The organism is Caulobacter sp. 17J80-11, from assembly GCF_014349105.1.
GTDB lineage: Bacteria > Pseudomonadota > Alphaproteobacteria > Caulobacterales > Caulobacteraceae > 17J80-11.
In genome coordinates, this window is sequence record NZ_JACSJI010000013.1 from 54751 (window position 1) to 107847 (window position 53097).

A 53097-nucleotide genomic window follows, 5' to 3' on the forward strand; every position below is an offset into this window, starting at 1 on the left:
CTGAAGGCCGCGCCGCCGGAGAGGGTCAAGGAGCTGAAGGAGTCGCCGCTGTTCTTCCAGTGAGCGGCGGCCACAGCGGCGGCCGGAGGTGAACAGCAAAAACGCCCGCGGGTCGGACCCGCGGGCGTTTTTCGTTTCCGTCTCTCAGTCCCTGATCAGGCCAACGCCTTGCGCACCGCCTGGGACAGCTCCTCGGCCTGGTAGGGCTTGCGCAGCAGCGGCCATTCCGGGGCGCTGGCGTCCTCCAGCGTCTCGCCGGAATAGCCGGTCGACAGCAGGATCTTCAGCCCCGGGCGCTCGGCGCTGGCGGCGCGCGCCAGGTCCACGCCGCTCATGCCGCCGGGCATGACCAGGTCGGTCATCAGGAGCTCCACGTCCGGATTGGCGCGCAGCACCTCCAGGGCGGCCGGGCCGTCCGGCGCGGCCAGCACCGAGGAGCCCAGCTCCAGCAGCAGGTTCTCGACCACCGTGCGGACGCCCAGGTCGTCCTCGACCAGCAGGACGCGACGGCCGCGCTCCAGCGGGCGCTCTTCGCGCGGCTCGGCCAGCGGCTCCGTGCGGACGGGCGCCTCGTCGGTGAGCGGCAGGTAGAGGCTGACGGTCGCGCCCCGGCCCGGCGTGCTTTCCAGGCTGACGCCGCCGTCGGACTGGCGGGCGAAGCCGTAGACCTGGGCCAGGCCCAGGCCTGAGCCCTCGCCGACGCCCTTGGTGGTGAAGAACGGCTCGAAGGCGCGCGACATCACGTCGGCGGTCATGCCGGCGCCGGTGTCGATCACCCGCACGCGGGCGTAGTCGCCGGCCGGGGTGTCGGCCAGCTCGCCCTCAGCCAAGCGGGCGCGGTCGGCCACGATGCGGACCGTGCCGCTGTCGCCGAGAGCGTCGCGCGAATTCACCGCCAGGTTCAGCAGCGCCCCCTCGAACTGGACCGGATCGACGCGCACGGCGCCCAGGTCCGGCTCGATCTCGACGGTCAGCTCGACAGCCTCACCGACGGCGCGCTTGAGCATGGGCTCGAAGCCCGCGATCACCGCCCCGAGGTCCAGCACCTCGGGCTTGAACTCCTGGCGCCGCGAGAAGGCCAGCAGCTGGCGGGTCAGGCGCTCGCCGCGGCGGCCGGCGGCCAGGGCGGCCTCCCCCAGGCGGCGCACCCGCTCGGGCTTGTCGGCCTGGCGCAGGATCATGTCGAGCGCGCCGATCACGACGGTCAGCAGGTTGTTGAAGTCGTGGGCGACGCCGCCGGTCAGGCGGCCGACCGTTTCCAGGCGTTGGGCCTGGGCCAGGGCGGCCTCGGTCTTGCGACGTTCGTCGAGGCTGGCCTCCAGCTCGCGCGAGCGCTCAGCCACCCGACGTTCCAGCTCTTCGCGCGCTTGCACTGAAGCGGTGACGTCGCGGGTGATCCCGCAGACTCGCACCACGACGCCGTTCTCATCGAGAATCGGGAAGGCTCGCGCCTCGACGGCGATCACCTGGCCGTCGTCCGGCCGGATGATGCGGTATTGCAGAACCTGGCTCTGCCCGTTCCGCACGTTCTCCATTCCCGCGTCGAAATCCTGGCGGTCGTCCGGGTGGATCATCATCCGCCAGGCGTCCGGATCGTCCAGCAGGGCTTGACGAGAGACGCCCCAGACGCGCTCGCAGGCCGTGTTGAGGAAGCTGAGCCGGCCCGTGTCGGCCGTCCGCATCCACACGATGTCGTCGGAGGTCTCGGCGAAGCTGCGGAAGCGCTCCTCGCTCGCGCGTAGGGCGTCTTCGGCCAGCTTCTGGTCGGTGATGTCCATCGCGGCGCCGGCGTGGCCGACGTATCGGCCTTCGGCGTCGTAGCGCGGCTCGCCGAAATCGCGCACCCAGCGCCATTCGCCGTCGTGACGGCGCAGCCGGTACTCGTGCCGGAACGAAGCCTGCTCCCGGGTGGCGCTCGTGTAGCTGTCGAAGCAGCGCTCGTAATCGTCCGGGTGAATGGACTCGGCCCAGCCGTGGCCGAGCTCCTGCTCCAGGGGCCGGCCGGTGAACTCGAGCCAGCGCCGGTTGAACCAGGCGACCGATCCATCGGGGGCCGAGAGCCAGATCAGGGCCGGGGCGGCGTCGGCCACCTCGCCGAAGCGCGCTTCGCTCTCCTGCGCGGCGGCCTGAGCGGCCTTCAGGTCGGTGACGTCATAGTTCACCCCGCGCATGCCGACGATCTCGCCCTGCGCGTCGCGAATGGGCTCGCCGCGGCCGATCAGCCAGCGGACCTCGCCGTCGCGCACGATGCGGTATTCGGCCTCGTAGCCCGGGGTGACGCCGCCGCGCGCCGCCGCCAGGGCGGCTTCGACCTCGGGACGGTCCTCCGGATGGATGCGATCCATGAAGCGCTCGAGGTCGGCGTAGGTCTGGGCCTGCACGCCCCACATCTCCGCCATGGCGGCGTTGGCCAGGGCCTCGCCGGTCTTGGCGTTGAAGCTCCACACGCCCACGCCGCCAGCCTCCTCGGCCAGACGCAGGGCGGAGTCGGATTCGCGGCAGCGCTGCTCGGTCTCGTAGGCGTCGGTGATGTCCTGGCCGGAGCTGAGGGTGCCGGTCACCTCGCCCCGCTCGTCGCGCAGCACCTTGCCGCGCCAAGCGATCAGGCGGCGCGCGCCGTCCGGGCGCACGATCCAGCCTTCGCCCTCCTCGGGCATGTCGCGACGGCCCTCGACCACGTCCTTGAAGAAGGCGTGCGCGTCGATCCGCTGCTCTTCGGGCAGGTAGGCGTCGATCCAGTTCTGGCCGACCACGTCCTCGACCGTCTGGCCCAGGATCTCGGCGCCCTTCAGGTTGACGTCGCGGACCTTGCCGTCGGGGCCGAGCACCAGCAGCATCACGCCGGCGACGTCGAAGTACTGCTGGCCCAGGTCGTCGCCCACGGCCTCCGGCTGGACCAGGTTCTCGGTCTCCACCAGGGCGGAGGTCGAGCCGATCACCTCGCCGACGCCGTTCAGCACCGGCATGGCGGTGACCGACACCAGAATGCGCTTGCGGGTGCCGGGGTTGGCGATGACGTGCTGGAAGCCCTTCACGGTCTGGCCGCGCAGGGCGCGGGCGGCCGGCAGCAGGTCCGGCGGGATCAGCCGGCCGTCAGGATAGGTGATGCCCCAGGTGGCCGAGTGGAAGCGCAGGCCGATCAGCTCGGAATCCTTGCGGCCCAACAGTTGGTGAGCGGCGCGGTTGGCGAAGGTGAACTTGCCCGCGGTGTCGGTTTCGACCAGGGCGACCGGCACCGAATTGAGAATGTCGTAGAGCCGCCGCTCGTACCGGTCGGAGGTCTTTTCCGTGGTCTCCAGCTCGCGCGTGGCGTCGCGATGGCGTTGGGCGGCGCGCGCGGCCAGGGCGAATCCCAGCACCGCAAGGGCGAAGCCCGTCACGGCCAGGATAGCGAGCACGAGAACCGGATTGATCTCGCCTTCGATCAACATCGCACGTCACCCCCCGAACCCGGCGTCAGGCTGCAAGACGCGGGCCGTTTCAACGGCATAGCGCAGGTTTACGACGTGTGCACCACCGGCTCAGGCGGCGCGATGCGGATTCGCGCTCACGGAGGCCGGATCGGCGGTCAACTCTTGGAGAACGCCTAGCAGGACCGACGCGTGAATGGGCTTGCTGACGTGCCGGTCGGCCCCCGCCTGGCGGCTGGCGGCGACGTGTTCGTCCAGCGCGTTGGCGGTCAGGGCGACGATCGGCGTGCGGGCGCGGCCGGTGCTGATTTCCAGGGCGCGGATGGCGGCGGTGGCCTCCAGTCCGTCCATCACCGGCATCTGCAGGTCCATCAGCACGACGTCGAAGTCGCCGCCCTCGAAGGCGTCCAGCGCCTTGCGCCCGTCATCGACGACGGTCAGCTCGACGCCCGCGGGCTCCAGGATCAGGCGCACGACGCGCTGGTTGGTCGGATGGTCCTCGGCCAGCAGTATGCGCAGGCCCTCCCGCCCCGCGGCTTCGGTGGTCGCCTGGGCCGCCACGGCGGAGGCCTCGGCCCGCTCCAGCGGCAGGACCACGGTGAAGGTCGAGCCTTCGCCGGGATTTGACCGCGCCTGGATCGACCCGCCCATCAGCCGGCAGAGGGAGGCGCAGATCGACAGGCCCAGCCCGGTGCCGCCGAATTTGCGGGTGGTCGAGGCGTCGGCCTGCTCGAAGCGGCGGAAGATCCGCTCGCTCTCTTCACACGGGAAGCCGATGCCGGTGTCCGAGACGGTCAGGCGCAGTCCGCCCTCGTCGGCGTCCGCGGCCAGGGTCACGCCGCCGGTTTCGGTGAACTTCACCGCGTTGCTGAGCAGGTTGGACAGAATCTGCGCGACCCGGATCTCGTCGCCGACCCACACCCCGCGCGCGGCTGGCGAGACCGTGCAGGTCAGTGTCAGGCCCTTGGCCTCGGCGGCGCTGCGATGAATTTCGGCGATGCGCGGCACGCAGCCGTCCAGGTCGAAGGCGATCGGCGTCAGGCGCATCTCGCCGGCCTCGATCTTCGAGAAGTCGAGGATATCGGTCAGCACGTGCTCGAGCAGGCGGCCCGAGGCGGCGACCAGCTCGGCCAGCTCGCGGCTGCGCTTGCTGCGCGCCTCCTTGACCAGCAGGTCGCCGGTGGCGACCACGCCGTTCAGCGGCGTACGCAGCTCGTGGCTCATGTTGGCCAGGAACGAGGACTTGGCCTGGTTGGCCTTCTCCAGCTCGGCGGTGCGTTCGCGCACCCGGTGCTCCAGGGTGGCCAGAAGGTCGTCGGCCTCACCGCGCGCTTCGCGGAGCGCCCGGGCGAGGGCGCCGATCTCGTCCGTGCGGGCTTCGACCGCCTCCAGCGGCGCGCCTCGGCCACGCGCGCCGGCCCAGGCGGCCAGCGCTTCCAGCGGCTTGACCACCGAGCGCCGGATCAGGACCAGGGCCACGGTCGACAGCAGGCCCACGGCCAGCAGGCCGACCACCAGCACGGTCAGGGCGGATTCCAGGGCCGTGCGGAGCACCGCCGACTTGGGCAGGACGATCAGCAGTCGCCAGGACGGCCCGAACATCTGGCCGTAGGCGACCAAGGCGTCCCCCTCGGGACTTTCCACCACGCCGTGGCGGCCGCCGGCGGCGCGCATCCGCGCCAGCGTCTCGTCCATGCGGGCAAGCACCTTGCGGGCGGCGATGTCCTCCGGACGCAGGTCCGCGCCGGCGCGATAGCCCGGAGAGGCGATCAGCTCGCCGGTCTCCGAGACGATCAGGGTGGCCGATCCCGGCAGGCGGTCGGCGGCCGAGCCCAGCAGGTTTTCCCCGATCAGCACCGTGGTGCCGAAGGCGCCGACGTGGCGGCCGCCGAGGTCCAGCGGCGTGACGCAGCCGGTGCCGCGGGGCTGGCCTTTTCCGGACTTGTAGATGATCTGCCGCAGCTTGGTGCAGCGGGTGACGCGTCCCGGATTGAGCGACGGCAGCGCGATCTGCGCCGCCTCTTCCGGCGCCATGGTGAAGCTGGCCGGGGCGGTCTTCCGGTAGAACATCAGCCGGTCGTCCCGCAGGGGGCCGAACATCACCATCCGGTCGCTGGGCGTAAAGAAGTAGAGGTTGTCGTAGCGGCCGAGGTGGGCCTCGCCGACCTCGGCGACGGCGCGCGCCGCGGCGAGCAGCAGGGCTTTGTCCTCGCGGCTGACATGGCGGCCGTCGGCCATGAAGGCGGCCAGGCCGTAAAGCCGGTCGCCGCCGGGGCCGTTCAGGCCGTCGAACAGGGCCGGGACGCTGCGGCGGGTGCCGTCGGCCTGTAGCGGGAAAAAGGCGTCGAACTGGCGGTCGAGCTCCGGGCCCTCCAGGGCCGGCAGCCGGCGCAGCAGGGCGCCGGTCGCGGCCGCGTGCACCGTGCGCAGGTCGGAAAACAGCCGCTCCTCCACCACCAGCCGCTCGTCGACATAGTGGGAGAGGGACGTGACCTGCTGGCGCGCGGCCTTGTCGTAGAAGACGGCGAAGGCGGCGACGGCGGCGAGCGTGCTGACCAGGATCGACAGGCCGATCACGCCCAGCACCAGCTTGCGGGCGACGGAGGATCGGTTCGGGGCGCGGCTCATCGATGACTGGCTCGGTTTCTGCGACACTATGGCGACGACGGCTTAACCAAGCGCTATCGCGAACCTCGGCCCCGATCGGGGGTTTCAGGAGGACGATGAACGCGCCGCGCCTGCTGATCGCCCTCGGCCTGGCCCTCGTGGTCGCGGGCCTGCTGTGGCCCTGGCTGTCCCGCCTGGGACTGGGCCGGCTGCCGGGCGACATCGTCCTGCGGCGCGAAGGCTTCACCCTCTATGTCCCGCTGGTCACCAGCCTGCTGGTCAGCCTGGCGCTGACCCTGCTGCTATGGCTGCTCCGCCGATGACCGAGCTGGCCCGCTTCAGCGTGCGGCCCCTGACGGCGGGCGAGCGGCGCCTCGCCGACGAGGTGTTCGGCCAGGCGCTGGACTGCGATCCGGTACGGATCTGGGCGCCCGCCCTGCCGCTGCTGGACCGGGCCTTCGTGCCGGGGCGGCTGGGCGGCCGCAGCTGGATCGTCTGGCCGTGGCCGAGCGCGCGCGCCGACTTCGCGGAGGCGCCGCTACGCCTGCAGGCCACCTTCGTGCACGAGCTGGTCCACGTCTGGCAGGCCCAGCGCGGCGTGCTGCTGCCACTGGCCAAACTGAAGGCCGGCGACGCGCCGAGGGCCTACCGCTACCGGCTGGACGGGCCCGGCGGGTTCACTGCGCTCAACATTGAGCAACAGGCGATGGCGGTCGAACACGACTTTCTGCGCCGCCGGGGCGGCGAGGCGCCCTTCGCCGCCGAGCTCTACGAGGCGGCGCTGCCGTTTCGTCGGACGGCCCCGCCGGAGCGCCGCGCCTAAAGGCCGCGTTTTCGCCACGCGGGGAGGGCCTAACTGAAGGGAGTTCGCTTCCGGAGCGCCCCATGAGAGCCGCCCTCGCCGCCGTCGCCGCCGTCTTCGCGCTCGCCGCCCCTCCCGTCGCCGCCGCGACCGAGACCGCCCAATCCGCGATCACGTACACGACGGCGCCGGCGGCCGATCCCGACCTCGAGATCCCGCGCGCGCAGGCGGCGTTGCTGCGCACCATCTGGAAGCTCCAGTCGGGCGCGCCCGACTACGGCGCCATGGAGCGGAAGCTCGCCGACACGGTGAAGGCCCAGCCGGACCTGGTGGAGCAGGTGAAGGCCTACGGGCCGGCCGAGGACGTCGAGTACCTGGGCGCGGTCGACGGCGCGCGCCACTTCAAGGTCGCCTTCAAGGGCGTCGAGACCCACTGGTTCATCGCCCTGTCGCCGGCCGGCAAGATCGCGGCCCTGGTGTTCCGCGAGGGGTGAGGCGACCCGCACCTTGCGGCGCAGCTTCGGAAGCGTATCTGTTGTTCGTCAACCGCCGCTATTGGAGCGCGTTCATGAAAGCCGTCGCCCTCGCCGCCGTTCTCGCCCTCGGAGCGGGCGTGGCGTCGCCCGTACTCGCCGAGACCCCGCCCGCCGCCGACCAGGTCGCGCCCGCGCGCGAAGAAGCCGCCCTGCGGACCGTCATCGCCCAGTTCCAGGCCGGCAAGCCGGACTACGATCAGATGGAGCCGCGGCTGGCCGACGCCGTGAAGGCCCAGCCCGCCGTTGTGACCATGGTCCAGGGCTTCGGCGCGCTCGAGCACGTCGACTATGTCGGCGTCGTCAACGGGGCGCAGCACTTCCGGGTGGGCTTCGCGACGGCCGAGACCGACTGGTTCATCGCCCTGTCTCCGGCCGGCAAGATCGCCGGCCTGGTGTTCCGCCCGGCCGCCTGAGTTCGGAGCCTGAGACCTCGGGCCTGGGAAACCGGGCCTGAGGCTTTCGCCCGAACTCGAGTCTGAAAACACGACGGCCCGGCTGCGTGAGCAACCGGGCCGTGGTCGTTTGAAGAAACTGGAGCGGGCGAGGCGATTCGAACGCCCGACCCTCACCTTGGCAAGGTGATGCTCTACCCCTGAGCTACGCCCGCATCTCAGTTTCGTCTGCGGCGTCGCCGCCGCGTCTCCGTGAGGAGGCGGGCCTTATAGGCGACCTCCTCACAGCGACGCAAGCCCCTTTTTGCGACGTTTATCGAGTTATTTCGGCGCCATGCGGATGGCCCCGTCGAGGCGCACGCACTCGCCGTTCAGATAGGTGTTCCGGGCCATTTCCAGGACCAGCGAAGCGTACTCGGACGGCTTGCCGAGGCGCTTGGGGAAGGGGATCGACGCGGCCAGCGCGTCCTGCACGTTCTGCGGCATGGCGGCCATCATCGGGGTCATCATGATGCCCGGCAGGATGGTGTTCACGCGGATGCCGTCGTTCATCAGGTCGCGCGCGATCGGCAGGGTCATGGCGTAGACGCCGCCCTTCGAGGCCGAGTAGGCGGCCTGGCCGATCTGGCCGTCCTGGGCCGCGACCGAGGCGGTCGAGACGATCAGGCCGCGCTCGCCGTCCTCCATCGGCTCGGCCGTGACCATGCCCGAGGCCGCCTTGGCGATGCAGCGGAAGGAGCCGATCAGGTTGATCTGGATCACCTTCTCGAAGCTCTTCAGGTCGTGGGCCTTGATCTCGCCGGTGTCGCGGTCTCGGCTGACGGTCTTGCGGCCGATGGCGATGCCGGCGCAGTTGACCAGGATGCGCTCCTGGCCGTGGGCGGCGCGGGCCTTCTCGAAGCCGGCGTCGACGTCGGCGTCGGAGGTGACGTCAACCTTGCAGAACACGCCGCCGATTTCGGCCGCGACCTTCTGACCCGCCTCTTCGTTCAGGTCGAACACGGCGACCTTCACGCCTTGCGCGGCAAGGGCGCGGGCGGTGGCTTCGCCCAGGCCGGAGGCGGCGCCGGTCACCACGGCGGCGATGGAACCATCGAGTTTCATGGAGTTCTCCCCCTCAGGAGCGCATTATGGTGAAGAGCCCGGAAAACGTCGGGCGGTCGGGCGAGGGTTTAGCGTCGTGACCGGAAAATCCAAACAGGCGGATCAGGACTTCGATGCGGCGCGGCCGCTGGACGCCTCGCGCGCCCTGGTGCCGTCGGTGGTGCGGGTCAACGAGGTGCGGGTGCGCCGCGGCTTCTGGCCGAAGATCCGCAAGGTGGCCGCCAAGATCCCGTTCGCGCCGGAGGTGGTGTCGGTGTGGTTCTGCGCGCGCGATCCGCAGACCCCGACCGCGGCCAAGGGCATGATGCTGGCGGCGCTGGCCTATTTCGTCCTGCCGACCGACGCCATTCCCGACGTGCTGGCCGGCGTGGGCTTCACCGACGACGCGGCGGTGATCGCGGCGCTGATCTCGCTGCTGGGGGCCAACCTGAAGCCCCGACACCGCGAGGCGGCGGGCGAGGCGCTGAAGCGGATCGCCGGCGAGGATTGATCCTCAACCGCGCGGCGGATCGCGGTGGGTGCGCACCCAGCCGGTGATCGACAGCCGGTCGCCGCCCGCGAAGGGCGCGACGTAGGACACGCAGTGATCCTGCGGCACGCGGAAGATGTTCAGGGCGTTGAAGCTGGGCGTGTAGCCCTCGGCCACGTGCCCGTCGGCGTCCAGGAACTGCAGGATCCCGCCCCAGTCGGCCCGCCAGGCCGGCGTGAAGTTCAGCACGTAGGCGTAAAGCCGGCCGCGCCCGGGCTCGTCGTCGTGGTGCTGGGTCAGGTAATGGCCGGCCTGGTAGCGGGTCGCCTGGGCGTCGCAGTAGGCGGCGCGGTCGTCGCCGGTCAGGGCGCGCACGAACGGCAGGAACGGGCCGTTCATGAAATCGTAGACCGCCTCGAACGCCCAGCCGTGCCGGCGCCCGGCCTCGATCGCGTCGCTGAGCCGGTAGTTGTCGAAGCTGTACTGGAAGCCGGTGCGGGCCCGGGCGAACTGGTCGCGCTCCACCCGCGCGACCTCCTCGGGCGACAGGCTGGCGATGAAGTCCAGCCGGGCGTCGACGTTCTTGCCCTCCACCATGGTCGAGCGCATCCACGGGCAGTCGGAGACCAGGGAGGCGTGCACGCGGGCTGCGCCGTCGCCGACGAAGAAGCCCGGGATGTGAAGCCGCCCGAACCGCTGCAGCACCGGCCGCGCCGCCGCCGGATCGAAGCCCGGCGCGATCGACAACGGGGCCTGGGCCGCGGTCGTCGGGGCGGTGGACATGCGGGGTCTCCTGCGGCCTGCGTCAATCGGATCCGTGGGATGTCAAATGGATGCCGCGACATCCGTTTGCCACGGTCCAGGTCGAAGGCTATCCAGCCGGTGAGGAAAACGGAAGGACGCCCATGGCCAAGTTCGCTCTCGCCCTGCACGGCGGCGCCGGCGCGCGACGCTCGCGCGACTACAGCCGCGAAGTCCCGCACATGCAGGGCCTGGTCGAGGCCGCGCGCGACCGGCTGGCCGCCGGCGCTTCGGCGCTGGACGTGGTGGTCGAGGTGATCCGGGAACTGGAAGCGTCGGGCCTGTACGTGGCCGGCCGCGGCGCCTCGCCGAACCTCGGCGGCAAGTACGAACTGGACGCCAGCCTGATGTGGGGCCCGACCCGCGCCGCCGGCGCGGTGGCCGCCCTTCAGGGCTACAAGAGCCCGATCCAGGCCGCCCGCCTGGTGATGGAGAGGACCCCGCACGTCATGCTGGTGGGCGAGGGCGCGATGGAGTTCGCGGCCCAGCAGGGCCTGGAAGAGGTCGGCGATCCGGAGGCGTACTATCTGAAGGCCGGCCACGGCGAGTCCAACCATCCGCCGGGCCAGACCGCGGCGCTGGCGCACGGCACGGTCGGCTGCGTGGTGCTGGACGCCGACGGGCGTCTGGCGGCGGGCACCTCCACCGCCGGCGTGTTCAACAAGATGCCCGGCCGCGTGGGCGACACCCCGATCATCGCCGCCGGCACCTGGGCCGACGCCGACGTGGCGGTCTCCGGCACCGGCCAGGGCGAGTACTTCATGCGCACCGCCGCCTGCGCCCAGGTCTCCTGGCGCGTGCGCGCCGGGGAAAGCATCGCCCAGGCTACGAAGACCGTGCTGGACGAGATCCGCGGGCTGGGCGGCGAGGGGGGCCTTATCTCGGTCGACCGGCTGGGCAATATCTCCACGCCCTACAACTCCGAGGGCATGAAGCGCGCGGTGCTGACCACCGACGGCGAGATCCGGTCGGAAGTGTTCGAGTAAGCGCCGACAGACCGTCACCCTCGGGCTTGTCCGAGGGCCCATGGGGCCGCGGCGAGACGTCGGCCGCAGAACCACAGCGGCGGCCGTGAAAATTCGCTGAGTGCGTGGCGCACCTGAACGATGGACCCTCGCGACAAGCCCGAGGGCGACGGTTCTTGCTGCGGCCACGCCCCGCCTTAAACCCGGCCCGTTCCAGTGCTATAGGCGGCGGTTCCTAGCGCAAGGACTGTCTTAGTGGGCGTGACCCTCGACCTCTCCCGCGCGGCGCCGCGCGCCGCGGGGCCCGTGAACATCGCCGGCCTGACCCGCGACGAGCTGAAGGCGGCCGTGATCGAGGCCGGCGTGGCCGCGCCGGACAAGGCGCGCATGCGCGCCAGCCAGATCTGGCGCTGGGTCCACCACTACGGCGTCACCGACTTCGACAAGATGAGCGACGTCGCCAAGGACGCGCGCGCCAAGATGGCTGAGGCCTTCACCATCGCGCGCCCCGAGGTGGTCGAGCGCCAGGTGTCGAAGGACGGCACCCGCAAGTGGCTGATCCGCTTCGCCCCCGGGATCGAGGCCGAGACCGTCTACATCCCCGACGTGGGCCGGGCCGGCGCCCTGTGCGTGTCCAGTCAGGTCGGCTGCACGCTCAACTGCAGCTTCTGCCACACCGGCACCCAGAAGCTGGTTCGCAACCTGACCGCGGCCGAGATCGTCGCCCAGGTGCAGGTCGCCCGCGACGACCTGGGGGAATGGCCCTCGCCCAAGGAGGACCGCCGCCTGTCGAACATCGTGTTCATGGGCATGGGCGAGCCGCTCTACAATCTCGACAACGTCGCCAACGCCATCGACATCATCTCCGACAACGAGGGCATCGCGCTCTCGCGCCGGCGGATCACCGTGTCGACCTCGGGCGTGGTGCCGCAGCTGACGGCGCTGGGCGAGCGCACCGCCGCCATGCTGGCCATCTCGCTGCACGCCACCAATGACCCGCTGCGCGACGAACTGGTGCCGCTGAACAAGAAGTACCCGATCGAAGAGCTGATGGCGGCGATCAAGGCCTATCCGGGCCTGTCGAACGCGCGCCGGGTGACCTTCGAGTACGTCATGCTCAAGGGCGTCAACGACAGCCCGGCCGACGCCAGGGCGCTGGTCAAGCTGCTCAAGGGCGTGCCGGCCAAGATCAACCTGATCCCGTTCAACCCGTGGCCGGGCACCAAGTACGAGTGCTCCGACTGGTCGACCATCGAGGCCTTCGCCGCGGTGATCAACAAGGCCGGCTACGCCTCGCCCATCCGCACTCCGCGCGGGCGCGACATCCTGGCCGCCTGCGGCCAGCTGAAGTCGGAGAGCGAGAAGATCCGCGCCAGCGCGCTTCGGGCCATGGCCTCGGTCGACTGATCCCAATCCGCTCATCCCCGCTTTCGCGGGGGTGAACGGAGGTGGGGAACCCGCCTCCCCGCAATGGGCGCTTGCTAAGCCTTAACGCCCTCATGCAATCATTCGTCCTGGGAGTACGGGCGTGGGGCGTGGGGGCGATCGATGAATCCTGAACTTCTGATCCCGGAGATCATGAGCCCGGAGGTGCAGGCCTTCGCGACCGGGTTTCCGATCACCCTGCTGCACGCCGGCGTCACGGTGGTGATGCTGATCCTGGGCGCGGCGCTGTACGCCCTGCTGACCCCCTACAAGGAGATCAGCCTGATCCGCGACGGCAACTCGGCCGCGGCCGTGGCCTTCGGCGGGGTGCTGATCGGCCTCGCCATTCCGCTCGCGGTGTCCTTGTCGGCCTCGACCTCGATCCGCGAGATCGCGGTCTGGGGGGCGGCGACCATCGTGGTGCAGCTGCTGGTCTTCCGCATCACCGACTTCCTGCTGACCGGCCTGCCCTCGCGCATCCAGGAGGGCGAGGTCTCGGCCGCCGTGCTGCTGGTCGCGGCCAAGATCGCCACGGCCATCATCCTGGCCGCGGCGGTGGCGGGCTGAGCCGACCGCAGCGCCCATGAACTTTCCCCGGCTTCCCGACTGGCTGATCTACGCCGCGGCGGTCTTCGCCCTGGTGATGGTCTCGCTCGGGAACCGCGAGAAGGCCGACGCGCCGCCCGCCCCGCCGCCGCCCGGCGAGGAGGAGGGCGCGCTGCTGGGCCCCGCCACCCCGTTCGATCCGATGATCGTGGTCGACGTGGCCTCCGCGCCGCTGCAGCCCTCCAGCGGCACCGCCTTCGCCATCTCCGCCGACGGCGAGTGGCTGACCGCGCGCCACGTGGTCGACGGCTGCCACAAGGCGGCCCTGGTGGTCGGCGGCGGCCGCGCGGTCGAGGCCTCGATCCGCATGTCGCCGCGCGCCGACGTCGCCCTGCTGCGCACCGAAGGCGGCCCGGTCGCCCTGCCGCTGGCGGTCGAGCGGCCGCTGCGCACCGGTCAGCGCGCCTATCATCCCGGCTTCCCGCAGGGCACGCCCGGCGAGGTGACCAGCCGCCTGCTGGGCCGCGAGACCCTGCGCGTGATGGGCCGCGGCGCGCACTCCGAGCCGGTGCTGGCCTGGGCCGAGGTCGGTCGCACCGACGGGCTGAAGGGCACCCTGGCGGGCCTGTCCGGCGCGCCGGCGCTCGACGCCCAGGGCCGTGTGGTCGGCGTGACGGTGGCCGAGGCGCCGCGGCGCGGGCGCATCTACACCACCGCGCCCGAGACGGTACGCGACGCCCTGTCCCGCCGCGTGCAGCGCGGCGAGTTCGTCACCGGCGAACCGGTGACGGTCGAGAACTACGGCCGCGTGGCCGACACCCTGCGGCGCGAACTGCGGGTCGCTCAGGTGGTGTGTCTGGGGTGAGGAAAGCCGGCCGCAGGCCGGATGAGATCGACATCGATTTGTCGATCTCCGCGACGAACGCCCGTCGTTTGCGACGGGCCGGGCAAGCCCTCTCTCCTCCCCTGTGGAGCGCAGCGGAACGGGGGAGGGGGACCGCCCATCGGGCGGTGGAGGGGGCGAACCGCTCCACGAAGGTTCAAGTCCTCGCGAAATGCGCACGAACAAAAAGGGGGCGCGCGACGGCTCGCCCCCTCCACCACGCTTCGCGTGGTCCCCCTCCCCCGCTGCGCAGGGGAGGAGAGTGACCTCACTTCGCCTTGCGCAGGCTCGGGCTGTCGAGGTCGAGTTCGCCCACGGGGATGACCTCCATCTGCGGGTACTTGGCCTTCAGGGCCGGCGGGATCTTCTTGGCGTCGCCGACCACCACGATCGAGGCCGGGGCCGGATCGAACAGCTCGCCGCCGACCGTGCGCACCTGGTCGGCGTTCACGGCCTGAACCTTGTCGACGTAGCGGCCGAGCTCGGACAGGTCGATCTGGAACAGGGCCAGCCCGCCCAGCAGGCCGGCCTGGCCGTCGGTGGTCTCCAGCGTGCGGCCGAAGCCGCCGACCAGCACCGACTGGCGCGCCTTCAGCTCGTCGGCGGCGACCGGAGTGGCGCCCAGCCGGGCCATCTCGGCCGCAACCAGGTCGACCACCTCGGCGGCGGACTCGTTCTTGGTCTGGGTCGAGGCGACGATCGTGCCGACGTCCTTGCGGGCCGACAGGCTGGATCGCGCGCCGTAGGAGAGGCCGCGCTTGATGCGGATCTCCTGGTTCAGGCGGGCCGAATAGCCGCCGCCCAGCACGTTGTTGGCGACCGCGGCGGGGTAGTAGCGGTCGTCCTTGCGCTTGATGCCGCGCCGCGCCACGGCCACCGCCGCCTGGCCGGCCTCGGGCAGGTCGATCAGGATCACCCGCGGCGGCTTCGGCTGGCCGGCCGGCGAGGCGACGGCCGGCATGGCCGCGGCCGGAGCCTTCCAGTCGCCGAACAGCTTCTCGGCCAGGGCGAAGCCCTGCTCCGGCGTCAGGTCGCCGGCCAGCACCAGGGTGGCGTTGTCCGGACGGAACCAGGTCTGGTGGAAGCCGGCCACGTCGTTGCGGTCCAGCGCCTTCAGCGAGGTCTCGGTCCCGGTCATGATCCGGCCGTAGGGCGCGTCGGCGAACACCGCGCGGGCGGCCGCGTAGGAGGCCAGGGTGGCCGGGTCGGAGAGGGCGACCTGCAGGTTCGACAAGGCCTGCTGGCGCTCGCGTTCCAGCTCTTCCGGCGCGAACACCGGGTTGCGGGCCACGTCGGCGAAGATGCCCAGGCCAGGCTCCAGCTGGTCGGACTTCACGGTCAGGCCGACCGACGAGCCGTCGTAGCTGGCGTCGGCGCCGAGCTCGCCGCCCAGGGATTCCACCGCTTGCGCGATCTGGGTGGCCGAGCGGGTCTTGGTGCCCTTGGTCAGCAGGGTGGCGCTCATCGAGGCCACGCCCGGACGCCCGGCCGGGTCGGCCGCGCCGCCCGAGCCGATCACCAGGTCGGCGCTGACCAGCGGCAGGTCGTGGTCCTGCGACACGACCACGCGCAGCCCGTTGGGCAGGGTGCGCTCGGCCGGCGCGGGCAGGTTGATCTTCACGTCCGGGCCGGGCTTGGGCGGGGCGACCCGCTCGCCTTCCGGAGCCGGCTTGACGATCTCGATGGTCTTCGGCGGGACCAGGGCCTTGGCCACAACGGTCGGCGCGGTGCCCGGCACCGGCTTGGCGCCGGCCGGCTTGGCGGCGTCGGAGTTGTACAGGATCACCGCGCGGGTTTCGTCCTGCAGGTACTTCCTGGCCACCCGCTGGACGTCGGCGGCGGTGACCGCCTGGATCTGGCCTAGCAGCCGGTTGGCCGCGGCCGGGTCGCCGCTGAGCAGGACGGCGCGGCCCAGGGCGTCGGCCTTGCCGTCGACCGTCTCGCGTTCGCGCAGGGCGTCGGTGACCAGCTGGTTCTTGGCCTCGCTCAGCTCGGCGGCGGTGACCGGGGCGTCGCGCAGCTTGGCGACCTGGGCGCGCAGGGCGGCCTCGCCCGCCTCGGCGGTCTTGCCCTCGGCCATGATCGAGCCGACCGCGTAGGAGCCGGGCTGCTGGCGCTGCTCGAGCGCGGTGAAGGCCTCGGTGGCGATCTGCTGATCGTAGACCAGCGACTGGTACAGCCGCGAGCTCTCGCCCTTGGACAGGATGGCGTCGGCCACGATCAGGGCCGGCATGTCCGGGCTGTCGCCGGCTGGGAAGGGATAGCTGATCACCACCGCCGGCAGCGGGGTGTTGGGCTCGTAGGCGGTCCACAGCTTCGGGGCCTTGCGCGGGCCCTCCAGGGCGGTGACGCGCGGCAGCGGCGCATCCGGCTTCTTCAGCGGGCCGAAGTACTGGTCGACCCACTTGTCCAGCTCGGCCGGATCGAAGTTGCCGGCCACCAGCAGGACGGCGTTGTCGGGGCGATAGTAGGTGGCGTGGAAGGCGCGCACGTCCTCGACCGTGGCGGCGTCCAGGTTCTCGATCGAGCCGATGCCGGGGCGCCCGTACGGCGAGGTGTCGAACGAGATCTGCGGGTACATCAGCCCGAACAGCTTGCCGTAGGGCTGGGCCAGGATGCGCTGGCGCAGCTCTTCCTTGACCACGTCGCGCTCGGATTTGAACACCGCCTCGTCGACCACGAGGTTGCCCATCCGCTCGGCCTCGGCCCACAGGATGCGCTGCAGGTGATTGGCCGGCACCACCTCGTAGTAGTTGGTGAAATCGTCGTAGGTCGACGCGTTGTTGAAGCCGCCGACGTCCTCGGTCAGGCGGTCGAACTGCTCGTTGGCCAGGTTGCGGGTCTGCTTGAACATCAGGTGTTCGAACAGGTGCGCGAAGCCCGAGCGGCCGGCCGGGTCGTCCTTCGAGCCGACATCGTACCAGACCTGCACCGACACGTTCGGGGTGGAGGTGTCGCGGACGGCGAACACCCGCAGGCCGTTGGGCAGGGTGCGCTGGGTGTACTCGATCGGCGCGATCGCGCCGGCCGGGACCTTGGCCTGAGCTTGGGTCTGGGCGGCCGGGGCGGCGGGAGCGAGGGCCAGGGCCGGCGCGGCGACGAGCAGGGCGGCCAGCGAGGCGGTCAGGGCGAGGGCGCGTTTCATCAGGGCTTCCGAAGGACGACGTTCGTTCAACCCCGTAACACGGGTCACGGCTCCGGTGGATGTTACGGAGCTGTAATGGGCCGGGGCCGCAGACCGTCGTTCACGCCCTGAAACATTGTTTGTACGTCCCCAATCCGGATTAACTTGATTTTTGGACAGCGCCGTCCATTTAACGTCGAGACTTACCTCCCCAAGGTCCCTACGCATGCCCAAGCTCCCCTTCGACAAGAAGCGCGCGCCCCAGATCGTGGCCGGCGTCGCCGCCGTGGCGGTGATCGTCGGCGGCGTCGTCTGGTGGCAGGGCAAGGCGCGCTGGGAGGGCACCGACAACGCCTACGTCCAGGCCGACACCGTCGCGGTGAGCCCGCAGGTGACCGGCTACGTCGCCGAGGTGCTGGTGCGCGACAACCAGCAGGTGACCCCCGGCCAGGTCCTGGTGAAGCTCGATCCCGCCGAGGCGCAGGCACAGCTGGCCCAGGCGGAGGCCAATCTGGCCGCGCTGGAAGCCGCCGTGCGCAACGTCGATGACCGCGCCGCGCTGGAGCGCTCGCTGATCGCGGAGCGTCAGGCCGGGGTGGCCAGCGCCCAGGCCACCGCGCGCCTGGCCAAGACCGACCTCGACCGCTACGGCCGACTGGCCGACCAAGGGTGGGTCGCGCCGCAGCGGCTGCAATCGGCCAGCGCCCAGGCCGACCAGGCCGGCGCCGCCGTCGCCCAGGCCCACGCCGGGCTGGAGGCCCAGCGCCGGGAAGCGAACGCGCTGGGCTCGACCCGCGCCCAGACCCTGGCCCAGGTCGAACAGGCCCGCGCCACCGTGGCCCAGGCCCGCATCAATCTGGACCGCACCATCATCCGCGCGCCGGTCGGCGGCGTGGTCGGCGCCCGCGCCGTGCGGCCGGGCCAGTACGTGCGTCCGGGCGGCCAGCTGATGGCCGTGGTGCCGCTGGGCCGCGCCTACATCGTCGCCAACTTCAAGGAGACCCAGGTCGGGCGCATGCGCGTCGGCCAGGAGGTCGAGGTCACCGCCGACGCCTTCAAGGGCCAGAAGTTCAAGGGCCGGGTCGAGAGCTTCTCGCCGGCCACCGGTTCGGAGTTCGCGCTGATCCCGGTCGAGAACGCCACCGGCAACTTCACCAAGATCGTCCAGCGCGTGCCGGTGAAGATCGCCGTCGAGCCGACCGGCCCGCTGGCCGCGGCCCTGCGTCCGGGCCTCTCGGTCAAGGTGCGCGTCGACCTGAAGTCGAGCGGCGGCCAGAGCTTCGCCGAAGCCGGCGTGGCCAACACGGCCTACGCCGAGGCGGGCCGGTGAGCACGGCCCAGGCCGCCGTCGCCGCCGAGGCGCCGGCGAAGCCGGGGCGCGCGCCGACGCCCGCCGCGCCGGCCCCGGCCGCGGCCATCGATTGGACCAAGCTGCTGCTCGGCTTCGCCGGCATGGTCGTCGGCCAGTTCATGGCCATCCTCGACATCCAGATCGTCGCCGCCTCCCTGCCGCAGATCCAGGCGGGCATCGGGGCCAGCGCCGACGAGATCAGCTGGGTGCAGACCGCCTACCTGATCCCCGAAGTCGTGATGATCCCGCTGTCGGGCTACCTGTCGCGGCTGTGGGGCACCCAGAGGGTGTTCCTGGCCTCGTGCCTCGGCTTCGTGGTGATGAGCGTGCTGGCCGGCCTGTCGACCAGCACCGACATGCTGATCGTCTGCCGGGCCCTGCAGGGCTTCATCGGCGGGGCGATGATCCCGACCGTGTTCGCCGTCGCCTTCACCGCCTTCCCGCCGGAGAAGCGGGTCACCGCCAGCGTGGTGATGGGCCTGATCGTCACCCTGGCCCCGACCGTCGGCCCGACCCTGGGCGGTCACCTGACCGAGGCGCTGAGCTGGCGCTGGCTGTTCTTCATCAACGTCTTCCCGGGCGCGATCGTGCTGTTCCTGGTCGGCCGCTACGGCGACTTCGACAAGGGCGACCCGTCGCTGGCCAAGGGCTTCGACTGGTTCGGCCTGGCGGTCATGGCGACCTTCCTGATGAGCATGCAGTTCGTGCTCGAGGAGGGCTCCAAGAACGACTGGTTCGCCGACGAGAGCATCCTGATCCTGACCGTGATCGCGGCCTTCACCGGGGTGGCCTTCGTCTGGCGCTCGCTGACCTACCGCCAGCCGATCGTGGAGCTGAGAGCCTTCACCAACCGGAACTTCCGGGTCGGCGTGATCATGACCTTCGTCACCGGCGCGGCCCTGTTCGGCGGCACCTTCCTGATGCCGCTGTTCCTGGGGCGGGTGCGCGACTATTCCTCGGCCGAGGTGGGCACCACCATGGTGGTCTCGGGCCTGTCGATGTTCCTGGCCGGGCCGATCGCCGGGCGGATCGCGCGCAAGCTGGATCCGCGCGTGCCGATGTTCTTCGGCTTCATGATGGTCGCCTGGGGCATGTGGATGGCCCATGCGGTGACCACCGAGTGGGGCTTCTGGGAGTTCGCCGGCGTGCAGGCGTGCCGGGGCGTCGGGGTTATGATCGCCATGATCGCCTCCCAGCAGGTGACCATGAGCACCCTGTCGCCGCAGATGGTGAAGAACGCCTCGGGCCTGGTGAACCTGTCGCGCAACGTCGGCGGCGCCGTCGGTCTGGCGCTGCTGAACACCACCCTGACCGAAAAGACCGCGCTGCATCTGTCCGAGCTGTCGGCCCGGGTGTCGGCCTCGGGCGTGCGCGCCCAGGACATGCTGGCCGGCCTTGTGGCGCGCATGGAGGGCCTGGGCGTGGCCGATCCGGAAGGCGCCGCCAACAAGGCGTTCGAGGGCCTGCTCTACAGGCAGGCGGTCAACCTGGCCTTTGGGGACGCCTTCGCCATGCTGGCGGTGGCCTGCGCGATCGCCGCGGTGATCACCACCCTAGCCCGTCCGGTGAAGAACGCCCCGCCGCCGCCCGCGGACGCCCACTGACATGTCGCGCGCCGCCGGACAGATCGACGAACGCAAGGCCGAGGCGGTGCTGGACGCCGCCGGCGAGCTGTTCTCCGAACGCGGCCTGGCCGTCTCCATCGAGGAGATCGCCAAGCGAGCGGGGGTCTCGCGCCAGACCGTCTACAACTACTACGGCTCGAAGGTGGAGATCGCCCGCGCCGTGGCCGCCCAGCGGGCCGAGGCCATGGCTGCGCCGCTGGACGCCAACATCGGCGATCCGCTGTCAGCGCTCAGCGTGTTCGGCCGGATCATGCTGGAGAAGCTGGCCAACCCGCGCCACGTGGAGATGATGCGGGCCACCATGCTGGCCGGCCGCGACGCGCCCGAGCTGGGGTCGGCGGTCTACCAGGCGGGCCCGGCCGAATCGCGCCGCCGCCTGGCCGACTATCTGGCGGCCGAGACCGCCGCGGGCCGCCTGGCGGTCGACGACCCCGACAAGGCGGCGGCCATGTTCATGGGCATGGTGACCGCCCAGCGCGTCACCCGCGGCTTGCTGGGCATGCCCCTCACCGACCCGGGCGAGGACCTGGCCGCCTCGGCCGCCGAGTGCGCCCGGCGCTTCGTGCGCGCCTACGCGCCTTGAAGCAGGGCTAATTTGGACGGCGGTAGAAATCCTCATCCTGAGCTTGTCGAAGGACGAGGATTTCGGGCCGCTAGACCCCCACCTCCGACGGGGGGAAGGCCAGGTCGAAGCGCGAATAGTTCAGCCGCGCTTCCTGCAGCGAAATGCCGTTGGCGCCGCCGGCGTAGTTCGGGTCGTCCCGCTGGGTCGGGTCGTCCTCCCAGCCGCACACCGGACAGACTTCGCAAACGCCCGCGGCGTCCAGGCTGGCGTGCCCGCAGGCCGGACAGATCGCGCGGGCCAGCAACTCACCCATCCTGGGTCTCCTGGTCTGGCGACGTCCGCCGGGCCTCGCGGGCGACCTGCTGCTCCCAATAGGCCATGCCGTCGTCCGGCTTGAACATGGTGCGCGGCGCGCCGTCCCGGGTGACCACGGCGAACAGGTTGGACTTCGGATCATACAGCAGCCGGTCGCCGTTGGCCCGCGTCAGGGTCAGGGCGCCCTTCGGCGGCTTGCGCACGAAGCCGTGAACCTTGGCCAGGAAGTCGTCGTAGTCGCGCGCGCCGACCGCCGCGCCGTTGCGCTCGAAATTGCGCCGGGCGTTCTCCTCGGCGCCGTAGCGCTTGCTGGCCGACCACAGCGGCTCGCCCTTGTAGCGCGGCGCCTCTTCGGACCGTTCGCGCCGGGCCGACGCGCGCGTCGCGCGCTCGCTCCGGTCTTCCGGAGCCGCGTAGTCCCGCTCGGAGACCTCGGCGCGCTCGCGCGTCTGCACGGCCGAGGGGCCGTTGTCGCACGCCGCCAAGCCGCACAGCACCAGGGCGGCCGAGGCCGCCGTCATCACCTTCGACAGGGCCATCGCCCCCTCCCGCAGTTCTTGCCAGACCAGCGTTATCTCAAGCTTTTCGTTCCTGCAATGTTCTTGTTCATGATCCGTTCGCGCCGCACCCCGCCTACGGCGGCGCTGACGGCGGCGGCGTTTGGCGCTATGGCTCCCCCGAGGCTTTGTGGAGCGGGGCGTTGTCCAAGCGCGTACTGCTGATCGTCGGCGGCGGGGTGGCCGCCTACAAGGCGCTGGAACTGGCGCGCCTGTTCAGGAAGCGCGGGATCGGCGTGCGCGCCATCGTCACCCGCGCGGGGGCCGAGTTCGTCACGCCCATGTCCTTCGCCGCCATCACCGGCGAGAAGGTGCACACCGACCTGTTCGACCTCGGCGACGAGGCGGAGATGGGCCACATCGAGCTGTCGCGCTCGGCCGACCTGGTCGTCGTCGTCCCCGCCACCGCCGACCTGATGGCCAAGGCGGCCGGCGGCCTGGCGAACGACCTGGCCTCCACCACCCTGCTGGCCACCGACAAGCCGGTGCTGATGGCCCCGGCCATGAACGTGCGCATGTGGCTGCACCCGGCCACCCAGCGGAACCTGGCGACCCTGCAGGCCGACGGCGTGGGGTTCGTCGGACCGGGCGAGGGCGAGATGGCCTGCGGCGAGTTCGGCCCCGGCCGGCTGGCCGAGCCGGAGGAGATCCTGCAGGCGGCCCTGATGCGCCTGGACGGCGCCGGGCGGCCGCTGGCCGGCAGGCGCGTGCTGGTGACCGCCGGCCCGACCTTCGAGCCGATCGACCCGGTGCGCGGCCTGACCAACCGCTCCAGCGGCAAGCAGGGCTACGCCGTGGCGGAAGCCTTGGCGGCCCTGGGGGCGGAGGTGACCCTGGTGTCCGGCCCGACGGGGCTGTCCGCGCCGCCCGGCGTCAACCGGATCAATGTTGAGACCGCCGTGCAGATGGAGGCGGCCTGCCGCGCCGCCCTGCCGGTCGACGCCGCCGTGTGCGTGGCGGCGGTGGCCGACTGGCGCCCCGAGACGGTCGCCGACCTGAAGGTCAAGAAGGGGGCCGGCGAGGCCCCGCTCGTGCGCTTGGTCGAGAACCCGGACATCCTGGCCGGCCTGTCGGCGAGCGGGCCGCAGCGACCGCAGCTGGTGGTCGGCTTCGCGGCGGAGACCAACGACCTGGAGGCCCACGCCCGCGCCAAGCTGGAGCGCAAGGGCTGCGACCTGATCGTCGCCAACGACGTCTCCGCCGGCGTGTTCGGGGCCGACGCCAACACCGTGGCGCTGGTCTCCAAGGCCGGAATCGAGCGATGGGAGAGGGCTTCCAAGGCCGAGGTGGCCCGGAAGCTGGCCCACACCATCGCCGAGCGTCTGAAGTGACCGAAACCCCGATCGAGATCGTCCGCCTGCCCCACGCCGAGGGCCTGCCGCTGCCGGCCTACGAGACGGCCGGAGCCGCCGGCATGGACCTGCGCGCGGCGGTGCCGGACCACGCGCCGGTGACCCTGAAGCCGGGCGCGCGCGCCCTGGTGCCCACCGGCCTGCAGATCGCCGTACCGCTGGGCCTGGAGGCGCAGGTGCGGCCCCGCTCGGGCCTGGCGCTGAAGTTCGGGATCACCTGCCTGAATTCGCCCGGCACGGTCGACAGCGACTACCGCGGCGAGGTGGGCGTGATCCTGGCCAACCTGGGCCAGGAAGACTTCGTGATCCGGCGCGGCGACCGCATCGCCCAGCTGGTGATCGCCAGACACGAGCGCGCCGTCTGGCAAGAAACTGCCTCGCTGGATGCAACCTCCCGCGGGGCCGGGGGGTTCGGGTCGACAGGCGGAAACTGATAACGCCGGTTTCCGGCGGTTGGTCCGCCTTGCGTGCTCGTGGTAAATCACGCGTTACACGCGCCCGTCGGGGGGACGGGCGAGCTGGAGGGGTACCATGGACTCAGTCACGCCCTACCTGTCGGACGCCTATGGTTTCGTGCAAGGCGGCTTCAACAGCGTGAATTCTCAGATCCTGGCGCTGGTGATCGCGCTGGGCGCTGCGGTTTTGATGAAAGAGTGGAAGAAGATCTGGGTGGTGGCGCTGGGCGCCACGGTGATCCAGATCCTGGTCGCGGCCATCGTGCCGGTCCTGAGCGGGGCGACTTTCAAGCTGCCGCCGCTGGTGACCGTCGGCTTCTGGATGGGCGCTGCGGCCACCTACATCGGCCTGCTGATCGTCATCGCCGTGTTCTTCTTCGTGAAGAAGAACGTGCTGAAGGCGGCCTGAGGCCGACGAAGTTCGAGACTGCAGCGGGCGGCCTTCGGGCCGCCCGTTCGCGTTCGAGGCTCAGCCCTGACGGAAGCCCAGCACGTCCTGCATGTCGTAGAGGCCGGCCGGCCGGCCGGCGACCCACAGCGCGGCCTCGATCGCGCCGCGCGCGAACAGGGTGCGGTCGCGGGCCGAGTGCGACAGGGTCAGGATCTCGTCGTCGGCCGCGACCACCACCGAGTGCTCGCCCACGATGCCGCCGCCGCGCATCGCGGAGAAGCCGATCGTGCCGCTCTCGCGCGGTTCGCCCACCCCCTCCCGCATCGGCCGGCGCAGGCTTTCCAGCGGCGCGCCGCGGCCAGCCGCCGCCGCCTCGCCCAGCATGAGCGCGGTGCCCGAGGGAGCGTCCACCTTGCGCCGGTGGTGGGCCTCGAAGATCTCGATGTCCCAGTCTTTGGCCCGCAGGCGCTCGGCCGCTTGCTGGACCAGGCCCATCAGCACGTTCACGCCCAGCGAGAAGTTGCCGCTGCGCACGATCGGTATGCGCCGGGCGGCGCGCTCGACCGCGGCGGCCTGCTCGGGGGTGAAGCCGGTCGAGCCGATGATCAGGGCCGGGCGGCCTTCCTCGGCGCAGCGCTCGGCCAGGGCGACCGAGGCCTCGGGCGTGGTGAAGTCGATGACCACGTCGCAGGATCCGAAATCCGGCTGTTCCCCGCGGTCGAAGCGCAGAGCGCAAATGACGTCGTCCCGGGTTTCCAGCACGTGCTGGACGGCCCGGCCCATGCGTCCGCGCGCCCCGGCGACGCCGACGTGCACCATCCGGCCTGTCGAACCGCCGTTCTCTGGCTTGGCGGGTCCGTTTTGATTCGCTACTGTCGCGCCCGCGCTCATCTGAAGGACCGCCCCATGAAGCTTTATTCCGCGAACCTGTCGCCCTTCGCGGCCCGCGTGCGTCTGGCGGTGTACGCCAAAGGCCTGTCGCTGGAAATCGCCATGCCGCCGGGCGGGCCGAAGTCGGCCGAGTACCTGGCGATGAACCCGATCGGGAAGATCCCGACCCTGGTGCTGGACGACGGCCGCTGCCTGCCGGAGTCGGACACCATCGTCGAGTATCTGGAGGACCTGGGCTCCGGCGCGCCGCTGCTGCCGGCCGATCCGGCCGAGCGGGCGCGCGTGCGGCTGCTGGCCCGGGTGGGCGAGAGCTACGTGATGGGTCCGCTGCAGCGGCTGTTCGGGCAGACCAATCCGGCCACCCGCGACGCCGCGGTGGCGGCCAGGGAAATGAAGGCCCTCGACGAGGGTCTGGCGCACCTGAACGTGTTCCTGGCGGGCGCCGGGGGCTTCTCGGGCAAGATCACCTTCGCCGACTGCCAGCTGGTCCCGACCCTGTTCTTCGTGCGGGCCATGACCCCGGCGTTGGGGGATGCGGACATGCTGGAACGCCACGAGGCGGTGGCCGGCTACTTCGCCCAGGTGGCGCAGGACCCGTCGGCGCTGAAGGTGCTCGACGAGCTGCGCGTGGCGCTGGAGACCTTCATGACCAAGGGCCAGCTGACCTGAATCTCCCCCCTGCAAGCGAAGCGCGGCGGGGGAGGGGGACCACCCGAAGGGTGGTGGAGGGGGCGAGCGGGCGCGCCTTCCTCGCCAGGTACAATGGCAAAGAAAAAGGCGAACCGGCGTGCGCCGGTTCGCCCTCCACCACTTCTCCCCGCTTCGCAGGGGAGGAGAATTAAGCGACCGGCTCGTCTTCCTGACCGGCCGTCAGGTCGGTCCAGAAACGCTTGGCCTTCTTGAAGAAGCCGGCGTGCTTGGGGTGCTGCTTGTCGCTGCAGCTGCCGGCCAGCTCGCGCATCAGCTCCTTCTGCCGGGGGGTCAGGTTGGTCGGGGTTTCGACGAACAGCTCCACCACCAGGTCGCCGCGCTGGCGGCCGTTGAGCGAGGGCATGCCCTTGCCCTTGATACGCACGGTGCGGCCGGTCTGGGCGCCTTCCGGCACCTTGACCGTGACCCTGCACTGGCCATCGCACGCCTCGCTGGTCAGGCAGGGGGCCTCGATCTCGCCGCCCAGGGCCGCGGTGCACATGGGCACCGGCACTGAGCAGAGCAGGTCCAGGCTGTCGCGCTCGAACAGCTCGTGCGGCTTCACCGACAGGAAGATGTAAAGGTCGCCGCGCGGCCCGCCGCGCTGGCCCGCGTCGCCTTCGCCGGCGAGGCGGATGCGCGCGCCGTCGTCGACGCCGGCCGGGATACGGACCTGCAGCTTGCGCTCGCGCCGGACCTGGCCCTGGCCGTGGCACTTGACGCACGGGTCGGAGACCACGCGGCCGCCGCCGCCGCAGCGCGGGCAGGTGCGCTCGACCGCGAAGAAGCCGTTGGCGGCCCGCACGCGGCCGGCGCCGCCGCAGGTGCCGCAAACCGAGGGCGAGGTGCCGGGCTTGGCGCCGGTGCCTTCACAGACGTCGCAGGAGGCCGTGGTCGGGGTGACGATCTCGACGTCGGCCCCGCGATAGGCCTGCTCCAGGGTGATCTCCAGGTCGTGGCGGATGTCGGCCCCGCGCACCGGCCCGGTCGAGCCGCGGCGCCCCTGGGCGAACATCTCGCCGAACACGTCGCCGAACACTTCGGAGAAGATGTCGTTGACGTCCTGGAAGCCGCGCTGGCCGGCGCCGAAGCCCGCGCCTCCGCCGCCGACGCCGGCGTGGCCGAAGCGGTCGTAGGCCGCCCGCTTGTCCGGATCGGAGAGGACCGAATAGGCCTCGTTGACTTCCTTGAACCGCCCGGTCGCCTGCTCGCAGCCGCCGTTGCGGTCCGGATGGTGTTCCATCGCCAGCTTGCGGAAGGCGGCCTTGATCTCGGCCGCGTCCGCGCCGCGCTGGACACCCAGGACTTCGTAGTAATCACGCGCCATTCTAGGCCGCCCCAGCAAGTGCTCCTCGTCCCGGATAGCCGCTTCCGACCGATCCGGGACGAGGACATTTCATCACGCGCGCTTGGCCTGATCGTCGTCGACTTCCTCGAACTCGGCGTCGACGACGCCTTCTTCCGAGGCCGTCTCCGAGGCGCCGCCTTCGGCGGCCGCGCCCTGCTGGGACTGGTACATGGCTTCGCCGAGCTTCATCGAGGCCTGAACCAGGGCCTGGGTCTTGGCCTTGATGGCGTCGGCGTCCTCGCCCTCGAGCGCGGACTTCAGGTCGGCCAGGGCGGTCTCGATCGCCGACTTGTCGGCGGCCGGGACCTTGTCGCCGTGCTCGGACAGCGCCTTGTCGGTCTGGTGGACCAGGGCGTCGGCGCTGTTGCGGGCCTCGACCAGCTCCTTGCGCTTCTTGTCCTCGCTGGCGTGGGCCTCGGCGTCCTTGACCATCTTCTCGATGTCGGCGTCCGACAGGCCGCCGTTGGCCTGGATGCGGATCGACTGCTCCTTCGAGGTCGCCTTGTCGCGCGCGGTGACGTGCACGATGCCGTTGGCGTCGATGTCGAAGGTCACCTCGACCTGCGGCACGCCGCGCGGGGCCGGCGGGATTCCGACCAGGTCGAACTGGCCGAGCAGCTTGTTGTCCTGGGCCATCGGGCGCTCGCCCTGGAACACCCGGATGGTCACGGCCGACTGGTTGTCGTCGGCGGTGGAGAACACCTGGCTGCGCTTGGTCGGGATGGTGGTGTTGCGCTCGATCAGCGGGGTGAACACGCCGCCCAGGGTCTCGATGCCCAGGGTCAGCGGGGTGACGTCCAGCAGCAGCACGTCCTTGACGTCGCCCTGCAGCACGCCGGCCTGCACTGCGGCGCCCAGCGCCACCACTTCGTCCGGGTTCACGCCCTTGTGCGGCTCGCGGCCGAAGAAGGCCTGCACGGCTTCCTGGACCTTGGGCATGCGGGTCATGCCGCCGACCAGGATGACCTCGTCGATGTCGCTCTTCTTGTAGCCGGCGTCCTTCAGGGCCTGCTCGCACGGACCGATGGTCTTGGCGATCAGGTCCTCGACCAGGCTCTCCAGCTTGGCGCGGGTCAGCTTCAGGGTCAGGTGCAGCGGACCCGACGCGTTCATGCTGATGAAGGGCAGGTTGACGTCGTACTGGGCGGTCGACGACAGCTCCTTCTTGGCCTTTTCGGCCTCTTCCTTCAGGCGCTGCAGGGCCAGCTTGTCCTTGCGCAGGTCGACGCCCTGTTCCTTTTTGAACTCTTCGGCCAGGTAGTCGACGATGCGCAGGTCGAAGTCCTCGCCGCCGAGGAAGGTGTCGCCGTTGGTGGCCTTCACCTCGAACACGCCGTCGCCGATCTCCAGCACGGAGACGTCGAAGGTGCCGCCGCCCAGGTCGTAGACGGCGATCTTCTTGCCTTCGTTCTTCTCAAGCCCGTAGGCGAGCGCCGCGGCGGTCGGCTCGTTGATGATGCGCAGGACTTCCAGGCCGGCGATCTTGCCGGCGTCCTTGGTGGCCTGGCGCTGGGCGTCGTTGAAGTAGGCCGGGACGGTGATGACCGCCTTTTCGACCTTCTCGCCGAGGTGGGCCTCGGCGGCCTCCTTCATCTTCTGCAGGATGAAGGCGGAGACCTGTTGGGGCGAGTAGTCCTTGCCGTGCGCGCGCACCCAGGCGTCGCCGGTCGGGCCCTTGACGATCTCGTAGGGCACCATGCCCTTGTCCTTCTCGACCATCGGGTCGTTCCACGAGCGGCCGATCAGGCGCTTGATGGCGAAGAAGGTGTTGGACGGGTTGGTGACCGCCTGGCGCTTGGCCGGCTGGCCGACCAGACGCTCGCCGTCGTCCATGATGGCGACGACGGACGGAGTGGTGCGCGAGCCTTCGGCGTTCTCGATAACCTTCGGCGTTTTGCCGTCCATGATGGCGACGCACGAGTTCGTGGTGCCGAGGTCGATGCCGATGATCTTGCTCATGGGTCCTGTCTGACGCTCCGTTAGGCGGACGGTTCGGCGGCCTCGCGGTAAGCGCCGCGCACGCCCGTCCCCGTGTTTCTCACGTTGAAACCAAATGGTTACGGCTTAGCTCACAGCCCCGTGAGCTTTCGCCTTCGCCGGTCGATATGGGGATAAGCGGGGGGTGCGCAAGAGGAACATCCCCACCGCGAGCAGGGACGATCGGCGCGACTCCCGGTCGCAACACGGGCGGACCGTCGCCGCCGCACGTCGTTCGCCCTTGGGCGCTGGACGCGAGGGCGGCTTTGGCCGACATGGTCTTCGGATGATCGGCCTTCCGAATCTGCCGGGATTTCAACTCCATCGCGGGGCGCTGGACCGCGACGCCCAGGCCGCGCTGCTGGCCGAAGTCATGGTCCGGGTCGAGGCCGCGCCGTTCTTCCGGCCGGTGACGCGGAGCGGAAAACCGTTCTCGGTGGAGATGACGAATTTCGGGCCGCTGGGATGGGTGTCGGACCGCGGCGGCTACCGCTACCAGCCGCTGCACCCTGAATCGGCGCGACCGTGGCCGGACATGCCGGCTGTCCTGCTCGAGCTCTGGCGCCGGTACGGCGGGAGCGAAACTGCCCCGGACGCCTGCCTGGTCAATCTCTACCGGGAGGGCGCGAAGATGGGCCTGCACCAGGACCGCGACGAAGCAGACTTCGGCCAGCCGGTGGTGTCGGTCTCGCTGGGCGACACGGCGGTGTTCCGGATCGGCCCGGCCACGGGCGGCGCCACCGCCACCGTGCGCCTGGGATCCGGCGACGTCTGCGTGCTGGGCGGCGAGGCGCGGCTGGCCCGGCACGGCGTCGACCGGGTGCTGGGCGGCTCCTCGACCCTGGTCCCGGGCGGGGGGCGGCTGAACCTGACCCTGCGACGCGCGCTGGCGTAACGCCGTCGTGCGGGCTGGACGCGCGGGCCAGCTTAGCCATTATGCCCTTCGACGAGGGGGAAGTAGCGCCATGGTTCACCTGCCGCGCCCGGAGGGGGCGACCGATGCCGATTTCAAGCCGACGCGCCGCGCTCTGGCGGGCCTCATGATGTTCGCCGGCTATGCGCTGGGCGGTGGGCCGGCCCGGGCCGAGACTGTCCACACCGATGAGGCGGGCCTGTTCACCCGCGAGGCGACCATCCCCTCGAACGGCTTCGACCTGCCGGCCTATGTCGCCATGCCCGCCGACGCCAAGAAACGGCCGGTGGTGATCGTGGTCTCCGAAATCTTCGGCGTGCACGAGTACATCCGCGACACCGCGCGGCGGCTGGCCAAGGCCGGCTACGTGGCGATCGCCCCGGCCTTCTTCGCGCGCGCCGGCGATCCGGCCCCGCTGACCGATCAGGACGAGATCCGCAAGATCGTGGCCACCGCCACCAACGCCCAGGTCATGGGCGACATCAAGGCGACCATCGCCTGGCTGGGGACCAACCCGGACATCGGCCAGCCGCGCAAGGGCTTCGGCAAGGCGAAGTTCGCCGACACCAAGCGCATCGGCGTGACCGGCTTCTGCTGGGGCGGGGCGGTCGTCTGGATGGCCGCCGCCCAGATCCCCCAGATCAAGGCCGGGGTCGCCTGGTACGGCCGGCTGGCCAAGCCCAAGGCCGGCGCCTTCCTGGGCGACGAGAACCGCGCCTGGCCCCTGGACGTGGTCCAGGAGCTGCACGCGCCGGTGCTGGGCCTCTACGCCGGCCAGGACCAGGGCATTCCGCTCAGCGACGTCGACGCCATGCGCGCGGCCCTGAAGGCGGCCGGCGAGAAGCGCGACGAGATCGTCGTCTACCCGGACGCCAAGCATGGTTTCCACGCCGACTACCGCCAGAGCTACGACCAGGCCGCCGCCGAGGACGGCTGGAAGCGCCTGCTGGCCTGGTTCGGCAAGTACCTGTGATCCGGCGGACCCGGTCGCGCGCGCGGCCGGGTTCGTCGCAAGCGTGAGCCGGCGGCCCCGTCCGGGGCGCTTAGGTGTGCACGGGGGAGGACAGACCCATGAGCATGCATCGTCGTGAAGTGTTGGCCGGAGGACTCGCCGGCGGACTGGCCGCCTGGGCGGGCGGAGCGGCTGCCCAAACCGCGTCCCAAGCCACGCCCCAGGCCGCACCCCAGAACGCCGTCGGCGGGCCGATGGTGGCGGCGACCGGGCGCTTCCAGGCGCGGCCGCTGGCGCACCCGCCCCTGCCGCCGCTGGGCCCGGGCTTCCACAAGCTCGGCCTCGCCGAGCGCGACGCGCACCTGTTCGTGCCGCCCGGGCTGGATCCGACCAAGCCGGCCCCGTTGATCATCATGCTGCACGGCAAGAGCCAGCTCGCCAACGAGGTGATGGGCGAGTGGAAGCGTGCCGTCAGCCGCCGCAAGGTGCTGCTGATGGCCCCGCAGTCGCGCGACTTCACCTGGGCGTTCGACCAGGGTCCGATCGGCCCGGACGCGGTGTTCATCGACCGGGCGATGGACGCGATTTTCCAGCGCTTCGTGGTCGACCCGAAGCACATCGGCGTGGCCGGCTTCTCGGACGGGGCGTCCTACGCACTGTCGACGGGCCTGGTGAACGGCGACTTCTTCAGCGACATCTTCGCCTTTTCCGCCATCCGCTATTACGCGCCGGGCTCGTTCGGCAATCCGCGGGTCTTCTTCACGCATGGCACGCGGGACCCGGGTGCGAACTTCGCCAACGCCAAGTCGATGGCCGCGCAACTGAAGGCCGACGGCTGCGACGTCGCCTTCTACGAGTTCAACGGCGGCCACATGTTCGACGAGGAATGCGTCAAGCGGAGCATGGCGCGCTTCCTGTCCTGACGTCAGGCCTGTGGATTTGAGCGCTTGAACCCCGGCGCGCGCGGCGGGTGGCGCTGGCGGTCGGCCTGATCGAACCGATCGGGCAGACCGCCGCCTTCGCCATCCATGAACGTGCCTGGGCCAAGCCAGAGGCCCGCCGCGCGGCTCAGGCCCCGAAGTTTCAGGCCCCGAAGTTTCAGGCCTTGGTGTCGATCGAGCCGCCGGCGGCCGCGTCGGCCCCGGCGTATGGCGCGCCGGCCGGCTTGCCGCCGGACTTGGCGGCGACCACCACCATGGCCGGGCGCACGATGCGGCCGAACAGTTCGTAGCCGGGCTGCAGCACCTGGATGACGGCGCCCGCCGGGACCTCGTCGGAGGCCTGCTCCATCATGGCCTGGTGCATGTGCGGGTCGAACTTGTCGCCCTTACCCGGATCCACACGCTTCAGACCGTTACGCTCGAAGGCGCCCAGCAGCTCCTTCTCGGTCATGTCGACGCCCAGCACCAGATTGTTCACCACCGGGTCGGCGTGGTCGCGCGGGGCGTGCTGCAGGGCCCGGCCGAGGTTGTCGGACACGCCCAGCAGGTCCTTGGCGAAACGGGTGATGGCGTAGGCGCGCGCGTCGTTCATCTCGCGCTCGGAGCGGCGCCGGATGTTCTCGGTCTCGGCCGCGGAGCGCATGGCGTGGTCCTTCCACTCCGCCACCTCGGCCTCGAGCCGCGCGATCACCTCCTCGGCCGCCTCCAGCAGGGTCTCGGTCTCGGGGTTCGCGTCTGCGGGATCGTCGCGCTTGATGATTTCAGTCATGTCGCTCTTGAAAACTCAGCCGTCCAACATGCGGCCCAGGACACGTGCGGTGTAGTCCACCAACGGAATAACCCGGGCGTAGTTCAGGCGAGCAGGTCCGATCACGCCGATCGCGCCCACCACCTTCTGTCGGCCCGTCATATAGGGCGCCGCGATCACAGCGGAACCCGAAAGCGAAAACAGCCGTGTTTCCGCCCCGATAAAGATGCGCACGCCCTGGGCTTCGCGCACGTCGTCGAGCAGGCCGATCAGCTGGCCCTTCTGCTCGAGGTCGTCGAACAGCATGCGGACCTTTTCCAGATCCTCCAGCGCGGCGCGGTCGTCCAGCAGGTTGGCGCGGCCGCGCACGATCAGGGCGCGGCTCGCTTCCTCGCCGCCCGACCAGGCGGCCAGGCCGTCCTCGACCAGGCGCGCGGCGGTCTCGTCCAACTGGCGGCGGGCGGTTTCCAGCTCGGTGCGCATCTCGGCCTTGGCCTCGGCCAGGGTGCGGCCGCGCAGCTTGGCGTTCAGGAAGTTGGAGGCCTCCTGCAGGGTCGCCGGGGTGATGCCCGGCGCCAGCCGCATCAGCCGGTTCTCGATCACGCCGTCCTCGAACACCACGACCGCCAGAGCCTGGTCGGGGGCCAGCGGCACGAACTCGACGTGCTTCACGCCGGCGTCGCGGATCGGCGTGACCACCACGCCCGCGCCGCCGGCCAGGCCGGACAGCATGGCGGTGGCCTCGTCCAGGGCCTCCTGGAAGTTGCGGCCGCGCCCGGCCAGGCGGGCCTCGATCTCGCGCCGCTCGTCTTCGCCCAGGTCGCCGATCTCCAGCAGGCCGTCGACGAACAGCCGCAGACCGGCGTGGGTCGGCATGCGCCCGGCGCTGGAGTGCGGGGCCGACAGCAGGCCCATCTGGGCCAGGTCCTGCATGGTGTTGCGGATCGAGGCCGGGGACAGCTGCACCCCGCCCTTGGAGACGGTGCGCGAGCCGACCGGCTCCCCGGTTTCCAGATAGGTCTCCACCACCCGCCGGAAGATGTCGCGCGCGCGGTCGTCCAGTTCGGCCAGTGAGGCCGAGCGGGGCGGGACGCCGGACGGGGGGAAGATCGGGGACATGATGCTTCGGACGTGGCGAGCGCTGAGATTTCAGGATAAGCGGCGGGGCCTCGCGCGCAAGCCGCGCCCTCAGTTTCTGGAGCCTGCAGCATGCGCCCGTCCGGCCGCGCCCCCGACGTCCTTCGCCCCGTGACCCTGGAAACGGGCGTCAACCGCTACGCCGAGGGCTCCTGCCTGGTGTCGTTCGGGCACACGCGGGTGCTGGTCACCGCCTCGGTCGACGAGGGCGTGCCCTCCTGGCTGCGCGGCAAGGGCCAGGGATGGGTCACGGCCGAGTACGGCATGCTGCCGCGCGCCACCCACACCCGCGGCCGCCGCGAGGCCGCCCAGGGCAAGCAGTCCGGCCGCACCCAGGAGATCCAGCGCCTGATCGGCCGCTCCATGCGCGCGGTCGTGGACCTCCGCGCGCTGGGCGACCGCCAGGTCACCCTGGACTGCGACGTCATCCAGGCCGACGGCGGCACCCGCACGGCGGCCATCACCGGCGCCTGGGTGGCGTTGGCCCAGGCCTGCCGCTGGCTGCGCGAGGAGGGCGTGCTGGCCCGCGACCCGATCGTCGACCAGGTCGCGGCGGTGTCGTGCGGGGTCTACGAGAACGTGCCGGTGCTGGACCTCGACTACGAGGAGGATTCCTCGGCCGAGGCGGATTCCAACTTCGTGCTCACCGGCAAGGGCGACATCGTCGAGATTCAGGCCACCGGCGAGAAGCGCGGCTTCTCGCGCGGCGAGTTCGACGCCCTGTTCGGTCTCGCCGGCCTGGGCTGCGAGCAGCTGTTCGCCATGCAGCGGGCCGCGGTCGGCGCGTGAGGGCTTTTTCTCCTCCCCTGTGAGCGAAGCGAACGGGGGAGGGGGACCGCCCGAAGGGGCGAGCGGCTGCGCGGCGCAGATCGTCGTGATCTCCAAACCTGAAATCGCGGGGGATGCGGTTCGCCCCACCACCATGCTTCGCATGGTCTCCCTCCCGCGCTGCGCAGGGGAAGAGAGGCCGCTACTCCGCCTCGCCCTCGTCGGCGTCGGGCGGACCGGGTTCGAACACCAGGATGTCGCCGGGCTGGCAGTTCAGCTCGCGGCACAGGGCGTCCAGCGTCGAGAAGCGCATGGCCCGGGCCTTGCCGGTCTTCAGGATCGACAGGTTGGCCAGGGTGACCCCGACCCGGTCGGCCAGCTCGGTCAGCGACATGCGCCGGTCGAGCAGCACGCGATCCAATTGTACGCGGATGGGCATGGGCGGGTCAGATCGTCAGTTCGGCTTCGCGGCGCAGTCGTGCGCCTTCGCGGAAAACTTCCGCTAGCACGAAGACGACGAGAACCGAAAACCATGCGGTGAGATCGATGCCGCGCCCCTCCTGGGTGGAGGCGCCCAGCAGCCACGCCAAGGCCACCGGAGAGAGCATGTTGGCGATTTCCAGCGCGGCCAGGCCCGCGCCGATCAGCCGCAGCCGCGAGAAGTTGTCGGGGTGGAACGGGTCGCCGGCGGTCAGGGTGGCGAACACCCGGCGCAGCTGGCGGACCACGAACAGCAGGATGGCGGTGTAACCGGCCGCGCCGGCGAAGATCGGGGCGATCTTCAGCGGGGTCAGCTCGACGCCGGCGCCTTCGCCCAGGTCGGCGGTCCACTCACCGGGCAGCGGCACGATCAGCGAGGCGATGGTGATCAGCAGGAGGCCGCCGATGGCGATCCACAGCACCACGTGGACCACGTCGAGCGCGACTTTCAACAGGCTCGACACCGAGCCGGGACCCATGGCCCGCATCCGATACGCCCCCCTGACCGCGTCGGCTACGGCGACCGACACGCCCCTCAAATAGCAGAGCCTTCCCGGTTCGAATGCGCTATTCGAAACGGGAAGGCTCTGTGGGCTCCGCCCCCCTGGGAGCCCCTTCAGCCGTCCGCGGCCCGGCCGTGCCGCGGCTCGGCGACAATGCGCCGAATTCCTTCAGGATCAAAACGCTTGCGCCACGATCGAGAAGAAGGCGACCGGCAGGGCGGCCAGCATGGCGGCGATGACGACGGTGCTGCCGAAGCGGTCCATCAGGGTGGTGGTCGGAAGAGCGGTCATGGTCGTGTCTCCGTTGGAAGTCCTGAGCGTGCGAGGCTCGTTGTGCGCTGCAACATTAACTGGGTGTCATTTTTCGCACCTGCAGAACGGTGCAGCTCCGTTCTTGCTGATTATCAATACGGCCATGCCGACTATCGATCAATCAGAATTATCGAAAAACGATATTAAACTTTTGCAATGCATTAAACCGACGTAAGGTGAACCCCATGACCCTGATCCTTCCCCGCGGCGCGCGCCTGGTCGCCGCCACCCACAATCCCGGCAAGGCGAAGGAAATCGCCGCCCTGCTGGATGGCCGCTTCGACGTGGTGGCGGCCGGCGCCCTGGGCCTGCCGGAGCCCGACGAGACCGAGACCACCTTCGTCGGCAATGCGGTTCTGAAGGCGCGCAAGGCGGCCGACGCCTCGGGCCTGCCGGCGCTGGCCGACGACTCCGGCCTGTCGGTGCGGGCGCTGGACGGCGCGCCGGGCATCTTCTCGGCGCGCTGGGCCGGGCCGGCCAAGGACTTCGGCCTGGCCATGCGCAAGGTCGAGGAGCGGCTGGACGAGCAGCACGCCCAGGACCGGTTCGCCTGGTTCACCTGCGCGCTGGCGGTGGCCTGGCCGGACGGTCCGGTGGTGGCGGTCGAGGGCCGGGTCGAGGGGGCGCTGGTCTTCCCGGGCCGCGGCGAAAAGGGCTTCGGCTACGACCCGATCTTCCGCCCGGAGGGCTACGACACCACCTTCGGGGAGATGGAGCCGGCGGCCAAGGACGCGATCAGCCATCGCGCCCTCGCCTTCGAAAAGCTCAAGGCCGCCCTGTTCGCCGACTGACCCGACCGCAGACGTGTCCCCGCTCGCCCTCTACGTCCACTGGCCCTACTGCGCCCGCATCTGCCCGTACTGCGACTTCAACGTGGTGCGCGCGCGCGGGCGGGAGGCGGAGGCGCAGGCCCTGGCCGACGCTCTCGTTCAGGACCTGCGGACCCAGGCCGCTCGCCTGGGCCCGCGGCGCCTCGGCTCGGTGTTCTTCGGCGGCGGCACGCCCTCTCTGATGGACCCTGCCTGGGCGGCGCGGATCGTGGACGAGGCCAGGGGCCTGTTCGAGACTGGGCCGGACCTGGAGATCACGCTGGAGGCCAACCCCACCGACGCCGAGGCCGAGCGCTTCCGTGGCTTCGCCGAAGCCGGCGTGCAGCGCCTGTCGCTGGGCCTGCAGTCGCTGGACGACGAGGCCCTGAAGTTCCTGGGGCGCAACCACGACGCGGCCGAGGCGCGCCGGGCGGCGCTGGCCGCGCGCGAGGCTTTCCCGAGGCTGTCGATCGACATGATCTACGCCCGCCCCGGCCAGGGCGCGGCCGACTGGACGCGCGAACTGGAGGCGGCGCTGGACCTCGGTCCCGAGCACGTCTCGCCCTACCAGCTGACCATCGAGGCCGGCACCGCCTTCGACCGGGCCGTGGCGCGCGGCCGCTTCGCCCCGCCGGTGGAGGACGCCGCCGCCGAGCTGTTCGAAACGGCGCAGAGCGTGCTGGAGGGCGCGGGCTTCGAGGCCTACGAAGTGTCCAATCACGCGCGCGGCCCGGCGGCTCGATCGGCCCACAACCTGGCGATCTGGCGGGGCGCCGAATACCTGGGCGTCGGCCCCGGCGCGCACGGGCGCGTGGTGTTGGACGGCGCGCGCACCGCCACCCGCGGCGCGCCGGCGATCGGCGACTTCCTTAAGCGCGTCGAGGCAAACGGCGCGGGCCTGGACACCGCCGACGCGCTTTCGCCGGCGGAGGCCGCCGAGGAGCGCGTGATGCTGGGCCTGCGCATCGACGAGGGCGTGGCTTGGAGCGACCTCTCGGCCCTGCCGTTGACGCCCGACAGCGAACCGGTGCGCGACCTGCAAGGCCACGGCCTGCTGGCCCCCGGCGGCGAGCGCCTGGCCGCCACCCGGGCCGGCCGTCTGGTGCTGGACGGCGTGCTGCGGGCGCTGTTGACGTAAAGATCCTCCCCCAGCGCTGACGCTCGAGGGAGATCTGCCCGCCCGCTACTGCGCCGACATGCCCCCGTCGACCTTCAGTTCGATGCCGGTGACGAACCGGCTCTCGTCCGACGCCAGGTAAAGCACCGCATAGGCCACGTCGTCGGGATCGCCGACCCGGCCCAGCGGGATGCCGCGCGAGAGTTTCTGGTGCGCGACCCCCTCGTCGCCGCCGGCCATGGCGATGAACGGGTCCAGGATCGGGGTCTTGATGAAGGCCGGGTGCACCGAGTTGCAGCGCACGTCGATCCCCTGCTTGGCGCACTCCAGGGCGATGGTCTTGGACACCAGCCAGGCGCCCGCCTTGGCGGCGTTGTAGGCGCCCATGCCGGGCGCGGCCAGCAGGCCGGCGATGGAGGAGATCACCACGATGGCGCCCGGCTGGTTCTGGCGCAGGTGCTTCATGGCGTGCTTGGTGCCGAGGAACACCGAGTCGGTGTTGACCGCGATCACCTTGCGCCAGTTCTCCAGCTCACAGGTTTCGATCGGCGACAGGGTCCCGCCGACGCCGGCGTTGTGCACCAGCACCGACAGCCCGCCCATGTCCGCCGCCGCCCGGTCGACCACCTCGGCCCACTGGGCCTCGTCGGTGACGTCGTGGGTGTAGGCGAAGGCCGTGCCCGGCCGTTCGGCGTTGATCGAGGCGGCCAGCGCCTCGGCCCGCGTGCCGTCGATGTCGGTCAGGGCCAGCTTGGCGCCCTCGCGCGCCATCATGCGCGCCATCGCTTCGCCCAAGCCCCCGGCCGCGCCGGTGATCAGGGCCTTCTTGCCGTCGACACGTCCGGCCATGAGCTCAGGCCTCCAGGCCGGCGGCGGCTTCGTCCATGAAGCGGGCCATCTTCAGGTCGAGCCCGGTGACGCCGTCGGCGTCGTGGGTGGTCAGCAGCACCTCGACCCGGTTGTAGACGTTCGACCACTCCGGGTGGTGGTCCATCTTGTCGGCCAGCAGGGCGACGCGGGTCATGAACCCGAAGGCCTGGTTGAAATCCTTGAAGGCGAAGCGCCGGAAGATCGCGTCGCGCGGCCCGTCCGCCTTGGTCCAGCCGGAAAGCTCGGCCAGCGCCGCGTCGGCGCCGATGCGGGGTCGGGACATGGAAACGCTCCTCGTCGATCAGGGCGCGCAAGCTAGGCGCTAGGCGCAGGCGCGGGCAAGGCGCCCTAGAGCCTTCCCGTTTCGAATGGGACCATTCGAAACGGATCAGAAGGCTCTAGATTCATGACTTCAGAGCGCGATGGCCGCCGAAACCGGTATCCACTTTCGGCTATCGCGCTCGGCCGTCAGCCTTCGACCGGTACGGGGGGGACGACCATCAGATCGGCGAGGGCCGCGGCCTGGGTGCGGATGTCCGGCACCGCGACGATCTCCCAGAAGGCCGCGCGGGTCAGCGGGCCTACGGCGTAGAGGCCAGGCGTCGGGCGGCCGGCGGCGTCCAGGGGGCGGCCGTTCAGGTCGACGTCGAAGCCGGTCTTCAGCCGGTCGGACCGCACCAGGCCTGCGGCCAGCAGGGCGTCGACCAGCGGGTCGCGAGCGCGGGTCAGGTCGAAGGCCGGGCCGGTGCAGTTGACCATAAGGTCGACGCTGGAGCGGCGCAGGTCGTGCTCGCCGCGCGGGCGCCACTCGACCGTCAGGCGACATTCGCCGGCCGAGACCTTGGCCAGCCGCCCGGCCGCGACCTCTAGGCGTCCGGCCGCGAGCAGCTCCTCGACATGAGCGGCGACCTCCGGGGCCAGCCGGTGGCGGTGCACGTCCCACCAGGGGCGCAGGTGGCGCAGGAAGCGGCTGCGCTCGGTCTCGCTCAGCCTGGTCCACAGGGCCTGAACGTGCGGGCGCAACTCGTCCATCAGCTCGCCCCACGGCCGCTCGGCCGCGCGGCGGCGGAAGTCGCGCAGGGCGGCGGACAGGCGCGCCTGGGGCGGCGGGGGCGCGTGTACATGGATCTGGCGGGCGTCGTGCGAGTGGGGCAACAGGCCGTGACGAGACACGGCCAGCGCATGGCCGCGCCATCCCGACCGCTCCAGCTTCAGCAGCACGTCGACCATGGTCAGGCCGGCCCCGACCAGCAGCACGTCCGTGTCGGGCGCGAGGCCGTCCAGCGCGCCGGGCGCCCAGGGATCGGCGACATAGGCCGGGGTCGTGGAGTCGAGCCCTTCGACCTCCGGGGTCAGCGGCGCGAAGTTGCCCAGCGCGAGCGCCACCGCGTCGGCGGCCAGCGCCGTGCCGTCGGCCAGGGCGAGGGTCCAGCCGCCGGCGTCGCGGCTAAGGTTTACGACCTCGGCCTCGACGCGCGTCAGCCGGGCCGGCGCCTCGCGCTCGGCCTCGGCCAGCCAGTCGGCGACGTAACGGCCGTATTCGCGGCGCTGGATGAAGCGGTCGGGGTCGGCGTCGCGGCCGGTCTCGGCGAGCCAGCGGGTGAAGTGGTCGGGGTGGTCGCGCAGCGCGCTCATCCGCTCGGCGCGGACGTTCAGCACGTGGGCGTCGCAATCGGTGGAATAGGCCAGGCCCTGGCCGAACCGGCCGGAGCGCTCGATCAGCACCACTTCGCATTCGGGACGACGCTGCAGCAGCTGGACGGCGAGCGCCGTCCCGCTGAAGCCGCCGCCCACGATGGCGATGCGTGGCGCCATATCCGCCCCTCTCAAAGTGTGGGCCCGTTTCCGCCGCTTAAGCGCGGTCCAGGCCTCGCCCTTTCGCGTTTTCAGGGCTGGCCGAAAGACGTCGCCGGGCCTTGGACCGGCGGTAAATGGCGCACCCGACACGATTCGAACGTGTGACCTTTGCCTTCGGAGGGCAACGCTCTATCCAGCTGAGCTACGGGTGCGTCTTTCGGGAGCGGGACCTCTAACGGAAACCGCGCCGAAGCTCAATCCTTCGTCGGGTCGCCGGCGTTCGGGTCGCCGTAGGTCAGGGCCAGGAACACGTCCTCCAGGTCCGGGTCCTCGGTGGCCAGGTCCTTGATGTGCAGGCCCGAGGCGCGCACCGCCGACAGCACCTGCTCCACGCTGGACTGGCCGGTGCGGTAGGTGACCGAGAAGGCCCCGCCGGAGCGCAGCTTGGTCTCGAACCCCTGCAGGGACGGCGCGACGCCCAGCGGCTCGGCCGGGGTGATCACCACGTTGCGGGTGTCCATGCGCTGCAGCAACTGGCCGGTGGGCTCGCAGGCCACCACCTCGCCGCGGTTGATGATGGCGATGGTGTCGCAGAGCTCCTGCGCTTCCTCGAGGTAGTGGGTGGTCAGGACGATGGTGACGCCCTCGGCGTTCAGCTTGCGCACGTAGGTCCAGAGCTGGCGGCGCAGCTCGACGTCGACGCCCGCGGTCGGCTCGTCGAGGATCAGCACGGGGGGCTGGTGCACCAGGGCTTTGGCGACCATCAGGCGCCGCTTCATGCCGCCCGACAGCTGGCGCACGTAGGCGTTGGCCTTGTCCGACAAGCCCAGCGCCTCGAGCAGCTCGCCTGTGCGACGCTCGTTCTTCGGCACGCCGTAGAGGCCGGCCTGGACCTCCAGCGATTCCTTCGGGGTGAAGAACACGTCGGCGGCCAGCTCCTGCGGCACCACGCCCAGGGCCGCGCGGGCGTCGCGCGGGCGCTCGTCGATGTCGCGGCCCCAGATCTTCACCGAGCCCGAGGTCTTGCGGGTCAGACCGGCGAGAACGTTGATCAAGGTGGATTTGCCGGCGCCGTTGGGGCCCAGCAGGCCGAACATGGAGCCCCGGCGCACGACCAGGTCCACGCCCTTCAGGGCCTTCTTCTCCGGCGTGGTCTTGCCGGCCGGGTAGGTCTTCACCAGGCCGGAGATGTCCAGCGCGTGTTCGGGCAGGTCCATGGGGCGATCCAGCTCTAAGCGAACCGCCCTGACGGGGCTCGCCGAAATTGACGCGAAACGAAGCGGCGCATAGGTATGCCGCCCGATGCGCCGCGCCAAGACCGCGGCCGTGAGAGTGTCCCATGTCGCAAGATCCGACCCTGTCCGCTCCTCCCGAAGAGATCGTGGTGCGCGCCAAGCGCGTCGCCTGCGACGGCGGCGGCGGCCCGCTGGGCCATCCGCTGGTCTACATGGACATGGGCGAAGACGACTTCGTCGAGTGCGGCTACTGCGACCGCCGCTTCGTGCTGGCGCACGACGAAGGTCACGGCGACTACCACAGCCCCGCGCCGCGCGGCTCGGGCGACGGTCACTGAGCATGCGCTACCTTCACACCATGGTGCGCGTGCGCGACCTGGACGCGGCGCTGGATTTCTGGTGCGCCAAGCTCGGCCTGGTCGAGGTGAAGCGCGACGAGTACCCGCAAGGCCGGTTCACCCTGGTGTTCCTGGCCGCGCCTGAGGACGCCGGGGGCGCCCAGGTCGGCGGCCAGCGCGGCGCGCCGCTGGTCGAGCTGACCTACAACTGGGACACCGAGGAGTATGCGGGCGGCCGCAACTTCGGCCACCTGGCCTTCGAGGTCGACGACGTCTACGCCGCCTGCCAACGGCTGATGGACGGCGGCGTGGTGATCAACCGCCCGCCCCGCGACGGCAACATGGCCTTCGTCCGCTCGCCGGACGGCATCTCGGTGGAGCTGCTGCAGAAGGGGCCGCGCAAGGCGCCGGCCGAACCCTGGGCGTCGATGCCCAACGTCGGGGCCTGGTAAAAGCTCTTCACGACTTGTTTCAGGCCGATCACGCCCTACCTCGGTCAAGGTAGGGCGGCGCGTGCGTCGTCTCGTCCCCGAAACGGCGTTCGATCCTTTGACGCGGTCGGACGGAGCGGTGCATGTTCCGGACCATGGCTCAACCCAAGACCATTCTGGTCGTCGACGACGACACCGACCTGCGCGAAGCGCTCGCCGAGCAGCTGGAGCTGCACGAGGAATTCCGCGCCGCCCAGGCCCCGACCGCCGCCGAAGGCGTGCGCATGGGCAAGGAGCTGAAGGCGGACCTGATCCTGCTGGACGTGGACCTGCCCGACATGGACGGGCGCGAGGCCTGCCGGCTGCTGCGCAAGGCCGGCGTGCGCACGCCGATCATCATGCTGACCGGCGCCTCGACCGATTCGGACACCATCCTGGGGCTGGACGCCGGGGCCAACGACTACGTCACCAAGCCCTTCCGCTTCGCCGTGCTGCTGGCCCGCATCCGCGCCCACCTGCGCAGCCATGAGCAGTCCGAGGACGCGGTGTTCCGCATCGGGCCCTACGAGTTCCGCCCGGCCGCCAAGCTGCTGGTCGACGCCAAGCAGAAGAAGATCCGGCTGACGGAAAAAGAGACCAACATCCTCAAGTACCTCTACCGCTCGGGCGCCAAGCCCGTGTCGCGCGAGGAGCTGCTGACCGAGGTCTGGGGCTACAACGCCGGGGTCACCACCCACACGCTGGAGACCCACGTCTACCGCCTGCGTCAGAAGATCGAGCCGGAGCCGAGCTCGGCGCGCCTGCTGCTGACGGAAGCGGGCGGGTACCGGCTGCAGCCCTGACCTCCTTCTCCCCTTGAGGGAGAAGGAGGTATCTAAAGATACAAATCCGCCGTCACCGGCGCGTGGTCGCTGGGGCGCTCCCAGGCGCGGACGTCGTCGTGCACCCGGCAGGAGGCCACGCCCATGCGGAAGGCCGCGTCGCGCAGGCCGGGCGTCACCCACAGGTGGTCCAGCCGCAGGCCGCGGTTGGACTTGCGGAAATCGGCGGCGCGGTAGCTCCACCAGGAAAACAGCTTGTGCGGCTCCGGGATCGCCTCGCGGGCCAGGTCGATGAAGCCCAGCGAAGCCTGCAGCCCGCGCATGGCCTCGACCTCCACCGGCGTGTGGCTGACGATCCGCGACATCTGCTTGTGGCTCCAGACGTCGTTCTCGCCCGGCGCGATGTTCAGGTCGCCGGCGATGACCAGCGGCGCGTTCGGGTCGCGGCGGGACATCTCGGCGGTCAGGCGCTCATAGAAGTCCAGCTTGTGGTCGAACTTGGGGTTGACCGTGCGGTCGGGCACGTCGCCGCCGGCGGGGATGTAGAAGTTCTGGATCTCGATCCCGGCCACCACGGCCGAGACGGCGCGGGCGTGGCCCTCGCGGCAGACGTCCAGCGGGGGCGCGTCCTCGATCGGCAGGCGCGAGGCGATGGCCACCCCGTGCGAGCCTTTCTGGCCCTTCACCCGCAGGTGCGGCAGGCCGGCCTCGACGAAGGCGTTGGTGGGGAACTCCCCGTCGCGGCACTTGATTTCCTGCAGGCACAGGACGTCCGGCGCATGTTCGTCGACGAAGCGCGCGACCTGTTCGGCGCGCAGGCGGACGGAGTTGACGTTCCAGGTGGCGAGTCGGAGGCGCATGGCCCCCATGTGCCCCTTCCATGCGGCGCAAGAAAGGCCCGGCGGCTCGGGCTGCCCTGCGCATAAAAAAGACCCGGCTCGAGGGGAGCCGGGTCTGGGAAGGGATCGTCTCTCACGCCGCCGCCGGGAGGGGATGGGGTCCGGCACGGGAGAAACCGGCCGCCGCCGGTCTCTGTGGTCAAAATGCCACGTGGAGGAAAATTGTCAATTAATAATTCGCTTCACGCTTGCGTGTAGCGCATACGCCACAGCTGGCTCACGAGCGCCCGGCGTTGCGCGACGGGTCGCGCAGCACGAACAGGTCGTTGTTGAGGCCGGAGGTCGGCTCCAGCGTGGTCAGTTGCACGCGGGTGCGCTGGCCCTGCGCGTCGGCCACCGTCCATTCCTTCAGCCGCATGGTGGGGCCGTCGATGAAGGCCAGGGTGATGGAGCCGTCGCCGGGCCGCTTGGCGTCGCGGGCGGTGATCTGGAAGCCGTCGGCGGTCTTGACCACGCGGTCGACCTTCACGCCCTTGTCCAGGCGGATCTGCTTGGCCAGGAAGACCTGCAGCGGCGTGGCCGACAGGGGATAGCGGTCGAAGGTCTTCAGCCGCGGGTCGTGAATGTTGACGTTGAAGCCGTCCGACACGACCAGCAGGCCCTTGTCGTAGGCGAAGCGGACCTTGCCGGGACGCTTTAGCCAGAAGTCGCCTTCCGAGCGGGCCCCGCGGGCGTCGGTCTGGACGAACCGGCCCTTGGCGGCGTCCAGGCCCTGCAGATAGGCGGCGGCCTTGTCGACCAGGGCCTTGTCCTCGGCGCTTAGAGGCGCGGCTTGAGCGGCCTGGGCGCGCGCGGGGGCGGCCAGCGAGGCCGTCAGCGGTACGGCCGCGGCGCCGAGAGCGGCGATCGAGGCCAGAAGGGCGGTTCTCGTCTTCATGGTCTCCTCCTTGAACCGGATGCAGCGAAGCACGTCCAGTGGGCGGCGCTATGACGCCACCCCGGCCATTGTGCGGCGCTGGGATGAAGGCCTGTTCAGGAAAGGAGTTCCAAGCGTCGGCGCCCCGAACGGCCCATGGGGGTCGGACCCAGATGGGGGCTCGGGGCGGACTTCGCGAGGTCAGGCGGGCGGGCGGCGCTCCTCGGGCGGCCGCTTCTCGGGAGCCGGCGCGACTTCCTCGGGCGCTTCGGCGCCTTCCTTGGCGAAGGTGGCGCGCTCGCGCGGGGCCTTGCTGCGGTCCTCGGCCCTGGCCGGCTTGCCGGCGGGCGAGGGCTCCAGCACCACCTGCTGCCTGGCCAGGTCCCAGCGGACCCGCACCCGCTCGCCCTCCTTCACCTCGTCGCCCAGCATGGCCGAGGCCAGCTTGGTCTCGATCTCCGAGCGGATCAGCCGGCGCAGTTCGCGCGCGCCGAATTCCGGCCGGAAGCCGGCGGCGGCCAGGTGCTCGACCATGGTGTCGTCGAACTCCAGCTCCAGCCCTTGCCCGTGCGCCGTGCGCTTCAGGCGCTCCAGCTGCAGCGACACGATCGAGCGGATCTCTTCCTTGCCGAGCGCGTGGAAGACGATGATCTCGTCGATGCGGTTGAGGAATTCGGGCCGGAAATGGCCGCGCAGCACGTCCATCAGCTCGCGCTTCACCCGGGCGGGGTCGTCCTCCTGGGCGCCGCGGGCGCGCAGGTTGCGCTGGATGATGTCGGCGCCGAGGTTCGAGGTCGCGATGATGAGGGTGTTGGTGAAGTCCACCACCCGGCCCTTGCCGTCGGTCAGCCGTCCGTCGTCGAACACCTGCAGCAGCACGTTGTAGACGTCAGGGTGGGCCTTCTCGATCTCGTCCAGCAGGACGACGCTGTAGGGCCGCCGGCGCACCCGCTCGGTCAGTTGGCCGCCCTCCTCGTAGCCCACGTAGCCGGGCGGCGCGCCGATCAGGCGAGCGACGGCGTGGCGCTCCATGTACTCGGACATGTCCATTCGGATCATGGCGTCTTCGTCGCCGAACACCGACTCGGCCAGGGCCTTGGCCAGCTCGGTCTTGCCGACCCCGGTCGGGCCCAGGAACAGGAAGGTGGCGATCGGGCCGCGGCCTTCACGCAGGCCCGCCCGGGCCAGGCGCACGGCGTCGGAGACCGCCTTGACCGCCTCCGTCTGGCCGACCACGCGCTTCTGCAGCTGCTCCTCCATCCTAGTCAGCTTTTCGCGTTCCGCGGCGGTCAGCTCCGTGACCGGCACGCCGGTCAGCTTGGAGACCACCTGGGCGATGTGCTCGACCTTGACTTCAGTGGAGGCCGAGCCGCGCTCGCGCTTCCAGCGCTCCTGCGCCTGGTCCATCGCTTTGGTGCGTGTGTCGAGTTGGGTCTGCAGGTCCTTGGCCCGGTCGGCCTGCTTGCGCGACTGGGCGTAGTCCAGCTCGCGGCGGATCTGGCGGATCTCCGACTCCAGCTCCTGCACGTCGACCGGACGGGCGGTGGCCGAGATCTTCACCCGAGCGGCGGCTTGGTCGATCAGGTCGATGGCCTTGTCGGGCAAGAAGCGTCCGGTGAGATAGCGGTCCGACAGCTCGGCCGCGGCGATGATCGCTTCGTCGGTGACGGTGACCTTGTGGTGGGCCTCGAGCGTGTCGCGCAGGCCGCGCAGGATCATGATGGTCTGCGACACGGTCGGCTCGGGCACGAACACCGGCTGGAAGCGGCGCTCCAGCGCCGCGTCCTTCTCGATGTACTTTTGGTATTCGTTCAGCGTGGTGGCGCCGATCAGGTTCATCTCGCCACGCGCCAGCGCCGGCTTGAACACGTTGGCCGCGTCCAGCCCACCCTCGCCGCCGCCAGCGCCCGCTCCGACGATGGTGTGGATCTCGTCGATGAACAGGATCAGGTCGTCCTGGGCGTCGCGGACCTCCTCGATGATCTGCTGGATGCGCTCCTCGAACTCGCCGCGGTACTTGGAGCCGGCCACCAGCGAGTTGACCGACAGCTCGACCAGCCGCTTTTCGCGCAGCGACTCCGGCACCTCGCCGCCCACGATGCGCTGGGCCAGGCCCTCGACGATGGCGGTCTTGCCGACCCCGGGCTCGCCGATTAGCACCGGATTGTTCTTCTTGCGCCGGGCCAGCACTTCGATGGTGGTCTCGATCTCGTGGGCGCGGCCGATCACCGGGTCCAGCTTGCCCTCGCGGGCCATCTGCGTCAGGTCGCGGGACACCTTGTCGAGGTTGGGGGTGTTGGTCGGAGTTTCGACCTGGCCGGCCTCGGCCCCCTCGCCCACCACCTTGACCACCTGCTGGCGCAGGGCCTGGGGCGTCAGGCCGTAGCCTCGCAGCAGCTCGCCGGCGATGCCCTCCCCCTCCTCGGCCAGGCCGATCAGCAGGTGCTCGGGGCCGACGTAGGAATGGCGCAGCTCGCGCGAGGCCTGGAAGGCGCGGGCCAGCGCGCTCTTCACCCGCGGCGACACGCCGAGCTCGCCCTCCGCCTCGCCCGGCTTGCCGCGCGGGGAGGCGCTCTCCAGTTCCCGTCGCAGGTCGTCGATCGAGACCTTGAACTGCTCCAGCACCGTGCGGACCACATCGCTCTCGGTCAGCGCGGAGAGCAGGTGCTCGGTGTCCACCTCGCGCCGACCCATCTCCTGGGTGCGCCGGGCGGCGCCCTGAAGGATCTCCTGGGCGTGCTGGCTGAGGTTCTCGGCCGGACCGGAGCGGGCCGAGGCGCGCGCTGCGCGGGCGGGGGGTTCGGGATCGTCGCCGTCGAACTCGGGCCCCCGGTCGCCGAACGGCGAGCTGGCGCGGCCTCCCCAGAAGTCGTCGCCGAACATGTCGCCGAGCATGCCCCGGTGTCGCCCGAACAGCGATTCGAGCGGCGAGGCGGAACGCTGCTCCCGCGCCAGGCGCGAATAGTCGACTTCGCAGAGCTGGATGGTTTCCCGTTCGCCGTCGCTGACGACCGTCGCCTGGACCGTCGCCGGCCGGACGCCGCAGACCTGGCAGAGACGCGCCATGGCCACACCTTTCGTGAGTGGGTTCGGCCGAGAAACCTCCGTGTCGCGGGTCGGGGTCCGCGAGGCTGCAGATTCACCGGCCTTGGCCGAAGGGACGCCGCCTCCGCGGGGGTCGGGTCGTTGCGCATGGGGTCAGCCGCGCTGGAACCCCAGTTTCGTCGGGATCGTTTCGGGTTCCTATTGCGACAAGGCGAAACGGGCCAGTTCGGCGCTTCCTCGCTGGCCAGCGACCGCGTGGCCCGGCACGCCGGGCCGCGCGAGGGAAACAACCAAATGGCTGACATCCTCGGCCCGGGCGCGAAAGCGCCCGACTTCACCCTGAACGTGACGCCGGATCAGAGACTGTCGCTCAGCGAGTTCCTGGGGCGGCGCGTGATCCTGGCCTTCTATCCCGCCGACTGGAGCCCGGTCTGCGGCGACCAGATGGCGCTCTACAATCAGCTCTTGCCGGAGTTCCGACGGCTCGGGGCCGAGCTTGTAGGCGTGTCGGTGGACGGCGTCTGGTGCCATCAGGCCTTCGCCCAGCATCGCAACTTCCACTTCGCCCTGATGTCGGACTTCGAGCCGAAGGGCGAGGTGGCGAGCGCCTACGGCTGCTATCGGCAGCAGGAAGGCGTGGCCGGGCGGGCCCTGTTCGTCATCGACGAGAAGGGGGTGATCGTCTGGAGCTACCTGTCGCCCCTCGCCGTCAATCCGGGCGCCGACGGCATCCTCGACGCCCTCGAACGTATGTCTGGACCGGAGAAGGCTGATGTCGACTCTGCGAGTGCCCGTAACGTCGCTTGACCACGTCCAGGGCCCGGAGGACGCCCCGGTCACCCTGGTCGAGTACGGCGACTACCAATGCCCCTACTGCGGGTTGGCCTATCCCGTGGTGAAGGCCATCCTGGCGCAGCTGCAAGGCCGGATCCGCTTCGCCTTCCGTCACTTCCCGCTGACCGAGGCCCACCCGCTGGCGGAGACCGCCGCCGAGGTCGCCGAATTCGCCGGCGAGCACGGCAAGTTCTGGCCGATGCACGACCTGATCTACGAGAACCAGCATCGGCTGAGCTTGCCGGGCCTGTTCGCCCTCGCCGGGGCGCTGGGCCTGCCGCAGGTCGAGATGCGCGACGCGCTCGGCGCGCACCGCTACGCCGGCAAGGTGCAGGCCGACTTCATGAGCGGCGTGCGCAGCGGCGTGAACGGCACGCCTAGCTTCTTCATCAACGGCGTGCGCCACGACGGCGGCTACGGCTATCCCGAGCTGATGGCCGGCATCGAACAGGCCATGATGGCCGAGGCCTAGGTACGGGCGCGACAAGCGGCACTGTGCTGAGGCGCGAGGAGTCTCCAAGCCTCGCCTTTGCGAGTGGCGCTCCTCCGGCTCACGCCGCCGGCGGCGGGCCGGCCAGGACGTCGCGCTTGCCGGCGTGGTTGGCGGGGCTGACCACGCCTTCCTGCTCCATGCGCTCGATCAGCGAGGCGGCGCGGTTGTAGCCGATCTGCAGGCGGCGCTGGACGTAAGAGGTCGAGGCCTTGCGGTCGCGGGTGACCACGGCCACGGCGCGGTCGTACAGGTCGTCGCCCGAGCCGCCCTCGCCGCCGAAGTCGTCGGCCCCGCCGCCGCCGTCCTCGTCGCCGCCGGCGGTGACGTCTTCCAGATACTGCGGCGCGCCCTGGTCGCGCAGGAAGGTGGCCACCGCGTCGACCTCGCCGTCGGAGACGAACGGGCCGTGCAGGCGGGTCACGCGGCCGCCGCCGGCCATGTAGAGCATGTCGCCCTGGCCCAGCAGCTGCTCGGCGCCCTGCTCCTGCAGGATGGTGCGGCTGTCGATCTTGGAGGTGACCTGGAAGCTGATCCGGGTCGGGAAGTTGGCTTTGATGGTGCCGGTGATGACGTCCACCGACGGGCGCTGGGTGGCCATGATCAGGTGGATGCCGGCGGCACGCGCCATCTGGGCCAGGCGCTGCACCGCGCCTTCGATGTCCTTGCCGGCGACCATCATCAGGTCGGCCACTTCGTCGACGACCACGACCAGGTAGGGCATGGCCTCGGGGCGGATCTTCTCGCTCTCGAAGATCGGGCGGCCCGCGTCGTCGAAGCCGGTCTGCACGGTGCGCTCGAAGTGCTCGCCCTTGGCCGCCGCCTCGCGGGCGCGCTCGTTGTAGGAGGCGATGTTGCGCACGCCGATCTTGGACATCCGCCGATAGCGGTCCTCCATCTCGCGCACGGTCCACTTCAGGGCCACGACAGCCTTCTTCGGGTCGGTCACGACCGGGGCCAGAAGGTGCGGGATGCCGTCGTAGACCGACAATTCCAGCATCTTCGGGTCGATCATGATGAAGCGGCACTGCTCAGGCGGCAGGCGGTAGAGGATCGACAGGATCATGGCGTTGACGCCGACCGACTTGCCCGAGCCGGTGGTGCCGGCGATCAGCAGGTGGGGCATCTTGGCGAGGTCCGCGATGTAGGGCTCGCCGCCGATGGTCTCGCCCAGCGCCATGGGCAGGATGTGGCCGGACTTCTCGTACTCGGCCGAGGCCAGCAGGGCGCGCAGGTAGACGGTGTCGCGCTTCTGGTTGGGCAGCTCGATGCCGATGGCGTTGCGGCCCTGCACGACCGACACGCGGCAGGCGCGCGCGCTCATCGAACGCGCGATGTCGTCGGCCAGGGCCACGACCCGGGCGCTCTTCACGCCGGCGGCCGGGACCAGTTCGTAAAGGGTGACCACCGGACCCGGGCGGATCTGGTCGATCTGGCCGCGCACGCCGAACTCGGCCAGCACGCTCTCCAGCAGGCGTGCGTTCTGGCGCAGCGCCGCCTCGTCGTGGGCGGCCTGGCGGGCCTTGGGCTGGGACAGCATGTTCAGTTCGGGCAGGTGGAAGCCTTCCTGCTGCACGAACTCGAAGGCGCCCTGGTTCTCGCGGATCTCGCGGTCGGAGCTCTTGGGCAGCTTGACCTCGGCCACCTTCGGCCCGGCCGGCACGGTGTCGGCGAAGTCGTCCTCGTCGTCCGCCTCGTCGATGTCCAGCGGCGCGTCGAACACGGGCGCGAGCTGCGGGCGGGCGGGCGGCTTCGGTGCGGTCTTCGGGATCGGCGCCTTGGCCGCCGGGCGGGCGGCCGGCGCGGCCTTGGCGCGCACCGGGGCGGGCGCCGGGCGAACCTGGCGGGTGCGCAGGCGCTGGGCCAGGGCGGCGACGGCGTTGGCGGCGTTCTTGAAGTCGGCGGGCGTGAGGCTCAGCGCATAGGCGAAGCCCGCGCCGGCGAGGACGAGCAGCAGGATCGCGCCGATCGCGCCCGCGCCCGGCAGCTTCAGGAAGCTGAAGCCCGCGGCGATCAGGTCCAGCAGGCCCGAACCCCAGAAGCCGCCCAGGCCCTTGGCCAGCGGCCACTGCGACGGCGGCGTCGGGCCCGACAGGGCGCCGGCCAGGGCCACCACGGCGGCGAAGGCGACCAGCGCCTTGATGCGCATGCGCATGCGCCGGGCGTCCGGATTGGGGTCGGCGGCCCGGGCCAGGCCGAACAGCACCATGAAGATGGCGGCGATCCAGGCGGCCAGGCCCAGCGACTGCAGGAACAGGTCGGCGACGTTGGCGCCGAAGCCGCCCAGCACGTTCCGGGCCGCGACGCCGGAAGCGGTGTTCCAGCTGGGATCGGCCGCGTCGTAGGTGGCGAAGCTGAGCAGCGCCGCGACGCCAAAAGCCGAGGTCAGGCCGCCGCGGAAGCGCGCGGCCAGCGGCGCGCGCCAGACCCCGCCCGCGGTGTCGATGATCCTCGCGCCGACCATGGCCGCCACGCCCGTCATGCCGCCGTCTCCGAAGTGAAGCTGAACCGCCCCGTTTTGCCCCGAGAAGGTTAAGGCGCGTTTACGAGCGGGCTCCGCCACTGGACGCCGACGCTTGAAGAAGCGCATATCGCGGCCATGACCCAGTACGACGCCGACGTGGTGATCGCGGGCGCGGGCATGGCCGGCGCGACCTTCGCGCTCGCCGCCGCCCACGCGGGCCTGAAGCCGATCCTGGTCGACCCGCTGCCGTTCGAAAGTCAGCTGGCCGAGACCTTCGACGGCCGGGCCTCGGCCATCGCCTATTCCTCCTTCCGCCAGTGGCGGGTGCTGGGCGTGGCCGAGCGGCTCAGCGCCCACGCCGAGCGGATGGACCACATCCTGGTCACCGACGGGCATACGCCGGGCGCCGCGCGCGGGCCGGTCGGGGCCTCGTTCCTGCGTTTCGACGCCGAGGAGATCGCCGACCGGGCCGAGGGCGAGCCGCTGGGCTACATGATCGAGAACCGGCGCATCCGCGCAGGCCTCGCCGAAACGGTGCGTGCGGCCGGCATCGAGGTTTTGGCCCCGGCCGCGGTGGTCGGGGTCGAGGTTGATCAACGTTGCGCCACGGTGCGGCTGAAGGACGGCCGGACCCTGACCGCGCCGCTGGTCGTGGGCGCCGAGGGCCGGGTCTCGCCGGTGCGCGAGGCCGCCGGCATCAACTGCATCGGCTGGGAGTACCGCCAGGGCGGGGTGGTCGCCACCGTGCGCATGGACCGCCCGCACGGCGGCGTGGCGCACGAATATTTCCTGCCCAGCGGCCCGTTCGCCATCCTGCCGCTCACCGAGAACCGCGCCAGCTTGGTGTGGACCGAGCCGAAGGCCCGGGCCGAGGCCCTGCGCCACGCCTCGCCGGAGGCCTTCGACGCGCACCTGCGCCGCCGGTTCGGCGATTTCCTGGGCGGGGTGAAGGTCGAGGGGCCGCGCTTCGTCTATCCGCTGACCCTGTCGCTGGCCGAGCGCATGACCGCGCCGCGCATCGCGCTCCTGGGCGACTCCGCCCACGGGGTGCACCCGATCGCCGGCCAGGGGCTGAACCTGGGCCTGAAGGACGCCGCCGCCTTGGCCGAGGTGCTGGTCGACGCGCTGCGTATCGGCGAGGACCTGGGCTCCGAGGCTGTGCTGGAGCGCTACGCCCGCTGGCGTCGGTTCGACAACGTCATGCTGGCGGCCGCCACCGACGTGTTCAACCGCATGTTCTCCAACGACTTCCCGCTGGTCCGCGCCGCCCGCGGGGTCGGCATGGCGGTGGTCAACCGCATCGGCCCGGCCCGGCGGTTCTTCATGACCGAAGCCGGCGGCGCTGTCGGCGACCTGCCGAAGCTGCTGCGGGGACAGGGGCTGTAATCTTCTCCTCCCCCGTTCCGCTGCGCTTCACGGGACAGTAGAGGGGCTTACCGACAGCCGCCGTCAGGCTGCATGGCGCGGATGCGGGCGGCGTGCTCGGCGACGATGGCCGCGGTCCCGGCCGCTCCGGCCGCCTCCAGCTGGGCGATGGCGGCGTCGGTGGCCTTGGTCATGTCGGTCTTGTATTCGGCCGACAGCTTCAGATCGAGCGCGTCGACCCCGCACGTCCGCTTCGGGTCCTGGTCCGCGTAGTCGACGATCTCCCCGGGCAGGCGCGGCGACGTCTCCGCGGCGGGCCCCGGCAGGCGTCCGCCGCCGCTCGCGCCTCCGCCAGCCGCGCCGCCTCCGCCTGCACCGCCTCCGGCCGACC

Annotated in this window: 52 protein-coding genes, 2 tRNA genes and 1 pseudogene (1 of these 55 only partly in view); 30 read left to right on the forward strand and 25 right to left on the reverse strand. The window is 70.7% G+C overall.

Annotation, left to right across the window (positions count from 1 at the left end; genetic code table 11):
• Positions 1-63, forward strand: partial view of an alpha/beta fold hydrolase gene (locus H8B08_RS13725; RefSeq protein ID WP_187450764.1) — the final stretch only. It extends 1005 nt beyond the left edge of the window; the window shows 63 of its 1068 coding nt (coding positions 1006-1068); its start codon lies beyond the left edge, outside the window; its stop codon occupies positions 61-63.
• Between the two features lie 92 nt (positions 64-155).
• Here the strand turns inward: H8B08_RS13725 and H8B08_RS13730 are convergent, their stop codons facing one another.
• On the reverse strand, positions 156-3431 hold the full coding sequence (locus H8B08_RS13730) for a PAS domain-containing sensor histidine kinase (protein WP_187450765.1): 3276 nt from the start codon (positions 3429-3431) through the stop codon (positions 156-158).
• Between the two features lie 90 nt (positions 3432-3521).
• Positions 3522-6038: an ATP-binding protein gene (locus tag H8B08_RS13735; protein WP_187450766.1), complete on the reverse strand. Its 2517-nt coding sequence runs from the start codon at positions 6036-6038 to the stop codon at positions 3522-3524.
• 95 nt (positions 6039-6133) lie between these two features.
• Here H8B08_RS13735 and H8B08_RS13740 point away from each other — a divergent pair, with 95 nt between their 5' ends.
• The 4 genes from H8B08_RS13740 to H8B08_RS13755 all read left to right on the forward strand — a co-directional run bounded on the left by H8B08_RS13740 (position 6134) and on the right by H8B08_RS13755 (position 7768).
• Complete coding sequence (locus H8B08_RS13740; protein ID WP_187450767.1) at positions 6134-6340, forward strand: DUF2905 domain-containing protein; 207 nt, start codon at positions 6134-6136, stop codon at positions 6338-6340.
• Complete coding sequence (locus H8B08_RS13745; protein WP_255500842.1) at positions 6337-6840, forward strand: hypothetical protein; 504 nt, start codon at positions 6337-6339, stop codon at positions 6838-6840. The genes H8B08_RS13740 and H8B08_RS13745 overlap by 4 nt, the downstream gene beginning before the upstream one ends.
• Positions 6841-6902: 62 nt before the next feature.
• Entirely contained in the window at positions 6903-7313 is a 411-nt protein-coding gene (locus H8B08_RS13750) for a hypothetical protein (RefSeq protein ID WP_187450768.1), read from the forward strand.
• Between the two features lie 74 nt (positions 7314-7387).
• Positions 7388-7768, forward strand: coding sequence for a hypothetical protein (locus tag H8B08_RS13755; protein WP_187450769.1), 381 nt, complete (start codon positions 7388-7390; stop codon positions 7766-7768).
• A 119-nt stretch (positions 7769-7887) separates the two neighbouring features.
• Here the strand turns inward: H8B08_RS13755 and H8B08_RS13760 are convergent.
• Together H8B08_RS13760 and H8B08_RS13765 are read right to left on the reverse strand one after the other, a co-directional pair.
• Positions 7888-7962, reverse strand: a tRNA-Gly gene (locus tag H8B08_RS13760).
• A 106-nt stretch (positions 7963-8068) separates the two neighbouring features.
• Positions 8069-8851 (reverse strand): SDR family NAD(P)-dependent oxidoreductase, encoded by a 783-nt coding sequence (locus H8B08_RS13765; RefSeq protein WP_187450770.1) that lies wholly within the window; start codon positions 8849-8851, stop codon positions 8069-8071.
• Between the two features lie 76 nt (positions 8852-8927).
• Between H8B08_RS13765 and H8B08_RS13770 the strand changes: the two genes are divergently transcribed.
• Positions 8928-9341, forward strand: coding sequence for a YkvA family protein (locus tag H8B08_RS13770; RefSeq protein WP_370545481.1), 414 nt, complete (start codon positions 8928-8930; stop codon positions 9339-9341).
• 3 nt (positions 9342-9344) lie between these two features.
• Here the strand turns inward: H8B08_RS13770 and H8B08_RS13775 are convergent, their stop codons facing one another.
• On the reverse strand, positions 9345-10103 hold the full coding sequence (locus H8B08_RS13775) for a 2OG-Fe(II) oxygenase family protein (RefSeq protein ID WP_187450772.1): 759 nt from the start codon (positions 10101-10103) through the stop codon (positions 9345-9347).
• Positions 10104-10225: 122 nt separating this feature from the next.
• Between H8B08_RS13775 and H8B08_RS13780 the strand changes: the two genes are divergently transcribed.
• From H8B08_RS13780 to H8B08_RS13795, 4 genes are all read left to right on the forward strand, one after another.
• A complete protein-coding gene (locus H8B08_RS13780) occupies positions 10226-11107 on the forward strand; it encodes an isoaspartyl peptidase/L-asparaginase family protein (protein ID WP_187450773.1) in 882 nt (293 codons plus the stop codon).
• 234 nt (positions 11108-11341) lie between these two features.
• Positions 11342-12493, forward strand: coding sequence for a 23S rRNA (adenine(2503)-C(2))-methyltransferase RlmN (gene rlmN, locus H8B08_RS13785; RefSeq protein ID WP_187450774.1), 1152 nt, complete (start codon positions 11342-11344; stop codon positions 12491-12493).
• A 141-nt stretch (positions 12494-12634) separates the two neighbouring features.
• Positions 12635-13078 (forward strand): DUF350 domain-containing protein, encoded by a 444-nt coding sequence (locus H8B08_RS13790; RefSeq protein ID WP_370545482.1) that lies wholly within the window; start codon positions 12635-12637, stop codon positions 13076-13078.
• A gap of 16 nt (positions 13079-13094) precedes the next feature.
• The gene (locus H8B08_RS13795; RefSeq protein ID WP_187450775.1) at positions 13095-13922 is read left to right on the forward strand and encodes a serine protease; all 828 of its coding nucleotides are present in this window, start codon (positions 13095-13097) and stop codon (positions 13920-13922) included.
• A 286-nt stretch (positions 13923-14208) separates the two neighbouring features.
• Here H8B08_RS13795 and H8B08_RS13800 read toward each other — a convergent pair whose 3' ends face one another.
• Complete coding sequence (locus H8B08_RS13800; RefSeq protein ID WP_187450776.1) at positions 14209-17085, reverse strand: pitrilysin family protein; 2877 nt, start codon at positions 17083-17085, stop codon at positions 14209-14211.
• A gap of 205 nt (positions 17086-17290) precedes the next feature.
• On the opposite strand from H8B08_RS13800, the gene H8B08_RS13805 reads away from it, so the two are divergent.
• Genes H8B08_RS13805 through H8B08_RS13815 form a run of 3 tightly spaced genes read left to right on the forward strand, consistent with a single transcriptional unit; the run spans position 17291 to position 20623 of the window.
• Entirely contained in the window at positions 17291-18394 is a 1104-nt protein-coding gene (locus H8B08_RS13805; protein WP_187450777.1) for an HlyD family secretion protein, read from the forward strand.
• Positions 18391-20019, forward strand: coding sequence for a DHA2 family efflux MFS transporter permease subunit (locus H8B08_RS13810; protein ID WP_370545483.1), 1629 nt, complete (start codon positions 18391-18393; stop codon positions 20017-20019). The genes H8B08_RS13805 and H8B08_RS13810 overlap by 4 nt, the downstream gene beginning before the upstream one ends.
• A 1-nt stretch (position 20020) precedes the next feature.
• The gene (locus H8B08_RS13815) at positions 20021-20623 is read left to right on the forward strand and encodes a TetR/AcrR family transcriptional regulator (protein ID WP_187450778.1); all 603 of its coding nucleotides are present in this window, start codon (positions 20021-20023) and stop codon (positions 20621-20623) included.
• Between the two features lie 70 nt (positions 20624-20693).
• Here the strand turns inward: H8B08_RS13815 and H8B08_RS13820 are convergent, their stop codons facing one another.
• Both H8B08_RS13820 and H8B08_RS13825 read right to left on the reverse strand, forming a co-directional pair.
• Complete coding sequence (locus tag H8B08_RS13820) at positions 20694-20918, reverse strand: CPCC family cysteine-rich protein (protein ID WP_187450779.1); 225 nt, start codon at positions 20916-20918, stop codon at positions 20694-20696.
• Positions 20911-21459, reverse strand: a complete 549-nt coding sequence (locus H8B08_RS13825; protein ID WP_187450780.1) for a hypothetical protein — start codon at positions 21457-21459, stop codon at positions 20911-20913. Before H8B08_RS13825 ends, H8B08_RS13820 begins: the two co-directional genes overlap by 8 nt.
• A gap of 161 nt (positions 21460-21620) precedes the next feature.
• On the opposite strand from H8B08_RS13825, the gene coaBC reads away from it, so the two are divergent.
• The 3 genes from coaBC to H8B08_RS13840 all read left to right on the forward strand — a co-directional run bounded on the left by coaBC (position 21621) and on the right by H8B08_RS13840 (position 23693).
• On the forward strand, positions 21621-22808 hold the full coding sequence (gene coaBC, locus H8B08_RS13830; RefSeq protein ID WP_255500843.1) for a bifunctional phosphopantothenoylcysteine decarboxylase/phosphopantothenate--cysteine ligase CoaBC: 1188 nt from the start codon (positions 21621-21623) through the stop codon (positions 22806-22808).
• On the forward strand, positions 22805-23263 hold the full coding sequence (dut, locus tag H8B08_RS13835) for a dUTP diphosphatase (protein ID WP_187450782.1): 459 nt from the start codon (positions 22805-22807) through the stop codon (positions 23261-23263). Before coaBC ends, dut begins: the two co-directional genes overlap by 4 nt.
• Positions 23264-23360: 97 nt before the next feature.
• The gene (locus tag H8B08_RS13840) at positions 23361-23693 is read left to right on the forward strand and encodes a hypothetical protein (protein ID WP_187450783.1); all 333 of its coding nucleotides are present in this window, start codon (positions 23361-23363) and stop codon (positions 23691-23693) included.
• Between the two features lie 60 nt (positions 23694-23753).
• On the opposite strand, the gene dapB is transcribed toward H8B08_RS13840, so the two are convergent.
• Complete coding sequence (gene dapB, locus H8B08_RS13845) at positions 23754-24494, reverse strand: 4-hydroxy-tetrahydrodipicolinate reductase (RefSeq protein ID WP_187450784.1); 741 nt, start codon at positions 24492-24494, stop codon at positions 23754-23756.
• An 87-nt stretch (positions 24495-24581) separates the two neighbouring features.
• On the opposite strand from dapB, the gene H8B08_RS13850 reads away from it, so the two are divergent.
• Positions 24582-25235: a glutathione S-transferase family protein gene (locus H8B08_RS13850; RefSeq protein ID WP_187450785.1), complete on the forward strand. Its 654-nt coding sequence runs from the start codon at positions 24582-24584 to the stop codon at positions 25233-25235.
• Between the two features lie 169 nt (positions 25236-25404).
• Here the strand turns inward: H8B08_RS13850 and dnaJ are convergent, their stop codons facing one another.
• The gene (gene dnaJ, locus H8B08_RS13855; RefSeq protein ID WP_187450786.1) at positions 25405-26583 is read right to left on the reverse strand and encodes a molecular chaperone DnaJ; all 1179 of its coding nucleotides are present in this window, start codon (positions 26581-26583) and stop codon (positions 25405-25407) included.
• Positions 26584-26655: 72 nt separating this feature from the next.
• The gene (gene dnaK, locus H8B08_RS13860; RefSeq protein ID WP_187450787.1) at positions 26656-28563 is read right to left on the reverse strand and encodes a molecular chaperone DnaK; all 1908 of its coding nucleotides are present in this window, start codon (positions 28561-28563) and stop codon (positions 26656-26658) included.
• 304 nt (positions 28564-28867) lie between these two features.
• Between dnaK and H8B08_RS13865 the strand changes: the two genes are divergently transcribed.
• The 4 genes and pseudogenes from H8B08_RS13865 to H8B08_RS13880 form a co-directional block, all read left to right on the forward strand.
• Positions 28868-29476 carry an alpha-ketoglutarate-dependent dioxygenase AlkB gene (locus tag H8B08_RS13865; RefSeq protein ID WP_187450788.1) on the forward strand — a complete coding sequence of 203 codons (609 nt, stop codon included), beginning with the start codon at positions 28868-28870 and terminating at the stop codon, positions 29474-29476.
• Between the two features lie 70 nt (positions 29477-29546).
• Positions 29547-30467, forward strand: a complete 921-nt coding sequence (locus H8B08_RS13870; RefSeq protein ID WP_187450789.1) for a dienelactone hydrolase family protein — start codon at positions 29547-29549, stop codon at positions 30465-30467.
• A 98-nt stretch (positions 30468-30565) separates the two neighbouring features.
• Entirely contained in the window at positions 30566-31369 is an 804-nt protein-coding gene (locus tag H8B08_RS13875; protein WP_187450790.1) for an alpha/beta hydrolase, read from the forward strand.
• Positions 31370-31416: 47 nt separating this feature from the next.
• Positions 31417-31479: pseudogene (locus H8B08_RS13880) on the forward strand (hypothetical protein); the annotation flags it as partial.
• Positions 31480-31544: 65 nt separating this feature from the next.
• Here the strand turns inward: H8B08_RS13880 and grpE are convergent.
• Together grpE and hrcA are read right to left on the reverse strand one after the other, a co-directional pair.
• Positions 31545-32156, reverse strand: coding sequence for a nucleotide exchange factor GrpE (gene grpE, locus H8B08_RS13885; RefSeq protein WP_187450791.1), 612 nt, complete (start codon positions 32154-32156; stop codon positions 31545-31547).
• Positions 32157-32171: 15 nt separating this feature from the next.
• Entirely contained in the window at positions 32172-33254 is a 1083-nt protein-coding gene (gene hrcA, locus H8B08_RS13890; protein ID WP_187450792.1) for a heat-inducible transcriptional repressor HrcA, read from the reverse strand.
• Between the two features lie 90 nt (positions 33255-33344).
• On the opposite strand from hrcA, the gene rph reads away from it, so the two are divergent.
• Complete coding sequence (gene rph, locus H8B08_RS13895; RefSeq protein WP_187450793.1) at positions 33345-34061, forward strand: ribonuclease PH; 717 nt, start codon at positions 33345-33347, stop codon at positions 34059-34061.
• 181 nt (positions 34062-34242) lie between these two features.
• Here the strand turns inward: rph and H8B08_RS13900 are convergent, their stop codons facing one another.
• Together H8B08_RS13900 and H8B08_RS13905 are read right to left on the reverse strand one after the other, a co-directional pair.
• The gene (locus tag H8B08_RS13900) at positions 34243-34479 is read right to left on the reverse strand and encodes a helix-turn-helix transcriptional regulator (RefSeq protein ID WP_163260727.1); all 237 of its coding nucleotides are present in this window, start codon (positions 34477-34479) and stop codon (positions 34243-34245) included.
• Positions 34480-34486: 7 nt separating this feature from the next.
• Positions 34487-35008 carry a DUF2975 domain-containing protein gene (locus tag H8B08_RS13905; protein ID WP_187450794.1) on the reverse strand — a complete coding sequence of 174 codons (522 nt, stop codon included), beginning with the start codon at positions 35006-35008 and terminating at the stop codon, positions 34487-34489.
• 512 nt (positions 35009-35520) lie between these two features.
• Between H8B08_RS13905 and rdgB the strand changes: the two genes are divergently transcribed.
• Both rdgB and hemW read left to right on the forward strand, forming a co-directional pair.
• Positions 35521-36126 (forward strand): RdgB/HAM1 family non-canonical purine NTP pyrophosphatase, encoded by a 606-nt coding sequence (gene rdgB, locus H8B08_RS13910; protein ID WP_187450795.1) that lies wholly within the window; start codon positions 35521-35523, stop codon positions 36124-36126.
• A gap of 13 nt (positions 36127-36139) precedes the next feature.
• The gene (gene hemW / locus H8B08_RS13915) at positions 36140-37282 is read left to right on the forward strand and encodes a radical SAM family heme chaperone HemW (RefSeq protein ID WP_370545484.1); all 1143 of its coding nucleotides are present in this window, start codon (positions 36140-36142) and stop codon (positions 37280-37282) included.
• Between the two features lie 45 nt (positions 37283-37327).
• Here hemW and H8B08_RS13920 read toward each other — a convergent pair whose 3' ends face one another.
• The 5 genes from H8B08_RS13920 to H8B08_RS13940 all read right to left on the reverse strand — a co-directional run bounded on the left by H8B08_RS13920 (position 37328) and on the right by H8B08_RS13940 (position 41145).
• Positions 37328-38110 (reverse strand): SDR family oxidoreductase, encoded by a 783-nt coding sequence (locus H8B08_RS13920; protein WP_187450796.1) that lies wholly within the window; start codon positions 38108-38110, stop codon positions 37328-37330.
• Positions 38111-38114: 4 nt separating this feature from the next.
• Positions 38115-38414 (reverse strand): 4a-hydroxytetrahydrobiopterin dehydratase, encoded by a 300-nt coding sequence (locus H8B08_RS13925; RefSeq protein WP_187450797.1) that lies wholly within the window; start codon positions 38412-38414, stop codon positions 38115-38117.
• Positions 38415-38599: 185 nt separating this feature from the next.
• Entirely contained in the window at positions 38600-39946 is a 1347-nt protein-coding gene (locus H8B08_RS13930; protein WP_187450798.1) for an FAD/NAD(P)-binding protein, read from the reverse strand.
• Positions 39947-40063: 117 nt separating this feature from the next.
• Positions 40064-40140 (reverse strand) — tRNA-Arg (locus tag H8B08_RS13935).
• A 42-nt stretch (positions 40141-40182) separates the two neighbouring features.
• The gene (locus H8B08_RS13940) at positions 40183-41145 is read right to left on the reverse strand and encodes an ABC transporter ATP-binding protein (protein ID WP_187450799.1); all 963 of its coding nucleotides are present in this window, start codon (positions 41143-41145) and stop codon (positions 40183-40185) included.
• A 122-nt stretch (positions 41146-41267) separates the two neighbouring features.
• Between H8B08_RS13940 and H8B08_RS13945 the strand changes: the two genes are divergently transcribed.
• From H8B08_RS13945 to H8B08_RS13955, 3 genes are all read left to right on the forward strand, one after another.
• Positions 41268-41501: a zinc-finger domain-containing protein gene (locus tag H8B08_RS13945; RefSeq protein WP_163260735.1), complete on the forward strand. Its 234-nt coding sequence runs from the start codon at positions 41268-41270 to the stop codon at positions 41499-41501.
• 2 nt (positions 41502-41503) lie between these two features.
• Positions 41504-41953, forward strand: coding sequence for a VOC family protein (locus H8B08_RS13950; protein ID WP_187450800.1), 450 nt, complete (start codon positions 41504-41506; stop codon positions 41951-41953).
• A 134-nt stretch (positions 41954-42087) separates the two neighbouring features.
• On the forward strand, positions 42088-42774 hold the full coding sequence (locus tag H8B08_RS13955; protein ID WP_187450814.1) for a response regulator transcription factor: 687 nt from the start codon (positions 42088-42090) through the stop codon (positions 42772-42774).
• Positions 42775-42806: 32 nt separating this feature from the next.
• Here H8B08_RS13955 and xth read toward each other — a convergent pair whose 3' ends face one another.
• From xth to H8B08_RS13970, 3 genes are all read right to left on the reverse strand, one after another.
• Positions 42807-43613: an exodeoxyribonuclease III gene (gene xth, locus H8B08_RS13960; protein WP_187450801.1), complete on the reverse strand. Its 807-nt coding sequence runs from the start codon at positions 43611-43613 to the stop codon at positions 42807-42809.
• Between the two features lie 256 nt (positions 43614-43869).
• A complete protein-coding gene (locus H8B08_RS13965) occupies positions 43870-44529 on the reverse strand; it encodes an outer-membrane lipoprotein carrier protein LolA (RefSeq protein WP_187450802.1) in 660 nt (219 codons plus the stop codon).
• Positions 44530-44709: 180 nt separating this feature from the next.
• A complete protein-coding gene (locus tag H8B08_RS13970; RefSeq protein WP_187450803.1) occupies positions 44710-47574 on the reverse strand; it encodes an ATP-dependent Clp protease ATP-binding subunit in 2865 nt (954 codons plus the stop codon).
• Between the two features lie 273 nt (positions 47575-47847).
• Here H8B08_RS13970 and H8B08_RS13975 point away from each other — a divergent pair, with 273 nt between their 5' ends.
• Together H8B08_RS13975 and H8B08_RS13980 are read left to right on the forward strand one after the other, a co-directional pair.
• On the forward strand, positions 47848-48360 hold the full coding sequence (locus H8B08_RS13975) for a redoxin domain-containing protein (RefSeq protein ID WP_187450804.1): 513 nt from the start codon (positions 47848-47850) through the stop codon (positions 48358-48360).
• A complete protein-coding gene (locus H8B08_RS13980; protein ID WP_187450805.1) occupies positions 48326-48859 on the forward strand; it encodes a DsbA family protein in 534 nt (177 codons plus the stop codon). Before H8B08_RS13975 ends, H8B08_RS13980 begins: the two co-directional genes overlap by 35 nt.
• A 79-nt stretch (positions 48860-48938) precedes the next feature.
• Here the strand turns inward: H8B08_RS13980 and H8B08_RS13985 are convergent, their stop codons facing one another.
• Positions 48939-51359 (reverse strand): DNA translocase FtsK 4TM domain-containing protein, encoded by a 2421-nt coding sequence (locus tag H8B08_RS13985; protein WP_187450806.1) that lies wholly within the window; start codon positions 51357-51359, stop codon positions 48939-48941.
• 117 nt (positions 51360-51476) lie between these two features.
• Here H8B08_RS13985 and H8B08_RS13990 point away from each other — a divergent pair, with 117 nt between their 5' ends.
• Complete coding sequence (locus tag H8B08_RS13990) at positions 51477-52727, forward strand: UbiH/UbiF/VisC/COQ6 family ubiquinone biosynthesis hydroxylase (protein WP_187450807.1); 1251 nt, start codon at positions 51477-51479, stop codon at positions 52725-52727.
• A gap of 47 nt (positions 52728-52774) precedes the next feature.
• Here H8B08_RS13990 and H8B08_RS13995 read toward each other — a convergent pair.
• A partial coding sequence (locus H8B08_RS13995) for a hypothetical protein (protein WP_222934486.1) occupies positions 52775-53097 on the reverse strand: 323 nt, incomplete at its 5' end.

Bases quoted from the DNA above. Each gene is read 5' to 3' on its own strand.
- H8B08_RS13730 (WP_187450765.1), bottom strand. From the start codon at position 3,431: ATGTTGATCGAAGGCGAGATCAATCCGGTTCTCGTGCTCGCTATCCTG.
- H8B08_RS13735 (WP_187450766.1), bottom strand. From the start codon at position 6,038: ATGAGCCGCGCCCCGAACCGATCCTCCGTCGCCCGCAAGCTGGTGCTG.
- H8B08_RS13740 (WP_187450767.1), top strand. From the start codon at position 6,134: ATGAACGCGCCGCGCCTGCTGATCGCCCTCGGCCTGGCCCTCGTGGTC.
- H8B08_RS13745 (WP_255500842.1), top strand. From the start codon at position 6,337: ATGACCGAGCTGGCCCGCTTCAGCGTGCGGCCCCTGACGGCGGGCGAG.
- H8B08_RS13750 (WP_187450768.1), top strand. From the start codon at position 6,903: ATGAGAGCCGCCCTCGCCGCCGTCGCCGCCGTCTTCGCGCTCGCCGCC.
- H8B08_RS13755 (WP_187450769.1), top strand. From the start codon at position 7,388: ATGAAAGCCGTCGCCCTCGCCGCCGTTCTCGCCCTCGGAGCGGGCGTG.
- H8B08_RS13765 (WP_187450770.1), bottom strand. From the start codon at position 8,851: ATGAAACTCGATGGTTCCATCGCCGCCGTGGTGACCGGCGCCGCCTCC.
- H8B08_RS13775 (WP_187450772.1), bottom strand. From the start codon at position 10,103: ATGTCCACCGCCCCGACGACCGCGGCCCAGGCCCCGTTGTCGATCGCG.
- H8B08_RS13780 (WP_187450773.1), top strand. From the start codon at position 10,226: ATGGCCAAGTTCGCTCTCGCCCTGCACGGCGGCGCCGGCGCGCGACGC.
- H8B08_RS13790 (WP_370545482.1), top strand. From the start codon at position 12,635: ATGAATCCTGAACTTCTGATCCCGGAGATCATGAGCCCGGAGGTGCAG.
- H8B08_RS13795 (WP_187450775.1), top strand. From the start codon at position 13,095: ATGAACTTTCCCCGGCTTCCCGACTGGCTGATCTACGCCGCGGCGGTC.
- H8B08_RS13800 (WP_187450776.1), bottom strand. From the start codon at position 17,085: ATGAAACGCGCCCTCGCCCTGACCGCCTCGCTGGCCGCCCTGCTCGTC.
- H8B08_RS13805 (WP_187450777.1), top strand. From the start codon at position 17,291: ATGCCCAAGCTCCCCTTCGACAAGAAGCGCGCGCCCCAGATCGTGGCC.
- H8B08_RS13815 (WP_187450778.1), top strand. From the start codon at position 20,021: ATGTCGCGCGCCGCCGGACAGATCGACGAACGCAAGGCCGAGGCGGTG.
- H8B08_RS13820 (WP_187450779.1), bottom strand. From the start codon at position 20,918: ATGGGTGAGTTGCTGGCCCGCGCGATCTGTCCGGCCTGCGGGCACGCC.
- H8B08_RS13825 (WP_187450780.1), bottom strand. From the start codon at position 21,459: ATGGCCCTGTCGAAGGTGATGACGGCGGCCTCGGCCGCCCTGGTGCTG.
- H8B08_RS13840 (WP_187450783.1), top strand. From the start codon at position 23,361: ATGGACTCAGTCACGCCCTACCTGTCGGACGCCTATGGTTTCGTGCAA.
- dapB (WP_187450784.1), bottom strand. From the start codon at position 24,494: ATGGTGCACGTCGGCGTCGCCGGGGCGCGCGGACGCATGGGCCGGGCC.
- H8B08_RS13850 (WP_187450785.1), top strand. From the start codon at position 24,582: ATGAAGCTTTATTCCGCGAACCTGTCGCCCTTCGCGGCCCGCGTGCGT.
- dnaJ (WP_187450786.1), bottom strand. From the start codon at position 26,583: ATGGCGCGTGATTACTACGAAGTCCTGGGTGTCCAGCGCGGCGCGGAC.
- dnaK (WP_187450787.1), bottom strand. From the start codon at position 28,563: ATGAGCAAGATCATCGGCATCGACCTCGGCACCACGAACTCGTGCGTC.
- H8B08_RS13865 (WP_187450788.1), top strand. From the start codon at position 28,868: ATGATCGGCCTTCCGAATCTGCCGGGATTTCAACTCCATCGCGGGGCG.
- H8B08_RS13870 (WP_187450789.1), top strand. From the start codon at position 29,547: ATGGTTCACCTGCCGCGCCCGGAGGGGGCGACCGATGCCGATTTCAAG.
- H8B08_RS13875 (WP_187450790.1), top strand. From the start codon at position 30,566: ATGAGCATGCATCGTCGTGAAGTGTTGGCCGGAGGACTCGCCGGCGGA.
- grpE (WP_187450791.1), bottom strand. From the start codon at position 32,156: ATGACTGAAATCATCAAGCGCGACGATCCCGCAGACGCGAACCCCGAG.
- hrcA (WP_187450792.1), bottom strand. From the start codon at position 33,254: ATGTCCCCGATCTTCCCCCCGTCCGGCGTCCCGCCCCGCTCGGCCTCA.
- rph (WP_187450793.1), top strand. From the start codon at position 33,345: ATGCGCCCGTCCGGCCGCGCCCCCGACGTCCTTCGCCCCGTGACCCTG.
- H8B08_RS13900 (WP_163260727.1), bottom strand. From the start codon at position 34,479: ATGCCCATCCGCGTACAATTGGATCGCGTGCTGCTCGACCGGCGCATG.
- H8B08_RS13905 (WP_187450794.1), bottom strand. From the start codon at position 35,008: ATGCGGGCCATGGGTCCCGGCTCGGTGTCGAGCCTGTTGAAAGTCGCG.
- rdgB (WP_187450795.1), top strand. From the start codon at position 35,521: ATGACCCTGATCCTTCCCCGCGGCGCGCGCCTGGTCGCCGCCACCCAC.
- H8B08_RS13920 (WP_187450796.1), bottom strand. From the start codon at position 38,110: ATGGCCGGACGTGTCGACGGCAAGAAGGCCCTGATCACCGGCGCGGCC.
- H8B08_RS13925 (WP_187450797.1), bottom strand. From the start codon at position 38,414: ATGTCCCGACCCCGCATCGGCGCCGACGCGGCGCTGGCCGAGCTTTCC.
- H8B08_RS13930 (WP_187450798.1), bottom strand. From the start codon at position 39,946: ATGGCGCCACGCATCGCCATCGTGGGCGGCGGCTTCAGCGGGACGGCG.
- H8B08_RS13940 (WP_187450799.1), bottom strand. From the start codon at position 41,145: ATGGACCTGCCCGAACACGCGCTGGACATCTCCGGCCTGGTGAAGACC.
- H8B08_RS13945 (WP_163260735.1), top strand. From the start codon at position 41,268: ATGTCGCAAGATCCGACCCTGTCCGCTCCTCCCGAAGAGATCGTGGTG.
- H8B08_RS13950 (WP_187450800.1), top strand. From the start codon at position 41,504: ATGCGCTACCTTCACACCATGGTGCGCGTGCGCGACCTGGACGCGGCG.
- H8B08_RS13955 (WP_187450814.1), top strand. From the start codon at position 42,088: ATGGCTCAACCCAAGACCATTCTGGTCGTCGACGACGACACCGACCTG.
- xth (WP_187450801.1), bottom strand. From the start codon at position 43,613: ATGCGCCTCCGACTCGCCACCTGGAACGTCAACTCCGTCCGCCTGCGC.
- H8B08_RS13965 (WP_187450802.1), bottom strand. From the start codon at position 44,529: ATGAAGACGAGAACCGCCCTTCTGGCCTCGATCGCCGCTCTCGGCGCC.
- H8B08_RS13970 (WP_187450803.1), bottom strand. From the start codon at position 47,574: ATGGCGCGTCTCTGCCAGGTCTGCGGCGTCCGGCCGGCGACGGTCCAG.
- H8B08_RS13975 (WP_187450804.1), top strand. From the start codon at position 47,848: ATGGCTGACATCCTCGGCCCGGGCGCGAAAGCGCCCGACTTCACCCTG.
- H8B08_RS13980 (WP_187450805.1), top strand. From the start codon at position 48,326: ATGTCGACTCTGCGAGTGCCCGTAACGTCGCTTGACCACGTCCAGGGC.
- H8B08_RS13985 (WP_187450806.1), bottom strand. From the start codon at position 51,359: ATGACGGGCGTGGCGGCCATGGTCGGCGCGAGGATCATCGACACCGCG.
- H8B08_RS13990 (WP_187450807.1), top strand. From the start codon at position 51,477: ATGACCCAGTACGACGCCGACGTGGTGATCGCGGGCGCGGGCATGGCC.